The sequence below is a fragment of the Streptosporangium amethystogenes genome (assembly GCF_000721075.1).
GTDB classification, from domain to species: Bacteria; Actinomycetota; Actinomycetes; order Streptosporangiales; family Streptosporangiaceae; genus Streptosporangium; species Streptosporangium amethystogenes.
The window spans coordinates 1-55,974 of the sequence record NZ_JOEQ01000034.1 but is presented as its reverse complement, the minus strand read 5'-3'; the positions used below and the strand labels follow the sequence as shown (position 1 = coordinate 55,974).

Here is a 55,974-nt window from a genome sequence, read left to right as displayed (position 1 = left end):
GCGTGGTCGGCGGTGGACCCGGCGATGTACGTCGCGTTGGGACGCAACTGGTGCAGGTGGGCGATGAGGTACTGGGCCAGGATGGTGCTGAACCGGCCACCGGCCGCCGAGACGCGGCGGCCGGGGTCGGCCAGCAGTTCCGCGGCCTTGACCAGCTCCCCCTCGGGAAGCTGGTCGAAGGTCATGGCGGTGGCGTCCAGCAGCACCCGGCGGGACCGGCTCAGCACCCTGCCGGTGTCCTCCTCGGCACTGCCGTACTGGGCCAGGGGAGAGGAGTAGCGCTGCTGGGTCTCGCGCTTGAGCGCCTGCTGCAACTCCGGGTAGCCGTCGAAACCCAGACGGTAGGCCAGCCGCAGCACGGTGGCCGGGCTGGTCTGAGCCTGGCTCGCGACGGTCGCCAGCGGCTCCAGACCGGCGGTCGGGTAGCCCGCGAGCAGGGTGCGGGCGACCCGCTGCTCCGCACGGGGCAGCTTGGGCAGCACGTCGCGGAGCTGGGCCGCGACGGTGCGCGGCTCAGGGGTGCCGAGCATGTTGCCTCCTCATGGGCGGCCGCCGGATCGTGCGGCGCGTCGCAAGGAAGGGATCATGCCACGAACCGTACGAAAAGAGAACGCCGCCCTCGGGTCGAGCGCCGCCCGGCGAACGTCCCCCGTCCACCGGCGCTCTGCAGCCTCGCGGCCGTCCGGTGCTCACCGCTCGTCCGCGAGCCCGCACCAGTCGATCGCGGTCAGCGCGTAGGTCTTCGCCGACTGCACCAGCTGGGCGATCTCCACGTACTCGTTCTCCGCGTGCGCGGTGTAGCCGACGCCCGGGCCGTACACCAGGCCGCCGATGCCCTTGCGGTCCATCCAGGTCAGGTCGCACACGCCCATGAAACCGGTCGTCAGCGGCGGCTGCCCGCCGGTCGCCGTGGTGTGCGCGCCGACCAGCGTCGCGCTCAGCGGGGCGTCGTCGGGCAGCGAGTACGGCGGCCAGAGCAGCTTCCACTCGAACACCGGCGGGTGCTCGCGCAGCCACGGGTCGGTGCGGCAGGCGTCCATGACCCGGGACTCGATCTCGGCCATGACCTCCTCGTTGGACCGGTCGGGGTGGTGGTAGACGCAGTACTCCACGACCAGCTCGTCGGCGAGGAAGAAGGGCACCAGGATGCCTGAGGGGTTGGCCCGCAGCACGCCGGGCAGCAGGTTGAAGTAGCCGGGAGGGAAGAGCGGGTGCCGGTTGTGCCGGGCCCAGTCGTCCTCCAGCGCGCGCAGCGCCTGGTAGATCACCCAGAACTTGTCGACGGTGTTGACGCCGAGCGCGTCGCCCTCCAGGGTCGGGTGCACGGTCATGCCCCGCAGCCCGGAGTGCGCGGTCTTGCCCTCCAGGGAGACGCTGAACCAGAGCAGGCCCGGTGTCACCGGCACCGACGCCGGCAGGGTGCCCGCCTGCCCGGACGGCTCGCAGACGATGGCCGCGTCCGCGCCGAACCCGGCCTCCAGCACCGCGGTGGTGCCCGCCTCGTGGTCGCCGACCTCCTCGCCGACGACGCCCTGCAGGACCAGGTCACCGGCCAGGCGCACGCCGGCCCCGCGCAGCGCGAGGGCCGCGTAGGCCGCGGCGACCAGGCCGCCCTTCATGTCCGTCGCGCCGCGTCCGATCACCGCGTCGTCGGTGACCTGGGCGCGGAACGGGTCGCCGCGCCACCGGTCGAGACGGCCCGGCGGTACGACGTCGACGTGCCCGTTGAGCAGCAGCGACCGGCCGCCGCCCGCGCCGGACACGACGCCGCAGGCGTTGTCGCGGCCCCGCTCCACGGTGACCTTGGTGACCTTGGCCCCGGCCTCGGCGTACAGGTCGCCGAGCAGTGCGCTGACGTCGCCCTCCGCCCCGACGATCTTGTCGTACTCCTGGCCGGGGTAGCGCGGGTTCACGCTGGGGATGGCGATCGCGTCGGCCAGGCTGGAGACCATCCGCTCGGCGAGCAGGTCGACCTGCTCCAGCACCCGGCGGGTCACGTCGTGTTCGGTGGTCATACGGTCTCCTTCGAGGTGGTGGGAAGGGGCTCCGGAGCGGGAGGGCGGGGCCGCCGGAGCGAGGTGAGGACGGAGTTCGCGATGCCGGCCAGGCCCTTGGGGGCGATCCAGAGCACCACGAGGATCAGCATGGCGATCACCATGTCGCGCCAGGCCCCGGCGTCCTGCAGCACGTCGGAGACCAGGGTGACGACCACGGCGCCGACGATCGGCCCGTAGACACTGCCGCTGCCGCCCAGGAAGATCATGCTGAGCAGCAGGGTCAGGTAGCCGAAGCCGAAGACGTCGGTGCTGACCACGCCGTTGAGGAAGGCGTTGAAACTGCCGGCCACCCCGGCCACGGCCGCGCCGACCATGAAGACGATCAGGTGCTGGCGCACCCTGGAGACGCCCCGGCTGGTGGCCAGCGCCTCGTTGTCGCGCAGTGCCAGCAGCGACATGCCCAGGGTCGAGCGGGTCAGCACCCGTACCAGCACGGTGACCGCGAACAGCAGCGCGGCGCCGAGGAAGTAGTAGCCGATCCGGCCGTCGGCCCGCAGGTTGACGTCGCCCAGGCTGAGGCGGGGGATGCCGACGATGCCGTTGGATCCGCCGGTCAGGCCCGCCTGCCCGAGCACCAGGTAGATGCAGAGCTGGGAGAAGACGTACGTGGCCAGGCCCACGTAGATGCCGCGCAGCCGCAGCACCGGCAGGAACGCCACCAGCGAGGCCAGCAGGGCCGAGAACCCCGAGATCGGCAGGGCCAGCCACGGGTCGATGCCGGTGCGGGTGGCCAGGATGCCCGTGGTGTAGGCGCCGATGCCGAAGAACCCGATCTGGGCGAAGTTGAAGATGCCGGCGAAACCGAGGGTGAGGTTCCAGCTCATGGCGAGCACGCCGTACATCGTGAAGAGGATCAGCAGCAGCCGGGCGTGCGGGTCGGTGAAGACCAGTGGCAGGGCCACCAGGACTGTCGCGTAGACCGGCCAGCCGGCCCAGGAGCGCAGGTTGGTCATGACGTTCACGCGCTCCTCACCTTGGTCCGCAGCAGTCCCTCGGGTTTGACCAGCATGATCACGATCATTGCGAGGAAGACCAGGACCGGGCTCCAGGAGAGCCCGAAGTAGTAGGTGGTGACGGCCTCGAGCAGGCCGATGGCGTACGCGCCGGCGATGGTGCCCGTCAGGCTGCCGGCTCCGCCCAAGGCGAGCACCACGAAGGCACGCAGCAGCGGGTCGCCGCCCATACCCGGGGAGATGAACTGCATGCTGCCGAGCAGCGCCCCGGCCACGGTGGCCAGGCCGATCGCGACCACGACCACGAAGACGTAGACCCGGCGCGGTGCGATGCCGAGCAGTTGGGCGTGCTCGCGGTTCTGTTCCAGCGCCCGTACGGTCAGTCCGATGCCGGTGCGTTTGAGGACCAGGGCCAGCAGGCCCACCAGCAGCGGGGCCAGCAGGATCGTGACAAGCTGGCTGCCCTGGGCGACCGCCCCGGCGACCTCGACGCGCGCACCACCGAACGGCGGGAGCTGCTTGATCTCCGGTCCCCAGATCAGCTGGGCGCCGCTCTGCAGCAGCATGGTGGCCGCCAGTGTGGCGACCATCACCAGCATGTCGCCTCCTGGGCGCCGGATGAACGGGCTGACCAGCAGGAACTCGTAGGCCACTCCGATCACTGCCATCGCCGCCACGGCGCCGAGCAGCGCGACCGCCACCGGCAGCCCGCCGGCGTCCAGCAGCGTCCAGGTCAGGTAGGCGCCGAACATCATCAGCGCGCCGTGCCCGAAGTTGAAGACCCGCAGCGTGGACCAGATCAGCGTCAGCCCCGCCGCCATGAGCATGTAGAGGCCGCCGAGGACGAGCGTGCTCGTCACGATGACACTAATGCCGTCCATCGGCGGTCCCTCCCAGGAAGAGCGACATCATCTCGTCGCGGCTGCGGCTGCCGTCCGACGCGCCGCTGTCCACCACGTCGCCGTGCAGGACGACGTGGTAGCGGTCGGTCAGGTCGAGCACCAGGTCCATGTCGCCGTCGATCAGGATGACCGACGAGACCTCGGCGCGGACCCGCACGATGCACTCACTCAGCTCGTGCTTGACCTTCGGTGACAGGCCCAGCGTGGGCTCGTCGAGGATCAGCAGCGTGGGCCGGGCCATCAGGCCCATGCCGAGGCTGGCCATCTGGCGTTCCCCGCCGCTGAGCGTGCCGGTGAGTTGCCGGCGCCGTTCCTTGAGCTTGGGGAAGACCGAGAACACCTGGTCGATCCCGTCCCGCCAGGTCGAGGAGTGCCCGCTGGAGGACGCGGAGAGCCGCAGTGCCTCCTCCACGGTCAGTTGCGGGAACAGCCGCGAGCCCTGTGGCACGTGGATGAGCCCGCGCCTGACCAGGCTGCCGGGGGACTCGCCCCTGGTGTCCCGCCCGGCGAAGGCGATCGTGCCGGAGGCGGCCCGGTGCAGGTTGGAGACGCAGCGCAGCAGCGTGGTCTTGCCGTGGCCGTTCGGCCCCAGCAGCCCGACCGCCTCGTGCTGCCCGACGCGCAGCGAGATGCCGCGCAACACCTTCGCCTGGCCGTAGCCGGCGGTGAGGTTCTCCACGGTCAGCAGATCGCTCATCGCGCGGCCCCCGGTCCCAGGTAGGCTTCGACGACCCTCGGGTCGGACAGGACCTCGGCCGGCCTGCCGGTCACGATGATCCGGCCGCTGTCGAGGACCGCCATCCGGTCGGCGAGCGCCTCCAGCACCGACAGCACGTGCTCGATGATCACCATGGTGACGCCCGTGCCGTGCACACCGGCCAGCAACCGGATCAGCGCGTCCTGGTCGGCCGGGTCGAGGCCGGCCGCGGGCTCGTCGAGCAGCAGTACCGAAGGGCCGCTGACCAGCGCGCCGGCGATCATCAGACGCTTGCGGTCGATCAGCGAGAGCCCGTCGGCCGGGCGGTTCAGATCGCCGCCGAGTTCCACCGCGTCCAGCGCCTCCCGGCACCGGGCGGGGGTCCAGCGCCTGGCCCTGCCCGCGCCGCCGTACGCCGAGCCGATGCGGACGTTCTCCAGCACGCTCAGCGACTCGAAGACGGCCTCGGTCTGGAAGGTGCGCTTGAGGCCGGCCTTGGCGATCCAGCGCGGTGAGCGGTTCTGGATCTCGTGGCCGTCGAAGATCACCTTTCCGGAGTCAGGCCGGATCGGGATACCGGTGAGCAGGTTGAACAGCGTGCTCTTGCCCGCGCCGTTGGGGCCGGCCAGGCCGAAGACCTCGTCGCGCGTCACCGACATCGAGACGCCGTCGACGGCCCGCAGGCTGCCGAACGACTTGCCGACCTCGTGCGCGGCGAGGATGACCTGCGAGTTCCCGTTCACGACGCGGCCTGCCCAGGTCCGCGCCAGTCGCCCTGGGCGAGGAAACCGCCGTCGACCGGGAGCAGCACGCCGTTGACGAACGAGGCGTCCGGGGCGACCAGGAACGCGACCGCCGCGGCGATCTCGTCCGGCGAGCACTGCCGCCCGGCCGGCTGGCGGGCCGCCGCCGCCTCGCGCTGCCGCAGGGACTCCGCGGCGGCCTCGGCGTCGAGCAGGCTCCGCGAGTCGCCCATGTCGTTGTCGACGTAGCCGGGCAGCACGGCGTTGACCCGGATTCCCCGTGGGCCACCCTCGACGGCGAGCTGCCGGGTCAGGTTGGCGATGGCGCCCTTGGCCGCGGAGTAGGCGGGGAAGGCCGGCAGGCCGGTGACCCCGAAGATGGACGACAGGTTGACCATGGCGCCCGCCCGGCCCGCGGCCAGCAGCGGGAACGCCGCCCTGGCACACAGGAACGTCCCGGTGACGTTGACGTCCATGACCCTGCGCCACTCGGAGATCGGCACGCCGGTGACGCCGCCGCCGCTCTCCGCGATGCCGGCGTTGTTGACCAGGATGTCCAGGCCGCCGAACTCGTCCGAGACCCGCGCGAACAGCGCCTCGACGCTGTCCTCGTCGGACACGTCCGCCACCTGGAACACGCACGCGGGGCCGTCCCCCGACAACTCCAGGGCGGTACGCGTCCCGCGTTCCACGTCGACGTCGGCGATCATGACCCGCGCCCCCTCCGCGCGCAGGCGGTGCGCGATGGCCGCGCCGATCCCGCCCGCCGCGCCTGTGACCAGGGCGCGTTGCCCGGTCAGAGTGCTCGCCATCGCGATATCTCCCTCAATCTGCTGGTACTCGTGGTGTTGGTCGGCCGTGGTGGGCCGCGACCGGGTGGCCGTCTCGGCCGGCCTGTCTCATCCGCCGGGCAGGCCCACCCCGTACGGCTTCATCCGGTCGACGCCGGGGGACCACGCTCCGCCACCGCGCCGTGCGATGCCGTTGGGGCGGGCGAAGTGCCAGGTGGTGGGCTCCTCGCTGACGACCTGGACGTCGAACCCGGCGGCGGAGAGGTCGGCCGTGGCCCCCGCGTCGCGCGAGTCCAGCCAGACGCGGTCACCCTCGGCGTGGATCCTCGGCGCCGAGATCGCCTCCTGGAGGTCCGCGCCGTCACGCCAGCGGGCGGCGATCTGGGCGACGGCGGAGATGATCCGCCGCCCGCCCGAGGCGCCGAGCGTCGCCTCGGCGTCCCCCGGGCCGGTCAGCACGACGGGGCTGACCGCGCTGAGCCCGGCCGCGCCCGGAGCCACGCTGGTCACCCGGCCGGGGCGGGGGTCGAAGTACATCATCCCGTCGTTCAGCACGATGCCGGTCTCCGGTTCCACCATGCGGGAGCCGAACAGGTCGAGCACCGTCTGGGTGAGCGAGACCGTCATGCCCTCGTCGTCGACCGCCGACAGGTGCGAGGTGCAGCCCGCCCTGGCGGAGCCGCCGGGGGGCGCGGGGAAGGCTTCCCCGCCCGTGATCCAGCGGGCCACCACCTCGTCGGCGTGCTCGGGGGAGGCCAGCCGCGCCCAGGGCGCCGGCCCCTCCTGGGAGGTGGTGACCTCGCGCAACCGGTCCTCGAACGCGTGGGACAGCACCCGCGCCCACAGCCGAGCCCCGGGATCCAGTCCCCGGCGCCGGGCGGCCTCGACCAGTTGCAGTGCCTCGATCACCGAGATCACCCCGGTGGCGTGCGGGCCGTACAGCCGGATCGGGCCGATCTCGACCGGAAGGACCTCGGACTCGTCGGCGACGTACCTGGCGAAATCCTTCTCCGACAGCAGGCCACCGGCCCCGGTGACCGCCGTCGCGATCGCGCGGGCGGACCGGCCCAGGTAGAACGCGTCTGGGCCGCCGGTGCCGATCTCGCGGAGCACCCGGGCCAGCCGGGGTTGGACGAGCGGGTCGCCGGGGCCCTGGGACGGGCCGCGCAGCGGCAGGCCGTCGGGCAGGAAGAGTTCCGCGGAGGAGGGGAAGGCCCGCAGTGTCCGGGCCTCGGCGCAGATCGTCGAGGAGGCGAACCAGTTGGTCTCGTGTCCCGCCTCGGCCAGTTCGATCGCCGGGGCGAGCACCTGGGCCAGCGGCAGGCGGCCGAACCTGGTGTGCGCCCGGCACAGCGCGGCGACCGCTCCGGGGACGCCCACCGACAGCGGGCCGACGATGTTCGCGTCGTCGCGTACGGCCGGCCAGTTGTACAGGCCGGTGCCGGTCGCGGACGCCGCCGGGGCGAACATCTCCGGGTGCGCCAGGCCCGGGGCTCGGATCGGGCCGCACACGACGGTCGCGGTCGGGGCGCCCGGCTCGCGTACCACCAGCCAGGCGCCGCCGCCGAGTCCGCTCATGTAGGGCTCGACCACTCCGGTGGCGAAGGCCGTGGCGACCGCCGCGTCCACGGCGCTGCCGCCCGCGCGCAGCATCGACGCCCCCGCGCGCGCCGCCCTCGGGTCGGGTGCGGTGACCATCCCACCGGTTCCCGGGGGAGGGCCCGGCTCAGCCCTGCCAGGCATCGGCGATCTCGCTCAGCGTCGCGAACCAGACGTCGCCCGCCGCCAGCATCCGCTCGACCAGCGCCTCCAGGACGAGCAGGTGGTGGGCCCGGCCGATGGTCTGCGGGTGCATGGTGAGCACGTAGACCGCGCCCGGCACCCGCTGGTGGGCGTAGTCGAAGATGGTGTTCCAGCGGTCTTCCATGTCGCGGTGGGAACCCAGCGGGGAGACCCCGGCGACGTACTCCACCGAGGGCCAGTCGTCGAGATACCACGACACGGGGATCTCCACGATCCGGCTCTCCGGGCCGAACTCGCTGGCCGACTCGTAGTTCACCGTGACCCGCCGGGGCCGGTACGGCTCGAACTCCCGGCCCATCAGCGAGCTGTCCCAGTCGAAGCCGAACTCCTCAAGCAGGCCCAGCGTGCTCTCGGAGAAGTCCCAGGCGGGCGAGCGGTAGCCGCGGGGACGGCGCCCGACGACCTGCTCGTGCTGGCGCAGCGCGACCTCCATGAGCCGGCGCTCCTCGTCGGGTCCCAGATCGGGTACGACCTCGTGGTAGCAGCCGTGCGCGGCGATCTCGTGCCCGGCCGCCAGGATCTGCTCGATGCGGTGCGGGAAGGTCACCAGGTCGTGGCCGGGGGTGGCCCAGGTCGCAGGCAGGTCGTTGCGGCCGAGCAGCTCCAGCAGCCGGGGCACCCCCTGTTCGGCGCCGAAGTCACCGCGTGACAGGTAGGACGGCGACGTGCGGCCCATGGTGCCCATCCAGGGGGAATGGGCGTCGAAGTCGAAGGTCAGCGCCACGGCCATCCGCTTGCCCGGCGGCAGCGCCAGGGAGGCGGAGGTCACTTCTTCATCCACGGCGGGAGCTGGAAGGAGCCCGACTTGTACTTCTCAGGGGCGATCAGCACTCGCTTCTCGTCCTGGAACTGGAAGGACTGCAGCGGCACGTAGTCGTCGCCCTGCTTGGCCAGGTGCGTGGTCTGGTCGAACGCGATCCGGCCGGAGGCCCGCTCGCTGTCGCTCTTGCCGATGGCGGCACCGATCGCCGACGCGTCGTCGGGGTCGCCGACCTCGCGCAGCGCATCGGCGTAGATCATGGTCTCCACGTAGGTCATCACGCCCTGCGGGTCGACGTTGTCGGTCCCGTACGCGGCCTGCCAGTCCTTCTGCAGCTGCGCGGCCGGCGCGTAGCTGGGCGAGGGCACCATGCCCGCGAGGTTGTTGAACAGCACGCCCTCGGCCTGCTGCTTGGTCAGCTCGAAGAACTGGGGCTGGTTGGGGCCGTACTGCATGAAGACCAGGGACTCGGTGGGCTTCTGCAGGAACTGCTGCAGGAAGCTGGCCTCGTTGGAGACCTGGTAGTCGGTGTTGACGATGAAGTCGGGGTCGGCGGAGCGGATCTTCCCGAGAACCGTGCCCCAGTCGTTGACCGTGCCGAACGGCACCTTCTCCTGGCCGGCGATGCTCCAGCCCTTGGCCTTGAACTGCTTGACCAGGCCGTCGGCGATGTTCTCGCTGTAGGGGTTGTCGGAGCGGACGATGAACGCCGACTTGTTGCGCGGCTTCCACAGCCCCTGCTCGGCCCAGGACTCCGCCAGGTCGACCGGCTCGGTCCCGTAGGCGTCGTAGTCAGGGGTGATCGACCAGACCGTGGGGTACTTCGCCGGGTCCTTCCCGATGATGGCCTGGGTCTGCGCGGTGTTGCCGCCGATGAGGTAGACCTTCTCCGCCGCGGCGAACTCGTCGATCTCGAAGTTGGACGTGGAGGCGTAACCGGTGACGACCGCCTTCACCGACTCGTCGTCGGTCAGGGTCTGTACGCCCTTGGTCACCGCGTCGTTGGACTGGCTCTGCACGTCCACGACCTTGAGCTTGAACGTGTACCCGTTGACGCCGCCGGCCTCGTTGAGCTGCTTGACGGCCAGCTCGGCCCCCTGCTTCATGCCCAGGCCGTCGGATGCCAGGCCCCCGGTCAGCGGGGCGAGCAGGCCGATCTGGATCTCCTTCGTGCCGGCCGCGCCGCCGGTCTCCGCGGCGGAGGTGTCGGGGGAGGTGGAGGAGGAGCACGCGGTGAGCGCCGCCAGGGCGCCCGTCACCGCGACGGCGGTGATCGCCCGGGTGGGCGTCCGGGGACGGAGGAAGGGGGAACGGGCCACGGTGAAGCCTCTCTGCGTCTGTGGGACGAGCGGACGAACGCATGCGGGACATGCCGGAGAGCGTCACATGCCTGTTTTGCACCGTTCTGTCACTGTCGACAATTGAAACGTACGTTGCATCCTGAGGCAAAGGCTAGACCTGTAAAAGGTTTGTTACTTAAACTCGATCCGCCGCACCGCTCTGATCTCGTAAAACGTGGTTCAGCTCGGCGGCAGGGCCGTTCCGGCCAGGAAGCCTCCGTCCACGTCGAGAACACTCCCCGTGATGAAGGAGGAGTCCGGATCGGCGAGGAACACGCACGCCCGCGCGATCTCCGCCGGCGTGCCCATGCGGTGCACCGGCTGCCCGGCGACCAGTGCCGCCACGTACTCGGCCGAGAGCGCCACGGTGGCCGGGACCTCGATCAGTCCGGGGGCGACGGCGTTGACGGTGATCCCCGACGGGGCGAACTCCAGCGCCAGGACCCTGGTGAGCATCTCCACCGCCGCCTTGGACGAGCAGTAGTGGGCGGCGCCCACCCGGGCCGAACGGGCCGCGCCGGAGGAGACGTTGACGATCCGGCGCCCGTCCCCGAGGGTGCCGGAGGTGCGGGCGAAGGCCTGCGAGGCCAGCATCACGCCGCGGACGTTGACGGCGAACACCTCGTCCCACTCCGCGGCGGTCATGTCGAGGACCGGGGTGTTCGGATAGACCCCGGCGCAGTTGACCAGCACGTCCACTCCGCCGTGCAGGGCGGTCGCCTGCTCGAAGGCGGCGGTCACCGACTCCGGGTCACGCACGTCCAGGCGCACCGCCGAGGCCGCCGGTGATCCCCCCGAGACGGCGGCGAGCTCCGCGGTGACCCTCGCCGTGCGCGTCTCGTCGAGGTCGGCGACGACGACCGTCGCCCCCGCCTCGTGGAACGCCCCGGTGATGCCCCGGCCGATGCCCTGGGCCCCGCCGGTGACCAGGACGACCGTCCCGTTGAACCTGCCGGGAGAGAGGTTGTCCGTCATGGGATGCCTTCCGGTGATGCCGGGCGGGAGCGGCCTCCCGCCGGCTCGACACATATGACCTGGGCGTTTCTGTCAGGGGTATCAGGTAACACGCATGCTAAGTTTCATTCCACCGCCTTGACCATACATATGAACCATATGTTTCACTTAGGGCGGCCGGGACGCGAGGTGCGGACCGGACTGGGAGGAGAAAGCCGATGACGACAGGGACCGCCTTCGTGGCGACCTGTGACCTCGCGGCCCAGATGCGGGGCCGGGCTACCCCGGTGGCCCGGCTGGACCAGACGTTGCGCACCGGAGTGGGATGGGTCCCCGCCAATCTGGCGCTGACCTGTTTCGGCCACCTGACCGACGACAACGTCTTCGGCTCGGTGGGCGACCTGCGGCTGCTCCCCGACCCCGCGACGGCCGTCGACCTGCCCGCCGACGGCCCGGTGCCGGGCACCCGGCTCTACCTCGCCGACCAGACCGGCCTGGACGGCAGCCCCTGGCCCGGCTGCCCGCGCGGCTTCCTCGCCCGTGCGCTGGCGGATCTGAGAGAGGTCGCGGGCCTTGAGGTGAACGCCTCCTTCGAACACGAGTTCATGCTCGGCGACCAGGCCGAGGCGCCGCCCTTCTCCTTCCAGCGCCTGCGCGGCGCCGAGCCGTTCGGCACCGACCTGGTCGCGCTGCTGGAGACGGCCGGGCTGGAGCCGGAGAGCTGGCTCCCCGAGTACGGGGACGGCCAGTTCGAGATCACCCTGCGGCCCGCTCCCGGGATGGTCGCCGCCGACCGGGCGATCCTGCTGCGCGAACTCGTCCGCGACCTCGCCCGCCGCAGGGGGCACCCGGTCACCTTCGTCCCGCTGGCCGACCCCGCGGGCGTCGGCAACGGCGTCCACGTGCACTTCTCGCTCCGCGAGGTCGGTGGCGGCCCGGTGATGTTCGACGCCGGAGCACCCGGCAGGCTCTCCTCGACCGCGGCCAGGTTCGCGGCCGGAATCCTGCGGCACGCCGGTGCGGTGGTGGCCGTCACCGCGCCCAGCGTCGGCTCCTATCTGCGACTCACCCCGCACCGGTGGAGCGCCGGCGGGGTCTTCCTCGCCGAGCGTAACCGCGAGGCGCTGCTGCGCATCGCGCCGACCGTCGAGATCGGCGGTGCCGACCCCGCGGACCAGCTCCACCTGGAGTACCGGGCGGCGGACGCCACGGCCAACCCGTGGCTGGTGCTCGGCGTCCTGATCCGCGCCGGCCTCGCGGGACTGGCCGGGGCCGAGCCCGCCCGGGTGTGGCCGGAGACCGCGTCCGAGGCCGACCTGGCCGAAGAGCCCGCGCTCCCCGGCTCCCTGCCCGAGGCGCTCGCCGCGCTGGAGGCCGACGAGGTCGCCCGAGGCTGGTTCCCCCACGAACTGCTCCACACGTTCCTCGCCGTGCGACGGGCCGAGCTGGCCTGCGTCAAGGGACTGCCCGACCACGAGCTCTGCCGGAAGGTCGCCGATGTCTACTGAGAACTTCTCCGGGGACGCGGCCGGCGACCTGGAGGGCGTGCTCGCCACCCTTCCCCTGGTCGACCACCATGTGCACGGTGCCTCCTCGGGAGAGCTGGGCCGCGGTGAGTTCGAGACGCTGGTGACCGAGTCCGACCGGCCGATCCCGGCGTTCATGACCCAGTTCGACTCCCAGCTGGGTTTCGCGATCCGCCGCTGGTGCGCGCCGGTCCTCGGCCTGCCCGCCCACGCGGCGCCGGAGGACTACCTGGCGCGCCGCACCGAACTGGGCGCCGCCGAGGTCAACCGGCTGCTCCTGGCCGCCAGCGGTATCGGCCGCTTTCTGCTGGAGACCGGTTATCGGGGCGACGACGTCCTGGACCCGGCCGGGATGGCGGAGGCGTCGGGGCGGCCCGTGCACGAGGTGGTCCGCATCGAGCAGGTGCTGGAGCAGGTGGCCGCCTCGGGGGTCTCGGCTGCGGAACTGCCGGGCCGCTTCCGCGAGGAGCTGGAGCGCCGCACCGTCGGCGCCGTCGGCCTCAAGAGCATCGTCGCCTACCGGCACGGCTTCGCCTTCGACCCGGCACCGCCCGGCGACCGGGAGGTCGCCCTGGCGGCGGGCCGCTGGCTGTCCGCCGGCGAGGCGAGCGGCCAGTGGCGGGTGGACGACCCGGTGCTGCTCCGCCTCGGACTCTGGGCCGGGGTGGAGCGCGGGTTGCCGCTGCAACTGCACGCCGGTTACGGGGACCCCGACGTGGAGCTGCACATGTGTGACCCGCTGCTGCTCACCCGCTGGCTGAAGCTCATCGAGCCGCACGGCGTGGACATCCTGCTGCTGCACTGCTACCCGTACCACCGCAACGCCGGTTATCTCGCGCAGGTCTTCCCACACGTCTACTTCGACGTCGGTCTCGGCGTCAACTACACCGGCAGCCGGTCGGACGCGCTGATCGCCGAGTCGCTGGAACTCGCGCCGTTCGCCAAGATCTTGTTCTCCTCGGACGCCTGGGGCCCGGCGGAGCTGCACATGCTGGGGGCGCGCCTGTTCCGCCGCGGGCTCGGCCGGGCGCTGCGCGGGTGGGTCGATGCCGGAGAGTGGGCCGAGGCGGAGGCCGTCCGGGTGGCCACCATGATCGGTGTGGACAACGCCCTGCGCGTCTACGGTCTGGAACCGGCCAAATGATCGAGCCTCTTGCCTTCGGCTCGGCCGTCGACTCCGTCGAGGCCAGGCTTCGGGCGGCACTGGAGCGGCGGATGCCCGCCGCGACAGAGCTGCGCCGCAGGCTGCACGCCCGCCCCGACCTGTCGGGCGAGGAGGGGCCGACCCGCGACCTGATCCTGGCCGAGCTGCCCGGACGCCCCGTGGAGGCGGTGGCCGGTACGGGTGCGCTGGTGCGCGTCGGCGGCCCCGGGCCCGCGGTCGCCGTACGGGCCGAACTCGACGCGCTGGCGGTGACCGAGCGGACCGGCGTCGACTGGGCGTCCGGCAGGCCGGGCCGCATGCACGCCTGCGGGCATGACGTGCACCTCGCCGCCCTGGTGGCGCTCTGCCACGCGGTCGGCGACACCCCCGGCGCCCCTCCGCTGGTCGCGATGCTCCAGCCGCGCGAGGAGACCTACCCCTCCGGCGCCCACGACATCGCCCGGTCGCCGTCGCTGGCGGAGCACCAGATCACCGCCATCATCGGCGCGCACGTCCAGCCCACCCTGCCGCGGGGCGAGGTCGCGGCCACCCCCGGCACGGTGAACGCCGCCGCCGACGAGTTCACGGTCGTGGTCAGGGGCCGCGGCGGGCACGCCGCCTACCCTCACCTGACCAGCGATCCGGTACTCGCGCTCGCGCACGTCGTCGTCGCCCTGCAGCGGGTGGTCAGCCGTGACGTCGACCCGACCAGCTCGGCGGTCCTCGGCGTCTCCATGCTGACGGCCGGCAGCGCACCCAACGTCGTGCCCGACGAGGCCACGGCCGGCGGTACGGTCAGGGCGCTGAGCGAGCGCATCCGCGACCAGGTGCACGCCCGGTTGGAGGAGGTCGCGGACCTGGTCGCGCGGGCCCACGGCTGCGAGGCCAAGGTGAGCATCACCCGAGGTGAGCCGGTCCTGTGCAACGACTCCGGGCTCGCCGCCCGAGCCGGTGCCCACCTGACCCACCTGGGCCTCACCCTCTCGCGGCCGCTGCTCTCCTTCGGCGCCGACGACTTCTCCTATCTCTCCGCGGTGCTGCCCGGCCTGATGATGTTCGTCGGGGTCGGTGACGGCACGGACGTGCGCATGCACAGCGCCGGCTTCCTGCCCGGCGACGACGCGGTACGCGACGTCGCGCTGACCATGCTGGCGGGTTACCTCGCGGCGGCGGAGAAGATGTAGCCGCGAAGGGCGCTCAACCGGTGACGTGTTCCCAGTAGGGGTCGCGGTAGAGCATGACCGAGGTGCCGCGCAGGAGTTCGTCGGGGGCGGAGAGCAGCATGAGTTCACCCCTCGCCTCCAGGGTGCGCAGGACGTCGCGGACCCGCGGGCCGACCGGCAGCCGGCCCACCGGGAGGTTGAGGGTGTCGCGGACCAGGTCGGCCACCTCGGAGAGCCGGAACGGCTCGGTGAAGCCGGCGATGAGCTCGCGGACGAACTCGATGGTGATGATGGTCTCGGCCTCGGCGTGGGCGAGCTGCCAGGTCAGCTGTGCCCTGCGCCGGCCGGTTCCGGCGCAGGCCGTGCACTGCTGGGAGAAGTCGGGCACGATGTTCTCGACGGTGCTGCCCAGGCAGGTGGTGCACTGGTTGGTCTCGGACGCGTGCAGCTCGGCCGCCGTCCGGTCGGCCAGCGGCCTGCCGCACAGGCAGAGATAGACCCGGAACCCGCCGCGTACCAGGACGAGGTCGTCGGCATCGTCGGGTATGTCTTCCCAGAGCGCGGTGATCGTGTGGATTCTCATCGTTGTGCGACTCTACCCACTTCACCGCAGTGTGACAGGGACCAGCCTCATCGGAGCGCTCCACAGCCACTCCTCGGTGATGTAGGTGGAGGTCAGCAGCGTCATCAGGCCCAGGGTGCGCTCGGTCGCGGTGGAGGGGTGGGCGCCGCAGTCGCCGAAACGACACATCCACAGTTCGACCATGCTGCTGTCGGAGAGCTGCTCGTGCACCGAGGGCCGTCCGGCGGGGAGCCCGTCCCGCCAGATGTCGACGGACGCGCTGGTGAACGGGAAGGCCCCGGCCAGCACCCCGCCGCCCGAGGTGACGGCACGGCCGACCCCGTCGTGCACCGGCAGGATGCCGTCGGACTGGAAGAGCACCACCCCACCCCCCGGCGGGCTGGCCACCCGCAGGACCTCCACGGGGGAGGCGTGCTCGGCGCTCCACAGCTCGCCGGTTGGAAGCGGCGGGCACGACTCCGGTAGGGCGCCCAGGCGGCGGATGACCTCGTCCTCGGTCACCTCGCCGACGAAGGCGACGCACAGTCCCTCGTTGTAGTCCTCGTACGAGAACATCATCGCGTCGACGGTGTCCTGGAGCTCGCGGAGCCTGGGGCTGATGGTGGGGGCCCCGGGCAGTTGGGCGAACAGGTCGGCCAGTTCGGTGAAGAGCGCCTGGGAGCCGGGTGAGCGGCCCGCGATGCACGGCCGCCAGGGGTCCGCGCCCGCGGCGAGCAGGACCCGTACGGCGTCGTCCCAGCCGTGGCGCACGGCCTCCCAGAGCGGGGTGGCGCCGTCGGCGTCGACGGGATCGACCTCCGCGCCCGAGGTCAGCAGCAGCTCCATCACCTGAACGGCACCCTCCTGGGCGGCCCGGTGCAGGGGCGTCGTGCGCAGCCACGGGAGCCACTGCCCGGGATCGAACCCGCTCGCCAACCGCCGGCGGATCCGTGCCAGGTTGGTGTCGCGCCACGCGTCGATGTCCTCGGCCCACTCGTTGTCGCTCACTTCATCCCATTTCGTCGTACTGAGCGGATCCAACCAGGTCCGGACGACAGTTTTCGATCAGTGCCTCGCGGGAGAGCCGGTCGGCGGCGCGGGTCGTCTCGGGAAGGCGGTAGCGGGGTGTCAGGTTCAGCACGTTGTGGCAGGCGGTGGCGAGGTCGACACGGTGTCCCACGGAGACGAAGACGGGCTTGACCCCGTGCCGGGTGCGCAGCACGCGGCCGACGACGTCACCGTCCAGCGTCAGGTCGGTCCACGAGCCCCGCTCGGGCGCGGGCGTGGGATAGGTGCCGACGAAGGCGGTCTTGCCGACCCCGATCGTGGGCAGTCCGGTGAGCACGCCGAGATGGCAGGCCAGGCCGAAGCGGCGCGGGTGCGCCAGGCCGTATCCATCGCAGACGACCAGGTCGGGGGTTACCGAGAGCCGCTCAAGGGCGTCCAGCAGGGCGGGTACCTCCCGGAAGGCGAGCAGCCCGGGGACGTAGTCGAAGGCCACCCTCCCGCTGACGGCGACCTTTTCGACGATCTCCAGCGTCGTCCCGTCCAGCACGGTCACCGCCGCCGCGAGCCGGTCCCTGTCGTAGGCGACGTCCACTCCCGCGATCCTGGCCGGACTGCGGGGACCCGGACCGGTCAGGTCGAGCAGTGCTCTGAGCTCGTCCTGGATGGCTTCGGCCTCCGTGACAGTGCGCGGCATTTGTACCTTCATAACTCCATGATCGCTACTTTTATAGTATGACGTTATATTTTGGGACTGTTCGTCTTTTTTGGTGACCGGTGAAGTTCTTTGGTGACCGGTGAAGTCGCCGCGCGGTGTCTCACGTTCAACGATGCCTGCCGGGCGGGTCCTGCCCAGGGCACGCCGGGAACAGTCGCGGAGCCGAGATCGTTCTGCAGGCACTGACGACTTCAGGAGCGTGGGCCGACATGGCGGGCAGCAGATCGATCGGGCGTCTCCTCGTGGGCGGGCTGGCACTGGCCGCCGCAGGGTGGGCGTTGAAGGACATCCCGGCGGAACTCGGGGGCAGAGCCAGGGGAGAGCGGCTGGAGCGGATGCGCCGCTCGCCACAGTTCCACGACGGCCTCTTTCGCAACTCCACGCCCAGCGCCTTCGTACCCTCGCCACAGAGCGCGCGGGAGATCGCCTGGAACATGCTGCACAACCGCGAGGAGCGCCGCCCGGCCACGCCGGTCCCGGTGGTGACCGCGCCGGCGGGCGGGCCGTCCCCGACCGGGCTGAGCGTCATCTGGTACGGTCACGCCACCGCGCTGCTGGAGATCGAGGGCCACCGCGTGCTCGTCGACCCGGTGTGGAGCAGACGCGCCTCGCCCTCCCAGTTGGTCGGCCCGCGCCGCCTGCACCCGATGCCGGGGCCGCTGGCAGGTCTTCCGCCGCTCGACGCGATCGTGATCTCGCACGATCACTACGACCACCTCGACCGCGCGACGGTACGCGGCCTGCTCGCGCTGCAGGCCGCGCCGTTCCTGGTGCCGCTGGGGATCGGCGCCCACCTGGAGCGCTGGGGCGTGCCCGCCTCACGGATCGTCGAGCTCGACTGGGACGAGGAGGCGAGCGTCGCGGGCCTGCGATTCGTCGCGACCGCCGCCCGTCACTTCTCCGGTCGCACCCTCAACCGCAACGTCACCCTGTGGGGCTCCTGGGTCATCGCCGGCCAGGAGAGGAAGGTCTTCTACGCCGGCGACTCCGGATACTTCGACGGCTACGCCGGGATCGGCGCCGCGCACGGCCCGTTCGACCTCACGCTCATGCCGATCGGCGCCTACAACGCCGCCTGGCCCGACATCCACATGAACCCGGAGGAGGCGGTCAACGCCCACCTCGACCTGGGCGGCAGGCTGCTCCTCCCGGTCCACTGGGCGACCTTCACCCTGGCCACGCACCCCTGGGCCGAACCGGTCGACCGTCTCTGGCGCGAGGCCAAGGCCCGTGACGTCCGCCTCGCCGTCCCCCGCCCGGGCGAGCGCGTCGACACCGCCGACGTCCCACTGCTGGAGAGCTGGTGGGAACTGCTGCGCGGCGGCGAGACGGGCCGCCGGCCGCGACAGCCGCTGCTCCCGCCCTCCCTGAGACTCTGAGCGACGAACTCCAGGCCGTCGCTCCGGCGGCCGGGTGCGCGTGACGACCACGGCGGGATTTCAGGCCCTCGCGGTTCTCGTCGACAGACGGGTGCGTACGACGAGATCGTGCACCGCGTCCGCCGACGACGCGGTGCCGGGAAGGCGGGAGGCGTCCCGAGCCTCCTCCAGCGACAGCACCGAGTGATCCGGGACGTACCGGACCTCCATCCGCACAGCCTGCCAGCCCCGTGCTCGGCACCGGTACAGGTTTTCCCGGCACTCGTCCACCACGCGTGGAGCGTACGCGAGCGCCTCCGGAACGGCGTCAGTACAGGTTCTCGCGGGCGTCGATGCTCAGGTCGTCGTCGATGAGCTTGGCCGGCCATTCCAGGTCCAGTTGCTCCTTGAGGATCCGGCCGAGGGTGGGCCGCGCCCCGCGGTCCGGCCATCGCTCCGGCTGCCAGAGCGCCGAGCGCCGGAAGGCCTTGGCACAGTGGAAGAAGCACTCCCGCACCTCGACGCTGACCGCCAGCGTGGGAACCTTCCCCTTCACCCGCAGGCGCTCCAGGTACGGGGCCTGGCTGACCACCCGCGCCCGCCCGTTGACGCGCAGGGTCTCCTCGGTGCCCGGCACCACGAACAGCAGGCCGACCTGCGGGTTGGCGACGATGTTGCGCAGGCTGTCGAGCCGGCGGTTGCCGGGCCGCTCGGGGATCACCAGCGTGTGGTCGTCGAGGACCAGCACGCCACCGGGTTCCTCGCCACGCGGGGAGACATCGCAGGTGCCGTCGGATCCCGAGGTCGCCAGCAGCAGGAAGGGCGAGGTGGCGATGAAGTCACGGGCGTGCTCGTCGAGGTGGCCGATGTCCTTGCGCAGGACGACCTCGCCGACCTCGCCGACGATCCTGCGGAGTTCTTCTTCCGAGTTGACCGTGACGATCGAGCCGGTCTCACCGGTATCGAGGGAAGGCATGAAATAAGGCTAACCTTCGTTAAATCTTGCCTTAACGGCACCCTTCCCGTTCGATGGGCGCATGGAGGGGCCGTGAGCGGCGGGAGGAGCGGAACGGGGAGAGGCCAGGTGCGGAGACCGGCCCCCGTCCGATGGGCGGACGGTGTCCCGAGAGCGACCGGGGGGCGGTGACCGATTCCCCGGAATACACCCCGGAACTCTTGCTTAACGCGAGATAGCCGCCTATTCGTTATATCTTTGATCTTGCAGGTCAAGACTGCTTCGCAGGAGATTGACCGGAGTTGTCAGATTTTATGCGACCCTCTGGGAGCTTTCCTCCGATGAACAGATGGAAGACGATCATCGTCGCGCTGACGGTCATCCTGCCGGCCGGTGTCCTGCCGGCCGTCGTGTCACCCGCGGTGGCCGCCCGATCCGCGGCCCCCCTGATAGAGAACGGCGAGACCCAGCCGGTCTACTCGCGAGCCGACGCACTGACCGAGACCGTGTTCGTCGAGGTCGCCGGGGTCGACAGCGACGCCGACGGGCTCCCCGACCGGGTTGCCGTCGACATCATGCGCCCCAAGGAGACCGACTCCGGGACGAAGGTCCCGGTCATCATGGAGGCCAGCCCCTACTACGCGGGCGGCAACGACGTGCCCAACCACGTCGTCGACCTCGACGGCTCCGACCCGGCGGGCATGGAGTACCGGCGCAACAAGTTCAACGACCTGCACGACGAGATGTTCGGCGAAGGCTTCGACGCGTCCCGCGCGGTCGCTCCGCCCTTCCGCGGCTACTACGACAACTACTTCGTGCCACGCGGCTACGCGATCGCACTGGTGGAGAACCTCGGCTCGGGCCGGGCGACCGGCTGTCCCACCACCGGCCTGGACAACGAGACCGCGGGCCCCAAGGCCGCGATCGACTGGCTCAACGGCCGCGCCCGCGGATTCGACGCGGCCGGCGACGAGGTCAAGGCCGGCTGGTCCACCGGGAACGTCGGCATGATCGGAGTCTCCTACAACGGCACGCTGCCCAACGCCGTCGCCGCGACCGGGGTCAAGGGCCTCAAGGCGATCGTGCCGATCGCGGCCATCTCCTCCTGGTACGACTACTACCGGGCCAACGGCGGCGTGCTGGCCCCCGGCGGCTACCAGGGTGAGGACGCCGACGTGCTCGCCCGCTACGTGCTGACCCGTCAGAACGCCCAGCAGGCCTGCGGCGCGCTGATGGACCGGATAGAGAAGGACCAGGACCGGGTCACCGGCGACTACTCCGACTTCTGGGACCGGCGCAACTACCTCAACGACGTGCGCAAGGTCCGCGCGGCGGTCTTCCTGGTGCACGGCCTCAACGACTGGAACGTCAAGACCAAGCAGGCCGTCCAGTGGTGGGACGCCCTCGCGAAGCGGAACGTGCCCCGCAAGATCTGGCTCCACCAGGGCGCGCACTTCAACCCGTTCTCCTTCGCCGGGCGCAACGCCGAGTGGCTGCGCCAGCTCCACCGCTGGTTCGACTTCCACCTGTACGGCCTGCGCAACGGCATCATGGACGAGCCGCAGGCGGATGTGGAGTCGGGGCCGGGGCAGTGGGCGCAGCACGCCTCGTGGCCGCTGCCGGGCACCCGCGACGTACGGCTCCAGCTGGCCGCCGGGCAGGACGGCCGCAACGGCACCCTGGGCGCCGACCGCCCCCGAGGCCGCGCCGCCGTCGAGTCCTTCGTCGACCAGAGCACCCGAGGTGCCGAGCAGCTCGTCGAGAACACCGAGAGCACCGACCCCAACCGCCTGGCCTACCTGTCGAGTCCGCTGGCCCTCGACGCGCGGCTGTCCGGCACCCCGGAGGTCTCGGTGCGGGCCGCGTTCAAGGGCGGGCGCTCGCCGTACCTGACGGCGCTGCTCGTCGACTACGGAACCGACGCCCGCGCCTACGGTGATGTCGCCTACGGCGCCACTCAGGTCTGCTACGGCCAGGGCGTGCCCGGCGACACCGGCTGCGCCCGGCTGGCCGAGCACGTCACGGTGACCGCCCCCTACAAGATCATCACAAGGGGCTGGCTGGACGTCCGTAACCGCGACTCCGCGGCCAGGACCGAACTGCTGCGCGAGGACCGCTTCTACGACTTCCGCTTCGACCTCCAGCCCGGCGACTACGTCGTCAAGGCCGGTCACCGGATCGGCGTCGTGCTCATCTCCACGGACCGCGACTTCACGCTGCGCCTGCCCCCGGGCACCGCCGTCTCGGTCGACCCCCGTGCCAGCTCGGTCACCCTCCCTCTCGTCGGCGGCCGCTCCGCCCTCTAGGGTCACGACCTCGATCCGGGTGAGCGGGCACGTTCCCGGTGTGCCTGCTTCCCGATCGGGGAGGCCGTCGCTCCTGGGCGGGCCGTCGTATCCATCGAGCACACCCGAGTGGGGACGGGGCCGGGGCCCTTCTGGGGGATAACCCTGGCCTGTCCCTGACATCGGCTCGCAGGTCTGCCGCCGGGCCCGGCCAGGGCCTAGCGTTGCGGGCATGGGACGAATTCTTCTGATCGTGGCGGCCGTGGTGATCGCCTTCATCTTGCTGGGCTCGGTTCTGGGCTTCCTGTTCACGCTCCTCAAGTGGGCTCTGATCATCGGCCTGGTGGGCGTGGTGGTCATGTTCGCGAGCAGGCTCTTCCGCTCCTCGAACGTACGCGACTGACCCGATGCCGAGGTCCCGCCCGCCGGCACCCCCGTGTCGCCGACGGGCGGGCAGACGTCTCCGGTCAGTCCCGGGACACCTGCTTCAGCTGGAGCTCGTCGAGCAGGGTCCGGGTCGCGGTGGTCACCGCGTCCACGGCCCTTTCGAAGGCCTCGGCGTTGCGCGTCGAGGGGGAGCGGAAGCCCGACACCTTGCGGACGTACTGGAGCGCGGCGGCTCGTACGTCGTCGTCGGTCACGTCGCTGGCGTAGGGCTCACGAAGAGTCTTGATGCTGCGGCACATGACAGGACGGTACTCCGCCCCGTGGCTCTCCCGGCCCCGGCAGGCCGAGGAGATCATCGCCTCCGGGCAGGCCGACGCCGTCCTGCCCGGCCCCGGGCTGCTCCGCAACCCGTACCGGCCGAACCGGGCCGCCCGCGAGCTCGGTTCCGCCGGAGCCCGCCGGAAGGGGTACCCGCGGGTGGGATGGTCAGGGGGATTTGACGGACCGGCCCGCCAGGGGGCGCACCCCCGGGGGTCGAGCGGGCCGGTCCGGGATCATGGGATGGCGCGGCGCAGGGCCAGTGCGTCCTGGCGAACCTTCGCGGGGGTCTGGCCGTCGACGAGCAGGCGGCGCATCAGGGCCGCGACCTCGCCCATGGTGTCCGGGCCGAAGCCGCGGCGGGTCACCTCCTGGGTGCCGATCCGCAGGCCCCTCCTGGGTTCCTCGGCAGGCCGGTCGGGCAGGCCGATGCCGCTGAGGTAGACGCCCCCCTCGGCCAGCAGCCGGGCGGCCTCGTCTCCGCCGCCGAACGCGCCCGCGTCCACCGCCACGTGGTGCGAGACGGTCCAGCCCCGATGGGCGGCGGTCACAGTGAAGCCCTCGCGGTCCAGCGCGGCGGCCAGCGCCCCGGCGTTGGCGATGCAGCGGTCGGCGTACCCGGAACCTCCCGCGGCGTGTTCCGCGGCGACGACGGCCAGCGGGGCCAGGCGGGAGGCGTCGTAGTTGGCGGTCAGGCCGGGATAGGCCGCCGCCGCCACCTGCCGGGCGAGATCCGCGTCGCGGGTCACGACGGCCCCGCCGGGAGGCCCGCCGAAGGACTTGTAGGTGGACATGGTCATCAGGTGCGCACCCTCGTCCAGTGGCCGCTGGAACCGCCCGCCCGCGATCAGTCCCGCCACGTGCGAGGCGTCGTAGAGCAGCAGGGCGCCCACCTCGTCGCACGCGGCCCGCACCCGCGCCACGTCGTGGGGGAACAGCATCAGGCTCGCCCCGAGCACCACCAGCGCGGGCCGCCTCTCGCGTAGGAACGCCGGGAGGGCCGCGTGGTCGACATCGAGCCGTCCGGTGTCGTAGGGCAGGTCGGCGACCCGCAGGCCACGGATCCCGGCGGCGCCCTGGGCGTGGTGGCTGGTGTGGCCCCCGACGGCCCGAGGCAGCACCGCGATCGTGTCGCCGGGGACGGCGAACGCGCTGTAGCAGGCGAGGTTGGCCAGTGTGGCGCTCTGCAGCCGCACCTCGGCGAACTCGCCGCCCATCAGCGCCGCGATCTGGAGCGGGACCAGCACCTCCAGCACGTCCAGCTCCTCCAGGCCGGTCTGGCGTTTGTCCCCCGGCCAGCCCATCGAAGGCCGGCAGCCCAGGGAGATCTCATGGGCGGCCCTGGCGCGCTCGCTCATCGTGTTGGTGCCGGCGTACAGGACCACACCGTCCTCGTCGAGGCGGCCGCGGTGCTCGGCCAGCACCGCGTCGACCAGCCTGGTCACCGCGTCCAGGCCCAACCCCGACACCTCGGCCTCGAGCTCGGCCAGGCGCGGCTGTGCCTGGGGCGGTGCCCACGGGGCGACGCGGCTGCGCTCCTGCACGAAGCTCCTTTCACAGGGCTGTCAGGCGGCTCTCACGAGGTGGACCCCTCCAGAACGAATACTGTGACGCTACGGCGAGTGCCGGGGGGAGTCATCGTTCCGCCAGCGGAGATCCTTCCTACATCTGTAGGATTGGAACGTGATTGCGGATGATGTTCAGGACCTGCTGGAGGCGCTGGCCGCGAGCGTGGGCAGGGGCATGTCCGTCGACGACCTGGAGGGCCGGGTCGTCGCGCACAGCGCCCATCACGGGGAGGTCGACCAGGTCAGGGCCCGCGCCATTCTGTCACGGTCGGTTCCCACGGCGGTGGGGGCCTGGCAGGAGAGGCACGGGGTGGCCTCGACCCGAGAGCCGGTCAGGGTTCCGGAGAATCCCTCGCTGGGCATGGCGGCCCGGCTCTGCGTGCCCCTGCTCCACCAGGGCCGCCGTGTCGGCTACCTGTGGATCATCGAGGGCCCGGGCCCGTTGAACCCGCAGGAGCAGGGCAGGGCCGTGCGCGACGCCGCCGCGATCGCGGCCCTGCTCGACGACGGCGGCAGCTCCCACACCCTGAGCCTCCTGCTCACCGGCGAGATCGGGGTGCGGCGTGCGGCCGGGGTGCTCGGGGAGGGGCCGCTGCGCGTCCTGGCGCTGCGGGGCGACCCGGCCTTCCTACGTGAGGCGGTCGGTGCCGAGCTGGCCAGGACGCGCCGGCCACCGGCCTTCACGATCCTGGACCGGCACGCCGTGCTGCTGCTCAACCGTGGCGAGGACGTGACGGCGCTGGGGGAGCGGCTGGCCACGCGGACCCGCATGGGCGCCGGGGTCAGCGCACCGCACCCGGGGCTCGAGTCAGCCGTACGGGCACATGAGGAGGCGCTCACCGCGGCCAGGGCGGCGGCGGCGGAACCGGCGCTGCGACCGGTCGCCCACTGGCCGGACCTGGGCGTCTACCGGCTGCTCGCCGAGCCGGTCGCCGGTACTCCCGGTACTCCCGGTACTCCCGGTACGCTCGGCGGTCCGCTTGACGCGCTACGGGAGCATCCGGCGCTCCTGGTCACCCTGGAGACCTACCTGGACAGCGGGGGAGACGCCCAGGAGACCGCCCGGCTGCTCCACCTGCACCGCACCAGCCTCTATTACCGCCTCACCAGAATCGAGCAGCTGGCCGACCGCAACCTCAAGAACGGAACCCACAGGTTAGAACTTCATCTCGCGCTGAAGCTCGGTCGCTGGAATGCGGTGTAACGGCCGGACAATCCGGGCACAGCTCTGCGATGCCGCAGTTGATCAGCGAGATCATGACCGTCGTCATCGTGCTCATGCTCATCCCGCTGTCGTTGGTCATCGTGTCGGTGGTCGTCCTCGTCGCACTCGCGGCGTTGGCTCTGGCGACACCACGGGAGCAGGATGGAAGAACGACTTCCCGGAGGTAGACGATGCGACAACTCAGCGCGGTGGACACGCAGTTCCTGAATTTCGAGACCTCGACGAACGTCGCGAACATCGGGGGGCTCGCGATCCTGTCGGGCAGGCTGTCGCGGAGCGACCTGGTGTCGCTGCTGGCCCGGCGGCTCCACCTGGCAGCGCCCTTCCGCATGCGACTCGTCTCCGTCCCGTTCGGCCTGGACCATCCGTACTGGACGGAGGACTCCAGGATCGACCTCGACTACCACGTGCGTGAGATCGCGCTGCCCCGCCCGGGCAGCGACAAGCAGCTGGGTGAGCAGGTGGCCAGGCTGCACGCCCGCTGCCTCGACCGGCGGCGGCCGCTCTGGGAGATGTATCTGATCCATGGTCTGGCCGGAGATCGTACGGCCCTCTACACGAAGGTCCACCACGCCGCGGTCGACGGCGTCACCGGCGCCGACGTGCTGGCCAGCCTGCTGGACACCTCTCCCGAGCCCGTCGAGGTCGAGATGGCGCCCGCGGCCGAGCCCGAGGAGCGGATCGACACCCGGGAGATGGTCGCCAGGGGGATCGTCAAGGCGGTGGTCAACCCGGCCAACACGGTACGGTTTCTGATCAACGCCGTCCCGCACCTGGACGAGATCCCCCTGATCTCCCAGGTACCCGGGGCCGGGCTGGTCTCGCGGATCACCCGGCAACTTGCCAACCGTCTGTCGGGTACCGCGGAGGTGCCCGACATGCCCCGGATGACCGTCCCGCGTACCCCCTTCAGCGGCAGGATCAGCGCGCACCGCAGGTTCGCCTACGCGGCCCTGCCGCTGGAGGACGTCAAGCTGGTCAAGAACGCCCTCGGCGTCACGGTGAACGACGTGGTGATGGCCCTGTGCGCCGGGGCGTTGCGCCAGTGGCTGATCAAGCACGACGCGCTGCCCGAGCAGCCTCTCGTAGCGGGGGTGCCGTTCTCGCTCCGCGTCTCCGGTGACCGGCGCGCGGGCAACCAGGTCACCATCATGATCACGACGCTGGCGACGCAGGTGGCCGACCCATTGGAACGGCTGCTGGCGGTACGTGACGCGATGCGGCTGATCAAGGATCGCTCGTCGCTGGCCCCGGCCAGCTGGATTCAGGAGCTCAGCGACATCATGCCCTCCGCGCTGACCGGCCTGGCCTCCCGGGCGGCCTTCAACCTCTTCGCTGACAGCGCGGGCCCGATCAACGTGATGATCTCCAACGTGCCCGGCCCGCAACTCCCCCTCTATGTGAGCGGCGCCCGGCTGCTGTCGTACTACCCCGTCTCGGTGGTGACCGACGCCAGTGGCGGCCTCAACATCACGGTCTTCTCCTACGACGGCTCACTTGACGTCGGCGTGATCGCCTGCCGTGAGATGGTTCCCGACGTCTGGGCCCTCACCGACTATCTCAGGGACGCCCTGCTGGAACTGAAGCTCCTCGCTGAGCAGCAGTGACAGGCCGGGCGCGCCCTTGACGAAGCGCAGGGTCTTCTCCAGGCAGACGATCGAGCCCCGCTCGTGCCTGTTGACGAAACGGATGTCGTCGGCCAGGGCACGCATGATCAGCAGTCCTCGGCCGTGTTCGGAGGTGGGGGCGGGGGAGGCGGGACCCGAGAAGTCGAAGCCGTCGCCGGCGTCCACCACCTTGATCACGCAACGGTTCCTGGACAGCTCGGTGCTGACCATGTAGTCGTCACTGGGTGTGGCGTGCTTGATGACGTTGGAACACGCTTCGGAGAGCATGAGCTGAATGTCCTCGCGGATCTGGGACACCACGCCCAGAGCGCGGAGCGAGGCGTCGAGAAGTTGCCTGATCACGGGAACGCTGGCGGCGTCACGCGGCAGACGCAACGCGATAGTGGCCTCCACGGTGTCCTCCTTTCGCAGCCGGTCTCCTAAAGGCTTGCCCTGCACGCCCCGTCCTAACCGGAGATGGTTGATCGTGACTCTGGATATCGGAAAGGGGCGGCAAAGTTCGGTGCATGAAAAATGTGGCAGGGCAGCGGAACAGCCGGTCCGCTTCGGGCGGCCGGCTGTCCTGTGACTTCTCGCCTCAGCCCGAGAACGCGTCGATCGTGGCCTGGCAGAAGGCCTTGAGGTCGTCGGGCTTGCGGCTGGTGATCAGCGTGTTCGGGCCCGAGGTACAGATCACGACCTCGTGGTCCTCCCAGTTGGCGCCGGCGTTGCGCAGGTCGGTCGCGAGGCTCGGCCAGGACGTGACCTTGCGGCCGCGCACCACGTCTGCCTCGATCAGCGTCCAGGGCGCGTGGCAGATGGCCGCGACGGGCTTGCCCGCGTCGAAGAAGCCCTTCGCGAAGCCGACCGCCTCCGGCACGGTACGCAGCAGGTCGGGATTGGCGACGCCGCCCGGCAGCACCAGCCCGTCGAAGTCGGCGGCGGAGACCTCCTCGACCGTCGCGTCCACAGGGAACCGGTCGGCCCGATCGAGGTGGTTGAACGCCTGGACCTGACCCCGTTCGGTGGAGATGAGCCTGGGGGTGGCCCCGGCCCGCTTGACGGCGTTCCACGGCTCGGTGAGCTCGACCTGCTCGATGCCCTCCGGGGCCACGAGGAAGGCGATCGTCTTGGCGTTCAGCATGTCATCCCCTTTGTGACGTGCGGTGATGTCTTCAGGAGGGCGTCATTCCCGGGGTTTCGGAATCTATGCGAGAGCCACTGGTCCCAGGACGAACCTTGCGACGGCGGAGGCCGGAACCGATGAGCCGGGTGATGAGCTCACGTGAGGAGACGGCCTCCGCGCCCAGCGCGACGGCCCGCTCGTAGAAGGTCTGGGGAACGTCGTAGTGATCGCGGTCGAAGGCGCGGGGCGGTACGCCCAGTGCCTCCGCGAAGGTGTGCAGCTCCTCGGTCGAGCTGTCGCTGACCAGGTGTGACCAGAACAGCCCGTGCGGACCCGGCCAGTTGGGCGGGTCGATGAGTACGCTCACCGCCGGACGAGGTCGAGCGCGACCTCCAGAGCGGCGGCCCGCCGCTCCTCGTCGGAGATCGGGTCGTCCCCGAGGACGATCCATGCGGCGTGCAGCGCGAACAGGGCCATTGAGTTTCTCAGCCGAGTGGCGGTGGGATCGTCCGGTTCGACGAGGAATGTGAGCAGGTCCAGCATCCGGTGGCGGGTCTTCTCCATCGTCGGATGGTTCTTGAGCGAGGTCTGGTTGCGCTCGAAGAACCGCATGATCTCGTGGTGCCGGTCCCGGTGCAGGTCGTCGGAGTAACGACGGAGTAGTTCGCGGCGGGTCTCCTCGGTGCGCGGCTGGGACGCGGCCCAGGCGAGCAGCGCCTCGACCGCGCGTACCCGGTCCTCGGCCAGGCTGGCGACGATGTCGTCCTTGGTCTTGAAGTGGTAGTAGAGGGCCGCCTTGGTCACGCCGAGGGCCTCGGCTATCTCGCGGAGCGAGGTGGCCTCGTAGCCCTGCTCGACGAAAAGAGTCAGGGCGACGTCCTGAATGCGCGTCCGGGTGTCGACGTGTTCCCTCATGGTTCCCTTTGCCGAGAAATCAACTTGACGGCCGACAAGTAAGCGGCCTACATTCCCAGCATATCCGACACTAACCGGTCGGCAAGTAAGCAAGATCTCTTTTAGGGGGCGAAGTGAACGAGGTCGCGGCCGCACCGGGGCGGCGCCGCGAGGTCATGGTGGTACTACCGGGCCTGATGCTCGCGATGGTCCTGGCCATGCTCGACAACATGATCGTCGGTACCGCGATGCCGCGCATCGTCGGCGAGCTCGGCGGGCTCACCCACCTGTCCTGGGTGGTGACCGCCTACGTGCTCGGCACCACCGTCTCGACCCCCATCTGGGGAAAGATCGGTGACCTGTACGGCAGGAAGAACATCTTCCTCGCCTCCATCGGCATCTTCATGATCGGCTCGGTGCTCTGCGGCATGGCCGGCTCGCAGATGCTCGGCGGCCCGTCCGACGGGATGATGCAGCTCATCGCGTTCCGGGCGTTCCAGGGTCTCGGCGCCGGCGGCCTGCTGGTCAACGCCATGGCGATCATCGGAGACCTCGTCCCGCCCCGCGAGCGCGGCCAGTACCAGGGCATCATGGCCGCCGTGATGTCGCTGGCCATGATCGCCGGTCCGCTCGTCGGCGGGTTCATCACCGACCACCTCGACTGGCGCTGGGCCTTCTACGTGAACCTGCCCATCGGGTTCGTCGCGCTGGCCCTGCTGGCGATCAAGCTGAAACTGCCCAAGCATCGCACCGAGCACCGCATCGACTGGCTCGGCGCGGCCCTGCTCTCGGTCGGCATCACCGCGCTGGTCCTCATCACCACCTGGGGCGGCAACGACTACGGGTGGAACTCGCCGCAGATCCTCGGCCTGGCGGCACTCGCCGTCGTCACACTGGGGCTGTTCATCCCGGTGGAGCAGCGCGCCGCCGAGCCCATCATGCCGCTCAACGTCTTCCGGGACCGCAACTTCAGCCTGATCTCGGGTGTGGGCTTCCTGCTCGGCTTCGCCATGTTCGGTGTCATCAACTTCCTGCCGCTGTTCCAGCAGACGGTCCAGGGAGCCACGGCCACCAACTCCGGCCTGCTGCTGCTCCCGATGATGGGCGCCTCCATGGTGGTCTCGCTCTTCGTCGGCCGCGCCATCACCCAGACGGGCAAGTACAAGATCTACCCGGTTCTCGGCGGCGTGATCATGGCGATCGGCATGTGGCTGCTGTCCCTGATGGACGTTCACACACCCGCCTGGCAGACCGGCGTGTTCATCGCGGTGCTCGGCCTCGGCATGGGCTTCCTGATGCAGACCACCATGCTGATCGCCCAGAACAGCGTCGAGCAGAAGGACCTCGGCGTCGCCAGCAGCGCCTCGACCTTCTTCCGCTCCATCGGCGGCTCGTTCGGCGTCTCGCTGTTCGGCGCGATCTTCAACAACCGCCTCACCTCCAACCTGGAGAGCAAGCTGGGCGCCGCGGGCGAGCAGCTGGCCTCCGGCGGCGCCCAGTTCAACCCGGCGGCCCTGCACGAGCTGCCCGAAGGAGTGCGGATCGGCTTCCTGGAGTCGCTGGCCGACTCCATCTCCGGCGTCTTCTGGTGGGCGATCGTGTTCGCCGTCCTGGTTCCGCTGCTGGCGGCGTTCATCAAGGAGATCCCGTTGCGCGGCGGCCCCGAGAGCGCCCAGGAGGCCGAGGTCCAGGTGCCGGTGCTCGACTGATCAACCGATCCCAAGTTCCGACCCAGCGATTCCCAACCCGCCCCCGCCACGATGAGGGGCATGAAGACGACCATCCCCGCCGCCGGGTACCTCACCCGGCGGCCTTCCGCCGCCGACGCCCCCGAGATCCACGAGCTGATCTCGCTCTGTGACACCCAGGTGATCGGCAAGGCCGACATGACCCTCGACGACGTCGCCGACCAGCTGAACGACTCGTCCTTCGACGTGGAGTCCGACGGCTGGCTCGTCCACGACGAGAGCGGGCGCCTGGTGGCCTGGGCCTGGGCCTGCCGCAAGGGCGCCAGTGACAACGTCGACGTCGACGTGGTCGTGCACCCCGGCGCGCCGGAGCTGACCGGCCCGCTCTGGGACACCGTGACCGAGCGGGCCGGGCAGATCGCCGCCGAGCTGGGCCACGACCGGGCCGTGGTGGACATCGGTCTCTACCGCGAGGACAGCGGCAAGCGCGCCGTCGCCGCCGCCCGTGGTTTCAGCGCCGCCACCAGCTTCATCCGGCTCCGCGCCGACCACACCGGGCCGGACGGCCGCCCCGACCCGCCGCCCGGGATGACCATGCACGACGGGCTCACCGAGGAGGTGCGCCGCCAGGGCCACGCCGTGGAGCAGGCCGGCTTCGCCGACCACTTCGGGTTCGCCCCGAAGGACTACGACGAGTGGCACGACGAGCTGAACTCCTCGGTCAACACCGACTGGTCGCAACTGGTGGTCGCCCGTCTCGACGGCGAGCCCGTGGCGATGCTGCTTGGGACCAACGCCTTCCTGGGGGACGAGAACTGCGGCTACGTGCGCAGGCTGGCGGTGCTCCCCGCCTTCAGGGGCCGAGGCCTGGGCCGGTTCATGCTGCGCCGGGCGTTCGCCGACGACGCCCGTCGCGGGCGGGTCGGCACCTACCTGCACGTCGACGCCAACAACAGCACGCCAGCCCTCGACCTCTACCTCTCGGTGGGCATGCGCCAGGTGCTGGCCATCGACGTCTGGCGGCGCACGATCTGACCCGCGCCGCACGGCGCCGCACGGTACGGCGCCATCGAGCGGGGAAGGCGCTCTCAGCGGCGGCGGAGCAGCGGCAGCGCGCACGCCCCGGTGAGCAGGGCCGTCACGGCCAGGGCCACGCCGGTGCCCGTCGCCGACCCCCCGCTCAGGTAGAGCGTGCCGAACGTGGCCACCCCCACGACCTGGCCGAGCTGGGTCACCATGACGAACAGCCCGCTGATGTCGGGGGCGTCTGCGGGGGCCGCGTGGGCCAGCCCCACCGCGAGCACCGGGCTGAACGCCCCACCAAGGCCCAGCCCGGCCACCGCGAACGCCACCGCCAGGAGCGGCTGGCCGTGCCCCCCGCCGCTCAGCGCCAGCGACATGAGCAGGTAGCCGAGCCCGGCCACGGCGAAGGCGGTGACGACCATACGGCGGTGCAGGCGTTCGGGAACGCGGCGCCAGTTGAGGCTGGCGACGGCGAAACCCACCGCGCCGGGCACGAACGCCAGGCCCGCAGCCAGCGGGCCGTCATCCAGCGGACCCTGTAGATGCAGGGCGGAGGTGAACAGGAACCCGCCGTAGGTCGCCATCGACCCGAAGATCGCCAGCGCCGACGTGACCACTCCCGGGGCCCGCAGCACCCGCGCGGGCACCAGCGGTGCGGCGGCTCTCCGCTCGACCAGCACGAAGATGCCCGCCAGCGCCACGCTCGCCGCCATGGCGACCCATCCCCACAGCGGCCAGTCCTGCTCGTGCCCCAGCACCAGCGGCACCACCAGGAGACTGACCGCCAGTGAGAGCGTGACCAGGCCGGGCAGATCCAGGGCACGGTGGCGTGACGGGCCGTCGGCGGGCAGCAGTCGCGCGCCCAGCACGAGCAGGCAGAGACCGACCGGCACGTTCACCAGGAACACCGGCCTCCATGTGGTGCCGAACAGGTTCGCGGAGACCAGCGTGCCGCCCAGCACCTGGCCGACCACGGCGGCCCCCGAGATCACCGTGGCGTACAGGCTGAGCGCGCGGGCCCTGGAGGCCCCCTCGAAGTTCGTCTGGATCATGCTCAGCACCTGGGGCACCATCAGGGCGGCCCCCGCACCCTGGAGGAACCGGAAGGCGATCAGCTGCCCGTCCGAGACGGCCAGCCCGCAGGCGAGGGACGCGACGGTGAAGCCCGCCAGGCCGTACAGGAACAGGCGGCGCCCGCCGTGACGGCCGCCCAGCCGGGCACCGATGATCAGCAACATGGCATAGGCGATGGTGTAACCAGAAATGATCATTTGGAGGCTCGAACCCGACGCGCCGAGGTCGGCACGGATCACCGGGGAGGCGACGTTGACGATGGAGACGTCCAGGATCGCCATGAACTGCCCGGTCAGGATCACCGTCAGCAGCCACGGGGGAGGAGTACGGACGGCCGGAGCCGGAGCCGATGTCACGGTCATGAGCAAGACTGTGGGACCTGGCGGATACGGGTAACGAGAGCCTGCCGATCCTGGTACCGGCAGCACCTGGCAGCCGGGGCGCCCATCGGCCAGCATGAAGGGGTGACCATGACCACTCCGGGCGGCAGACAAAAAACCGTGCCGGGCACCCGCCGCGCCGAGCTGGGAGCGTTCCTGCGCAGCCGCAGGGAACGCATCGCCCCCGAGAGCGTGGGCCTGCCCCCCGGGCTGCGCCGCCGCACCCCGGGTCTGCGCCGCGAGGAGGTCGCCCTGCTCGCCGGGGTCGGCGTCACCTGGTACACCTGGCTGGAGCAGGGGAGGCCGATCAACGCCAGCGTGCAGGTGCTCGACGCGATCTCCCGCACCCTCGGGCTGGACCAGGCCGAGCGCGAGCACCTCTACCGGCTCGCCGACGTGCCGGCCGTGCCCGGGCCCGACACCTGCGGCGGGCTCGAGCCCGCCACCCAGGTGATCCTCGACCGGCTCGACCCGCTCCCCGCCGCCGTCTACAACGGCCGCTACGACCTGCTGGCCTGGAACGAGACCTACAGCTGCCTCTTCCCCAACGTCGTCGTCCAGCCGGTCGCCACCCGCAACGCGCTCTGGCAGCTCTTCGTCGCGCGGGAGTGCTGCTCTCCGATCGTCAACCGGGCCGAGGAACTGGCTCAGATGGTCGCCACCCTGCGCGCCGGGTTCGGGCGGCATCTGGGGGAGCCGGCCTGGACCGAGTTCGTCCGCGTGCTGTCGGCCGCCAGCGGTGAGTTCGCGAGGATGTGGGCCACCCACGACGTGGCCAGGCCGGGCAACCGCATAAAGATCTTCCGTCACTCCGCGGTCGGGCAGATCCGCACCACCTCGACCAGCATGGCGCTCTCCTCGCCGCAGGAGGCGAGGATGGTCGTCTACACGCCGATGGACGAGGAGAGCCACGAGCGCGTCGCCCGGCTCAGGGCGCACCCCGAGGCTCCAGCGGTCGACCACTCCCACCGGCACCCCGTTCCCCCGCGGAGGCTGTGAACGCGCGGCCGAGCCGGCGGGAGGTCAGTCGTCAGGAGTCACCCGGTGCTTGGAGAGGTGGGCCAGCACCGCCTGGTTGGCCTCCCAGCCGTCGGGGAACTTCACCGGCACGCCGAGCTGGACCGGCTCGGCAGACGGGTGGGCGTCCAGCAGTTCGGGAATGCCCGCCCTGGCCACCACGACGCAGGCGTGGCGGTGCCGGGAGGCGAGCACGCACAGCCGCCCCGACTCCAGGTGGAACGCGGTGGCGTCGCGCCGCCCGGAGAGGGGATGGAGCACGATCGTCACGTCGTACTCCCGGCCCTGCAGGCGGTTGGCGGTGTCCACCGTGATCTCCGGCGGCACCCCGGCGGCCCTGATCGCGGCCACCTGGTCGCGGTGCGCGGCGCCGATGGCGATCCGGTCGGCCGTGACGGGATGGCTGCCGCGCTCGGAGTGCGCGACCGGACTCCGCTGGAGCAGCCGCGTCGCCAGGCTCGCGGTCGCCAGCACGGCCTCCGCGTCGGTGCGCACCGTGTGGCGGCTGGGCAGCTCGTACAGTGCCCAGCCAGACCCGGCCGCCTCCTCCAGTGCCAGGTCGAAGGGGGTGCGCATGCCGTTCACCGTGAACTCCAGCGACCGGTCGGCGGGGCCCGTCCCCGCGCGGAACCCGGTGAAGGGATAGAACGCCTCGGAGACCACGGGCGCGGCCGAGGCGGGCAGCCGCCAGGAGACCGGCAGCCGGTGCACCGGCAGGTCGGGGTTGTGCCGCAGCAGCACCGAGACCGCGCTCTGCACCGGGTCCCATGACAGGCCCGCCCAGCGGTCGCCGTCCACGATCGAGAACGGGTCGAGCTGGCCGGGGTCGCCCACGAACAACGACCGCTCGAACAGTGAGGCGATGCGCAGCAGCTTGTCCGACCGCATCTGGTAGGCCTCGTCGACGATGGCCCAGGGCCAGGTGCGGTCGCCGATCCATGCCCACTTGTCGGCGGTGGCGATCACCACGGCCGGGTCCCCCAGGTCGGGCAGCTTGCCCGCGACCGAGACGTTGGGCAGGGCGAGGATACGGCCGGGCGTGATGTAGCCGCTCGCCGAGAGCCGGCCGACCCCCAGGTCGGGATGCTCGGCCGCGAGCCGTTCCACCAGGTCGTCCACCTGCTCGTTGGTCTGCGCGACGATCATCAGCGGCTCGCCGGTCTCGGCGATGTGCCCTGCGGCCTTGACCACCAGCGTGGACTTGCCCGCACCCGGTGGCGAGTCCACGACCACGCCGCGGTGACGGGGCAGGTCGGCCAGGACGGCGTCCACCACGGCCGCCGCCTCCTGCTGCGGCGTCATGCCACGCCTCCGCCGCTGCCCGTCAGGTCCGTGCCGAGGCCCGTCACCCGGGCGCCGCGGCCCGCCGTTCCGGCCTCGGCGGCCCGGGCTTCCGGTGCCGCCGCCGAGCGAGGAGCACGCACGGCCGGGAGGGACATCGGCCGGCCGTGCGGGGTCCGGTGAACGCTCAAAGCCATTCCTCCTGCGCGTCGTCGTCGCCGGGCTCGTACTCCTCCGGCGGCCCGCCGTGGGTCCACGGCGTCTGCTCGGGGCCCGGCAGCGCCGCCGACGACTGGAAGTCATCTATCAGTGAGGTGTACGAGACCCGCTCGCCCGGTTCGGGCACCGAACCCGGAGCCGGGGTCCTGCCCCGCCCCATCCCCTTGGTGATCTTAAGGGTGATCTCCCCGTCGACGGCCTCGACGATCTCGGCCGCGTGGCCACGCCGGTCGGGGCTGCCGACGACGGTACCGGGCGTGAGCCGCACCGGGTCGCCGGTCCGCACGGTGATCAGGGGCCGGAGCTTGCGCGAGCGGCCCTCGCCCTCGCTGTGCTCGGGGTCGGCGGCGATCACCGTCCCGGCGAAGGCCTCACCGGTCAGCCGGTACTCGGCCATGAGCAGCGGGTCGTCGTGGGCCCGCTGCACGTCGTAGCTCGCCCGTGCCCGCTCCAACCCCGCCAGCCTCGCGGCGGCGCCCACCGCTCCGTCCCTGCGGGCCTGCGGCGGGCTCCCCTCGGCGATCCGCTCGACGAACCGGGTGAACGAACCGCGGTCGATCTCCCAGCGGTCCTTCACCCGCGAGCCCTCCGGCAGCGACCGCAGCAGGTCGACGGCCCGCCACATCAGCCGCCAGGTGGGGTCGAGCTGGGTGCGCAGCGCCTGGCTGACCCGGTCGACGGCACGGTCGGTCGGCGCCTCCTCGTAGGCGCGGATCGCCGGAGCGAGCACCTCGTTGTCGAAGCCCGGGTCGGTGGTGGGGCCCGCCGGCGGCCAGAGCAGCGGGTCCTCGGCCTCCTCGGCGGCCCGGTGCCCGGACATTCCCGGCGGCGGGTCGATCCATCCCAGCAGCGCCGCCAGGTTGGCGTCCTCCAGGCCGCTCTGCCCTGTCGCCCAGTGCAGGCTCAGTGCCTCGGTCGCCGCGAGCAGCACCGAGGAGCCCGGCTGCTGGGACCGGTCGGCGAAGTAGGTCAGCCACCGGCCGAGCAGCGGCACCGACGGGTGCACCGGATAGGGGCCCTCTGCCCTGCGGAATCGGGTGGAACGGCCGAGCAGCCCGGTGAACGAGGCGGCGGACCGGTTCGGCACGAGGATCTGCGGCGCGTCCAGACACCGCTCGTACGGCTCGCCGCCCCTGCGCTCGACCGTCTCGGTGCTTTTCTCGAACCCCTCGATGTAGGGCAGCAGCACCTCGGCCAGCCCGGCGGCGAAGGCGAACCGCAGGTCCCGGTTGCGGGGCTGAGGGACGACGAGCAGCCGGGGGTGGCCCGGGTCGGTGCCCACCATGGCGGCCAGCGGCGCGGCGGCCTCGCCCGCGAGCTTGAGCGGGATGAGCACCAGTGGCTGGTCGGAGATGTGGCAGTGCCTGACCGTGGTGATCCGCTGTGCGACGCCGTCCCTGACGGCTCGTAGCCGTGCCAGCGCCGTCAGCGCGCTCACCTGTCGTCCGCCCTCGCCGCGGCGGCCCCCGGCGCGGCCGGCCCGGTGGCCTCGACGATCCTCACCGCAGCGACTCCTCGCGCAGCCGGTCCGCCAGCCGGAGTAGGCGGGCGATCTCCTCCTGGCCCTCGACCGCCTCGCGGGTGCCCTCGGCCAGGCCGAGCGCCTCGTGCATGCCGGAGACGCCGCCCAGCTGGTCGCGGATCTGACGTCCGAGCAGGTCGGTGGATCCGCAGGCGCGGGCCTCGTGACGGCAGAACATGCACATGTCGCAGGTGGACAGGCAGTCGGGCGCGTAGCGGGCGGGTACCTGCAGCAGCGCCTGGGTCAGCTCGTCCGCCGAACGGGTCGGCACCCCGTCCTCGCCGGGGGCCAGGTCGAAGGTGAGGTCGTCCGGCAGGCCCTCCAGCAGGTACTCGACCCTGGTCATCCTGGTGAGCTGGCGGCCCAGCACCGACAGCTGCTTGCGCACGTCGACCAGTGCCGCGGTCGGGCGGTTGGCGAAGTTCTCCGGGCAGACGAGCACCACGTCGTGGGAGACGCGCTCCGGGTCGTGTCCGAGGTCGGCCATGAGCGTGCGCAACGCCAGGACGTAGACCGCCGCCTGCCGTGCCGCCGCCGCGACCTTGTCAGGCTCGGCCTGGCCGTCGATCATGCCGAACGACTTGATCTCCACGATGTGGAACCGCCCGCCGATCTGGAAGGCCACCACGTCCGGTTCGAGGTAGGAGGTGTGACCGGCGATCTCCAGGCTGAACAGCGGGTGGTCGTAGAACACCGCGGTCCCGTCGTCCTCGCGCGCCGCGCGGTCGATCAGCGCCCGGGTGTGCGAGTGGCGCAGGTGGGAGCCGACGCTCTCCACGTCCCGGTAGCCGACCTGGGCGACGGACAGGCCGAGCAGCTCGCGCAGCAGCCGCAGCAGCTCGGCGCAGCCGTTCTCCTTGACCAGCGACTCGAAGACGTTCCCGCGGGTGATCGCGAACTGGGACTGGCCGAACGGAGCGGGGAAACCGACGTGCCGGGCCGCGCGGTCCTTGTCCACGCCCGCGGCGTCCATCACCGCCCGGCGCGCGCAGCCGGGGTTGGCGGCCAGCGCCGCGATGGCCCGCGCGTCGTGCGGGCGGGCAGGCATCGTCCCGCGCAGCTCGTCAAGCCTGTTCAGGAAGGCCCTCTCCCGAAGGCTGTTCATGCGCGGGTTCCCCCGTCCAGCCTGGTCTTCAACAGGCCCCCCTCAAGGTGTTCATCGCGGTGACGCCGAACAGGCGCTCGGCGTCCGGTAGTTGCCTCGTCGCCCGCGCCGCCACCTCGGCCCGCTGCGCGGCGTCGGTGGCCCGATGCACCTCCAGCTCGGCCCGCGCCGCGCGGATCGCGGTCGCGGGGTCGGCCGGGGCGAAGCCCTCGACGGCGCCCGGGATGTTCTGCGCCATCCGCGACAGCAGCCGCACCGCCCCCGCCGGCGGCTCGGCCAGCCGCGCCAGGTGCTCGGCGATGCGCATGGTCGAGGTGAGGAAGTCGACGCGCGGGCTCAGTGGTCCCAGCACCCGTGACTCGGCCGGCCAGGTACTGTCGGCGAGCAGCCCCCGGGCGGGGGAGAGGCGGTCGGTCAGCGCGGCGCACAGGTAGTACGGCCTGGCGTAGGGGTCGCCGCGGAACGAGCGCTCCTCGTCTCGGCGCAGGCTGGTCAGCTGTGAGCCGCGGAGCTCGCGGGAGAAGAACGCGTCGTTCACCGCCACGATGAGCTTGGCCGAGGTCGGCACGCCCAGCATGGCCAGCGCCTGGTGCACCTGCTCCCTGATGGGCAGCAGCGAGGTCTCGGGCTCGCGCGCGGGCGTCGGCGCCTCGGAGCTTATCGCCGCGTCCCAGGCCTGTTCGGCTCTGCGCAACTCCCCGCGCAGCGATCGGGCGAGCGAGTTCTCCTTCGCCTTGACCGCCCGTCGCACCTCGGCGCGGAGGCCGGCTATTCGCCGTTCCAGCGCGTCCAGTGAATCACTCACGGCCCGGAGCGTAACAGGAGTTCCACTGGTCTCCCTTCAATTCCAGTGAATTCCAGTATTAAAAGCGGCCGTCGCATTGACATAACGGGATGAAAAGGGCATTTGATACGTAACTCATTGCTGGACCTGGAGAACCTGACAGGTGTCGCGCGTCCCACTGCTCCGGAGCCGCATCCCTGAACCGGGAGTCGCAGGAGAAGAAGGACGACCACCCACCGGAGACCGCCGAGCCGCTGCCGGCCGGCGTCCCGGCCGGGGCCGCCTCCGCTCAGTCCGGCGGCAGGGCGTCTTCGAGGGCGGCCGCGAACCAGCGAGCGATGCTGGTCGAATGCGTGATGGCGGTGCCGACCACGACCGCGTGCGCCCCCAGGCGGAGGGCCTCTGCGGCCTGCCCGGTGGTGTGGACGCGGCCCTCCGCGATCACCGGGACCGGCAGGTCGAGGGAGAGCAGGGCGACCAGGTCGAGGTCCGGTCCGGGGCCGCGACGCGAGTACGGCGTGTAGCCGGAGAGCGTCGTCCCCACGATGTCGGCGCCCGCCTCGGCGGCGGCGACGCCCTCGTCGTACGTCGAGACGTCGGCCATGACCAGTCGTCCGCTGCGTTCCCGAACCGTCCGGACGGTCTCCGTGAGCGTGCGGCCGTCGGGCCGAGGACGGCCGGTGCCGTCGAGGGCCACGATGTCGGCGCCGGCCGCGGCGACCTCAAGGGCGTGCTCAAGGGTCGGTGTGATGAAGACGTCGCCGTCGCCGTCCTTCCACAGGCCGATGAGCGGCAGGTCGAGCGCGGCCCGGATCCGGCGCAGATCCTCCAGCCCCTGGGCGCGGATGCCCGCGGCCCCTCCGGCCGCCACGGCCTCGGCCACCCGGCGCATCGTGTCGGGGTCCCGCATCGGCTCGCCGGGATAGGCCTGGCAGGACACCACAAGACGGCCGCGGAGCGCGGCGAGGAGCGGGTTCACGCCGCCACCTCCAGTGCCATCCGGGCGGCGCCGAGCAGGGCGGCGTCACCACCGAGCGAGGCCGGCTCGACCGGGACGCCACGCAGCACGGGCAGCGTCTCGGCGTGAACCGCCTCCCGCAGCGCCTCCCACCACGGCGCCCCGCACCCGGTGACGCCTCCTGTGATCACGACGACCTCCGGGTCGATGACGTTGATGAGACCTCCGACGGCCGAGCCGAGCGCGGTCGCCCCCTCGGTCAGGACCGCCGCGGCGACCCGCTGCCCGCCGAGGCGGAGCTGTGCGCCGCCGTGGGGGCCAGTCGCTCCAGCGTGCGGGAGGCGATCAAAACCCTCAGCGCGCTCGACATCGTCGAGATGCGACACGGGCACGGCACCTACGTCGGGCGGCTGTCCCTCGCCGCACTCGTCGAGAGTCTGATCTTCCGGGGGCTGCTCAGCCGGTCCGACGACTTCCGGGTGCTCTCCGAGCTGGCCGAGGTCCGCGAGACGATAGAGCAGGGGCTGGTCGGCTCGATCGTCGCCGCCTTCGACGATACCCTCCACGCCGAACTGCTCGGCCTCGCCACCCAAATGGCCGAACGCGCGGCCCGCGGCGAGGCCTTCATCAGATACCTCCAGCGTGGAGACCCCCGCCTTCAGGCGTGGGGAGGAAACGCGGCCTGGGGCCACAGGTTGGGGAGTCGAACACCTGCGCGAGCTCCAGCCGGGCGTGCAGGATGTGAGGCATGGCGCAGACCCTGAAGCGGGCCTTCAAATTCCGTTTTTACCCGACCCCCGAGCAGGCCGAAGAGCTTGCCCGGACGTTCGGCTGCGTGCGCCTGGTCTACAACAGGACACTGGAGGAACGCCATCGCGCCTACACCCTTGAAGGGCGCAGCGTCTCCTACGTGGAGTCCTCGGCGGCGCTGACAGCGTGGAAGCGCACCGACGAGCTGGCGTTCTTGAACGAGGTGTCGGCGGTGCCGCTCCAGCAGGCGCTGCGCCACCTGCAGGCGGCGTTTGCGAACTTCTTCGCCAAGCGCGCCAGGTACCCGGCGTTCAAGTCCCGCAAGAAGTCCCGGGCCTCGGCTGAGTACACCCGCTCCGCGTTCACCTACCAGGGCGGCCGGCTCACCTTGGCGAAGATGGACGGCCCGCTGAACATCGTGTGGTCGCGTCCTCTTCCCGAGGGCGCGGAGCCGTCCACGGTGACCGTGAGCAAGGACGCGGCGGGCCGATGGTTCGTCTCGATCCTGTGCCAGGACACGATTCGCCCCCTGAACCCGACCGGCGAGGCGGTCGGCATCGACGCCGGGATCACCGCGCTGGTCACGCTCTCCCGCCCCATCCGGGGAATGACCGATGCGGACGGCAAGGTCGTCAACCCGCGTCATGAGCGCGCCGACCGGCGCAAGCTGGCCCGCGCCCAGCGGGCGCTGGCCCGCAAGGAGAAGGGTTCGGCCAACCGGCGGAAGGCGAAACTCAAAGTCGCCCGTGTTTACGCCCGCATCGCCGACCGGCGCCGGAACTTCCTGCACAAGCTCACCACCTCGATCGTCCGCGAGAACCAAACGGTCGCGATCGAGGACCTCACCGTACGCAACCTGGTGAAGAACCACAGCCTGGCCCGCGCCGTCTCCGACGCCTCCTGGCGGGAGATGCGGACCATGCTGGAGTACAAAGCGCAGTGGTACGGGCGGGAGTTGCTGGTCGTGGACCGGTGGTTTCCCTCCTCGAAGCTCTGCTCGACGTGTGGCACCATCGCTCAGTCCATGCCACTGGGTGTCCGGGAGTGGGAGTGCGCCTGCGGCGCCGTCCATGACCGGGATGTGAACGCCGCGAAGAACATTCTCGCCGCCGGGCTGGCGGAGAGGTGAAACGCCTGTGGAGGGCCGGTGAGACCCGACCCGCGAAAGCGGCGAGGGCACGGCTCGACGAAGCAGGAAACCCGACCCGTGAGGGTTGGAGTCCCCCCGGCTTCAGCCGTGGGGAGGAGGTCAAGGAACCGCTGGGCAACGAGCTGGTCACCCAGCTCGCCGCCGCGTTCTGGGACGTCCACGCCATCGTGGCGCACGCCCTGGACGCGACTCCCGAGTCGGTACGGGAGACCGTCGAGGCGCACGACGCGATCGTCACGGCCGCCCTGAACGCCGGCCGGTGGCGCGAGCCAGGCGGGTAGCGGGCGGGTGTGCGGTACGTCCAGTCGCGAGACGGCCCGGGTCGGCACGACGTGGAGCCGGTTGAGTCCTCGGGTCTCGGCTTCGGCGATCTCGGTGGGCTCGGCCACCACCACGTGGTCGTATTCGAGACCCTTGGCCGTCGCCGCGGGGACGGTGGTGACGCGGGCCGCGGGGGCGATGTCGTCGAGCGTGGCGACCTCGGCCCCCGGCCCTCAGCGCCGTCACCAGCTCGCCGAGGGCCGCGTCGGGCACTGCATCGGTGAGAGGTCCTGCGCCTCGTCGACGACGACCTGACCGTAACCGCGAGGGCGCTCCAGCAGGCCCGAGACCTCGTCGAGAAGTACGGCGTCGGCCACCGGCCACCTGGCGCTCCTGAACGAGCGCGGCGGCCTGGCCCACAGGATGGCCGACTGCTGGCCGGGGTCGTCACCCGCCGCTACAGCGCTCGGCGCAGCACCTCCGCCATGCGGACGTCGTGCTTGACGGCCGTGGCCTCCTCACCGTCGGACCCCCTGAGCGGCTCGCCCGTCGGCAGTTCCTCCACGGTCGTCTGCTCGACGTCGACCTCGCCCAGCGCCGGGAGCACGGCCGCGATGGAGCCCAGGAACGCCCGGTTGGGGCCGAGGATCAGCACGCCCGCGCGAGAGAGCCGCTGCCGATGGGTGTGGAGCAGGTCCGCGGCTCGGTTCCGTCATTGACAGGTGTCTCCACGTGTTCCTACCTTGGAAACAGTGTTTCCTATAGGGAATCGGATGGTAGTGCCGTGGAATACCCCCTCTCTTTGGCGCTTGTGGACTTCTTGCCGGTTCTCGCCATGGCGACCGGTATCACCCTGCTCGTTCCCGGGGTCGGTGCCGTCGCCGGGCCGAAGGTGATGCGTGTCGCACTGCTCGGAGGACTGTCCATCGTGATCGGCGGCGCCCTCAAGGCCACGTGGAAGACCATCGTGGCGCTGGGCGGCCCCGACGTCGTCTGGATGGCCAAGGCGCAGTTCTTCCTGCTCGGGCCGGGCTTCACCCTCCTCGCCTGGGCGCTGCTGAGCGTCCGTCCCGGCGATGCGGGCAGGAGGGTCGCTCCGCTGTGGGCGTTCGTGGCCTTCGCCCTGATCGGAGTCGTCGCCGCGGCCGGAGTCGGAGCGACCTGGCCGCTGCTCGTCGTGACCACGGCATCGTCGACGCTCCTGGCCGTGCGACTGATCCTGCTGGCCCAGAAGTCGGCTGACAGCGTGGCGATGGCCCTGCTGGGGTTCAACATCCTCGGTAGCTACAGCATGGGAATGCTCGCCGGGCAGCCGGAGCAGACCATCACCCTGCAGTGGTTTGAGGAGTCGCTCAACACCTGCGTCTGGGCGGCCTTCGCGGTGGCGGTGTGGCGGCTGACCCGGGCCGGGCGAGCACTCGCTCATGTCCGGACGGCTCCCGTGTCGTAGCTGGAGCGCGCCCGCAGCACGACCAGGCCACTGATCGCTGCGGGCACCAGCAGGGCGGTGAAGGCGTAGAGCAGCGAGCCGAACACGTCGGACACCGCACCCACCAGGAGCGGTCCGAGCGCTCCGCTGAGGGCAAGGGTGAACTGGAGTACGGCGAAGCCGACGCCGCGCCGTTCCGCCGGTAGCAGATCGGCCAGGCCTGCGGTCAGGTTGGCGATCGCCGCGCCGAAGAAGGCGTTGGTGAGTGCGAACATCGCGATGCGCGCCCCGAGGAACGGCACGCCGATCGCGGCTGCGAAGCACAGCGTGCCGGCGAGCAGGCTGCCACCGCTGAGCGTGATACGCCAGGCCCGGTAGCGGCCCTGCCACCTGTCGCCGTACCGGCTGCCGAGCAGGGTGCCGATGACGATGCCGAGCAGGCCGGAGCCTCCGGCGATGCCCGCGGCCGCTCCGACCTCCAGGCCGTTGAAGCGCTGCATGAAGGTGGGCAGCCACCACATGATTCCGCTGATGCCGAAGAAGAGCAGCCCCAGACCGATGAAGACGAGGCGTACCGGCCGGATCGTGAGCACGTACCGCATCTGCGGGATCACCTCGCGAAGCCGCGGCTTCTCGGCGGCTTCCGCCGTCGCCGCGCCCGTCACCTCGTCTGCCGCCGCGCCGGCGTCCGGTCCCGGAACGCCGGAAGCGTTCTGGGCCTTGCCGATGCGGTCACCGATCCCGCGGATCGGCTCCCGCAGCGTCAGGCAGAGGGCGGCTATCAGCACGCCGGGGATGACGACGAAGAAGAACATGTTGCGCCAGCCATACGCCTGCCCGACGGCACCGCCCACGACGACGCCGATGGGGGTGCCGGCGAAGTAGGCCATGCGCTCGAATCCGTAGGCCCGGGCGCGCGAGCCGGGCGGATAGTAGTCGGCGATCAGGCTGGCCGCCGGCGGGCTGTAGAGCTGGCTGGCACCGCCGAGCAGGACGCGCATGCCGAAGAAGAGGGCGAACGTCGGGGCGAGCCCGGAGCCCAGGGTGAGCAGGGCCCACGACCCCACAACGGCCGCCATGAGGCCGGTGCGCCGTCCGGTGTCCGCCAGATAACCGGCGGGCAGCAGCAAGATCGTACTGGCCACGAGGGAGGCCGTCGAGATCGCGCCGCCCCAGGTGTCACTGAATCCGAACTCCGCCTGGATCAGTGGTAGCGCGCCCGCGACCAGGTAGAACTCGACCTTGTCGACAAGTGAGACCAGCGCTATGACGGCGGCCGGCCACCAGCCGAGGGGGGCCGCGCGGTTCAACCGGACCCGTAGCGGCGGGCGGCCCGCATAGACGGTCATCTCGATTTCGGGGGGCCGGGAAACCGTTTGGTCCATGGCGAGACCTCCATACTTGCTCAAAACTATTGACTGAGCATCTGTTCAGATGACTTGATAGTGAAACATCGTCCCCATAGGGGAAACAAGATTCGGGGGCCTGTGGCTGTCCGGGGCTGTTGGCCGGGCGGCTGTTCGGGTGACTTCATAGTGAAACATCGTTCCCTTAGGGGAAACAAGAGTTGGAGGGTGCATAGATGGATGCGCTGTCGGCGGAGCAGGGTGCCTCGCCCGTGCCGCCGAAACCGGAGTCGCTGATGGGCGCGATCCGGGGTCGTGTGCTGTGGTCCGTACTCGGCACCTGGTTGCAGGCGCTCGCCACCACGGCGCTTCTCCTGCTCGTGGGCGCGGCGATCGGAGAGATCGCGGCAGGACGAACGCCGAGTAGCGGGCTGATCATCGGCCTGGTGGCGGCCGCCGTGCTGCGAGCCCTGTTCGCGGCGCTGATCCCGGCCGTCACCATCCGAGCCGGTGGTTTCCTGGAGGTGCATCTGCGGGAGCGGATCTACCGCCACCTGCTCCGGCTGGGCGCGCCGCTGCGCTCACGTGAGCAGACCGGCCAGCTGGTCTCCACCGCCACCGAGGCGGTCGAGCTGGTCGCCACCTACTACGCGACCTTCCTCGGCCCGATCCTGGCCTCGATGACGGTGCCGGTCCTGGTCCTCGCCGCGATCGCGCTGTTCGTCGATCCGTGGACGGCGCTCATCCTCGCCATCGCCGTACCGGCGATCCCGCTCACGGTCGGCGTCTTCGAACGGGGCTTCGCCAAGGTCAGCGCGGGCTACCGGGACACCGCCAACCGGCTGGCCTCCCGCTTCCTGGACGCCCTACAGGGACTGTCGACGCTCAAGCTCTTCAACCAGGGCACCGCACACGGCAGGACCCTGGCGAAGGCGTCGGAGGATCTCCGTCAGGCGATCATGCGGTTGCTGGCCGGGAACCAGGTCATCCTGTTCGTGATCGACACGGTGTTCTCCCTGGGGATGATCACCGCGGCCACGGTGCTGGCGATGGTCCGGCTGGAGGAGGGCGCGATCGGCATCGGCGAGGCGGTCGCCCTGGTCCTGCTCGCCACCCTGCTCGTCGAGCCGCTGGACAAGGTCGGCCAGTTCTTCTACATCGGGATGGGCGGCAGCGCCGCGGCCAAGGAGATCAGGCGACTTTTGGCCGAGCGGCCGTCGATACCCGATCCCGTGACGGCGGCCCCCGCCGACGCCCCCGCGCAGGTCGAGTTCCGCGGCGTGAGCTTCGCCTACAATCCGGACTCCCCGGTGCTCCGCGACGTGAGCTTCACGATCGCGCCGGGTGAGAAACTCGCCCTGGTCGGTCCGTCCGGGTCCGGAAAGTCCACCGTCGCGGCCCTGCTCCAGCGCAACATCGCCGCGGGCGAGGGCGTCGTCGGCATCGGCGGTCACAACGTCACCCAGGTGCCCGGCGACTGGGTGCGCGAGCAGATCACCGTCGTCGCCCAGACCACCTACCTGTTCACCGGCACACTGCGCGACAACCTCAGGGTCGCCGCCCCCGACGCCGACGACGACCGGCTCTGGGAGGCGCTGAGCGTCGCCAACCTCGACGAGTTCGTCCGCTCCCTGCCGGAGGGTCTGGACACTCCGACCGGCGAGCGCGGCCTGATGCTGTCGGGCGGCCAGGCACAGCGGGTCGCGATCGCACGGGCCGTTCTCAAGGACGCGCCCGTCCTGATCCTGGACGAGCCCACCTCGAACGTCGACCTGGAGTCCGAGGCGGCGATCCTCGCCGCGCTGGACCGGCTCTCCGTCGGCCGCACCGTTCTCGTGATCGCGCACCGCCTGTCCACCGTACGAGACGCCGACCAGATCGTGGTCCTGGAGGACGGCCGGGTCACCGAGTACGGAACCCATGACGAACTGCTGTCGGGTACCGGGCACTACGCCCGCGCCGTGCAGCGCACAGAGGCGGAGGCCAGTTCATGACCACCGAGGAGATGACCCGCGCCCGGATCAGCCGGCGCCTGCTCGACTTCGGCCGCCCGCTCTGGCCCCCGCTCGCCACGTCGGTGACCTTCCGGGTGCTGCAGATGTGCCTCAACATCGCCCTGTACGCCGTCGGAGCCTGGGGCGTCACCCGCGTCGCCTCCGGAGACACCGGGGCGATCACGCCCGTGGCCGTCACGATGGTCGTCATCGCGTTCGCCAAGGGTCTGTTCCGCTACGTCGAGCAGTACTTCGGGCACTTCGTCGCGTTCAAGCTGCTGGCCATGCTGCGCGACGACTTCTACACGCGGATCGAGCCGCAGGCCCCCGCGGGAATCGAGGGGCGCCGCACCGGTGACCTGCTCGCCCGCGTCATGAAGGACATCGACCGCATTGAGGTGTTCTACGCCCACACCATCGCTCCGTCACTGGCCGCGACGATCGTCCCGCTCGTCTCGCTGTCGGTGCTGGGCGTGGGCTTCAGCCCCGTCGTCGCCATGGTACTGGCGCCGTTCCTGATCGCCGTGGGTGTCGTCGTCCCCTGGATGAGTCACCGGGCGGCCGCCACCGCGGCCACCGACCTGCGGCGGGCCCGAGGCGACGTCTCCCAGCACGTGACCGACGGTGTTCAGGGCGTCCGCGAGGTGCTGGCCTTCGGGTACGGCCCCCGCAGGCTCGACGAGCTCGCCGGGCTCGGTTCGGTGGGGGCGGGCGCCATCGGACGGCTGGGCGCGATGATCTCGGTACGGCGCGGGCTGAACGAACTGCTGGTGGCCGCCGGAGTCATCGCGGTGCTGTTCGCCGGAGCCGCACAGGGGCTCTCCTGGCAGGACGTCGCGATCGTGGTCGCGATCAGCCTGGCGACCTTCGGGCCGGTTCTCGGCGTCGAGGAGTTCATCGCCGACCTGGAGCAGGCGTTCGCCAGCGCCCGGCGGATCTGGGAGGTCACCGACCAGCCCCCGGTGGTCGCCGACCCGCCCGTCCCCGTCGCCGTGCCGGTCGAGCCGTCGATCGCCTTCGAGGGCGTGACGTTCGGCTACCCGGCAGCTGTGCCCGGCCTGACCCCTCCCGCGGTCAACGAGGTCTCGTTCACCGTCCCGGCCGGTAAGCGGTACGCGGTCGTGGGCACCTCGGGTTCCGGCAAGTCCACGTTGATCTCGCTCCTGCTGCGTTTCTGGGATCCGGCCTCGGGGTCGGTCCGCGTCGGGGACGTCCCGATCGACCGCCTGAGCCTGGAGGAACTGCGCGACCTCGTCGCCGTCGTCGGCCAGCGCACGTATCTGTTCAACGACACGGTCGCTGCGAACCTGCGCATCGCCCTGCCCGAGGCCACCCAGCAGGAACTGGAGGCGGCCTGTCGCAGGGCGGCGCTGCACGACACGATCCTGGCGATGCCCGAGGGCTACGAGAGCGTCGTCGGAGAGATGGGCGAACGCCTGTCCGGCGGTCAGCGGCAGCGGCTGTCGATCGCCCGGGCGCTGCTGAAGGACGCCCCGATCCTCGTCCTGGACGAGGCAACCTCCCAGCTCGACGTGCACACCGAGGCCGAGATCCAGCGGCAGATCGACGACCTCGCCGAGGGGCGGACCCTCCTGGTCGTCGCGCACCGACTCTCCACGGTGACCGACGCCGACCGGATCCTCGTGATGGATCGCGGCCGGCTCGTGGAGCAGGGGACCCACCAGGAACTACTCGCCGCGAAGGGCGCCTACTCGCGCCTGTACGCCCGCCAGGTCGACGACCTCGACCAGCCGACAGTCCCGCACACCGCGGGCCGGGCGTCCACCTAGAGCGTGGCCGCGGGGAAGCTGCCTTCTTCCCCGCGGCCCAAACCCCCCACTAGAAAGGGCACACCCATGCTATGTCGGAATCCCCACCGATTGCGGCGGTTGTTCACCGTGATCGCGACCACCTTCCTGGCGATGACCGTCGCCTTGCCGGCCTGGGCTCACCACACGGTGATCCTGACCAAGGCCAACACCCCCGGCAACGCCCCACGGGTCGTTGACGGAGGGGTGTCGTTCGCCTTCTACGGCTGGATGAACAAGCCGCTGGACACGCGTTCGTTCAAGCTCACCTTCACCGCCGGGCAGCGTGTGTACTTCGAGGGCATCATGCCCGACCTCGCCCCGGAGAACACGATCCCCAACGCCCTCCTTCCCCAGATCCTGGTCACCACTCCGGGCGGCAGCGTGATCAGCGTCCCCCCGACCCTGCGTGAGTCCTTCTACGAGGAGCACAGCCACAGCCAGCTGATCCGCTTCTCCAAGTTCGACCGGATCGCGGAGGCCAGCACCTACCAGTTCGTGATCGTCGGTGCGAGGCAGCAGCGCTTCGCTCTGGCGACCGGGCTGGCGGAGGCTCCCGGGCAGCTGGTGAACGGCACCATCGGCAACTTCTACGACGTCATCCACTGGTACCAGACCCCGGCTCCGTACGACCCCGCCGGACTCTGACGACCGTCACCGGACCGATCGTCAGAGCGGTCCGGTGACTCAGTACGGCTTACATCCCATCAACCTAGGAGGAAATCATCACTCAAGTGGTCAACGGGCTCCCCATTACGGTGATGTTCAATATATGAATACCTATTCAGGAGTTTTGTCGATGAGGGTGCTCTTCGGTCTGGACCCCCGGGGGTCCCTCGAACCGGATGAGAGGCGTGCCACAGCCAGCAGAGAGCGGCTCGTCCGGAAGGTGAGCCGTGCCTGCCAAACATGATCACCACGGGCATGGCCACGGGCACGGCCACGGGCACGCGGTCAGCCCCGAGTCCGATCGGCGCTACCTGCTGGGAGCGCTCGGTCTCATCGTCACGTTCATGGCGGGCGAGGTGGTCGTCGGCCTGGTCGCGAACTCGCTGGCGTTGATCTCCGACGCGGCCCACATGCTGACCGACGCCAGTGCGATCGTGCTGGCCCTGACCGCGATGCGCATCGCCGCCCGTCCCGCGAGGGGGGCCTACACCTTCGGCTGGAAGCGCGCCGAGATCATCTCCGCGCAGATCAACGGCGCCACACTGCTGCTGCTGGTGGCCTACTTCGCCTACGAGGGCGTGCACCGCCTGCTCGAACCGTCGGAGGTCATCGGCCCCCTCGTGTTCGTCACGGCTCTGATCGGCGTGGCGGTCAACGCGCTGGCGACCTGGCTGCTGTCCAAGGCCAACCGGGAGAGCCTCAATGTCGAGGGTGCCTACCAGCACATCCTCAACGACATGTACGCCTTCATCGCCACCGCGATCGCCGGCCTGGTGGTGTGGCTGACCGGCTTCCGGCAGGCCGACGCGATCGCCGCGCTTGTCGTCGCCGCCCTCATGGCCAAGGCGGGCTACGACCTGCTGTGCGAGTCCGGGCGGGTCCTGCTCCAGGCGGCACCCGGTCACCTGGACCCGGACGAGATCGGTTCGCTCCTCGCTCGGCAGCCGGCTGTGGTGGAGGTCCATGATCTACACGTCTGGGCGGTGACCAGCGGTTATCCGACCTTGTCGGCCCATGTGCTCGTCGAGCCCGGCTCCGACTGCCACCGGGTGCGCGTCTCGCTGGCGGAACTGCTCAAGGACCGCTTCGCCATCGACCACACCACCCTCCAGGTGGATCCCGGTGGCCAGGAGACCGACCCGGCGCAGGCCGTACCGCGTCAGCACTGCCCGGACCCGCACGGTCCACGGCACCGCAGCGGCTCGTAGCTGAACGGCCGGCCGCGGGAAGGGCGGCGGGACCTTCCGCCGCCCACCGAGGATGTCAGCTTCCGATCTCCGTGCGGTCGCCCGACCACAGGGTGTGGAAGGAGCCCTCGCGGTCCACCCGCTGGTAGGTGTGCGCACCGAAGAAGTCACGCTGACCCTGGATCAGGGCCGCGGGCAGGCGCTCGGCCCGCAGCCCGTCGTAGTAGGCCAGCGCGGTGGAGAAGCCCGGCGCCGGAATGCCCAGTTCGGCGGCCTTCGCCACCACTCGCCGCCACGAGTCCTGCGCCAGGCTCAGCGCCTCGGCGAAATAGGGGGCGGCGAGCAGGGTGACCGGCTTGTCCGGCGCCGCGTACGCCTCGCGGATGCGGTTCAGGAAGACGGCGCGGATGATGCAGCCGCCCCGCCAGATCGTGGCCAGCACGCCGGGGTCGACGTTCCAGCCGTACTCGGCGCTGCCCGCCCTGATCATGTCGAACCCCTGGGAGTAGGCGACGATCTTCGAGGCGTACAGTGCCCGACGCACATCCTCGGCGAAGTCCTCGCCGACGGCGCCGGCCGGTACGCCCGAAGGACCCGGCAGGCCGCGCGCGGCCGCGCGCAGGTCGGCGTGGCCGGACAGGGAGCGGGCGAACACCGCCTCGGCGATGCCGCTCACCGGAACCCCCAGGTCCAGGGCGATCTGCACGGTCCACCGGCCGGTGCCCTTCTGCTCCGCCCGGTCGGCGATCACGTCGACGAGCGGCCTGCCGGTGGCCGCGTCGACCTGGCGGAGCACCTCGGCGGTGATCTCGATCAGGTACGAGGACAACTCGCCTGAGTTCCACTCCGCGAAGATGTCCGCGAGCTCCGCCGGGGTCCGGCCGAGCCCCTGCCTGAGCAGGTCGTACGCCTCGGCGATGAGCTGCATGTCGGCGTACTCGATGCCGTTGTGCACCATCTTCACGAAGTGCCCGGCACCGTCGGGACCGATGTGCGCGCAGCAGGGCACGCCGTCGACCTTCGCCGCGATGTCCTCCAGCAGCGGGCCCAGCGCCTCGTACGACTCCTTCGAGCCACCGGGCATGATGCTCGGCCCGAGCAACGCGCCCTCCTCCCCGCCGGAGACCCCCGCGCCGACGAAGTGCAGGCCGCGCTCGCGCAGCGCGGCCTCGCGTCTGCGCGTGTCGAGGAAGTGCGCGTTCCCGCCGTCCACCAGCATGTCGCCCGGCTCCAGCAGGGGAGCGAACTCCTCGATCACCGCGTCGGTCGCCGCCCCGGCCTTGACCATGATCAGGATGCGCCGAGGGCGCTCCAGTGCCGCGACGAACTCCTCGGGAGTCTCGCAGGGGACGAAGGTCCCCTCGTCCCCGTGCTCCTCGACCAGTGCCTTGGTCCTGTGGTGTGACCTGTTGTGCACCGCTACCGAATGCCCGTGCCTCGCCAGGTTACGGGCGAGGTTCGCCCCCATGACGGCCAGCCCTGTCACACCGATCTGTGCCTGGGTCATCACATACCTCCAACTCGGAGACCTCGGTCCTCATGACCGGGAAAGAAAACACGACAGGATGCCACGTAGTGGGTTTCTCGAAAGCACGAGCGAATCCGGTCCGTGGGCCATCACCGCTTGTGACGTACGCAGATCCTGAAGCGAGCGTTCACATTTCGCTTCATCCAATTCTTCACGTCAAGAATGCCAGGCCGCACCCGCCCTGACTAAAGGGGCGAAGAGAGTGTCGGCACCGTGCCGTCCCGGAGCGCCTGGCGGCCCGACTGCTGCGAGGTGGCCGGGGTCCGGTCGCGATTCTCGATGTACATGAGCCCGGCCCCGGCCAGCAGCAGGATCACGAAGGCCACGGCCACCGCGACGAAGACCCGCGTGTTCGACGAGGCGGGATGCTCGGGCGGTTTGGCACCGCCCACCCCCGGAGACGTCAGATGCGACCGCATCGGCTCCCTGCCGGGCCCGCCCAGGACCGGCGGCGCGCCGTACGGCGGTGGCGTTGTGGCGTACGGCGGAGATGGAGCCGGAGCGGGGGGAGGGGAGAGGGGCCGTGGGGTATGAGCGGGGAAGGCCGGAACCTCTCCCGTCGCACGCAGTCCCGCGAGGGCGTCGCGCAGCGCGGCCACCGAGGGGGTGCGTCGCGCGGGGTCGGCGGCCATGGCATCCCTGAGCACGGCGGTCAGTTCCGGCGGCACCCCCGGGATCTCGGGGACGGGCAGGCGGTGCAGGGCCATGATGACCGCGATGTTGACCACGCCGCTCTCCGGAAAGCGCGGCGGGCGCCCGGAGAGCAGCGCGTACAGCGTGGCGGCGAGAGAGTAGACGTCGCCCGCAGGGGCGGGTTCGGTCAGCTCGAACGCCTCGGGCGGAGCATAGGCCGGGGTGAGGGACTCCCTGGTCACCGATGCCTCGCCGCCCGACGAGGACATGGTGGCCAGGCCGAAGTCGGAGAGCACCGCATTGCCGTACCGGTTGATCAGGATGTTGGCGGGTTTGATGTCCCGGTGCAGTACTCCGGCGGCGTGCGCCGCCGACAGCGCGCCGGCGATTTTGATGCCGATGTCGGTGACCTCGGCCGCCGGCAGCCGCCCCTCCGCACGCATCCGGTCCAGCAGCGACCCGCCAGGGCACAGCTCCAGGACCATGTACGGCCGCCCATCGGGCAGGACCCCGGCGTCGTAGACATGGGCGACGTGCGGATGGCCGGAGAGAGCGCCCGCCGAGGTCACCTCGCGCATGAAACGGCGCCGATCCCGTTCCGAGACCAGCACCCGGTTGTCCACCTTGAGCGCGACCTCACGCTCCACCGCCAACTGCCTGGCCCGGTAGACGATCCCGAAACCACCCTGGCCGAGCACCCCGGACACCTCGTAGCCCGGTACGGCGACGGCACCCGCTCCGGCCACCTGCCACCTCCTGAAGACGAGCGGCAGATTACCGGAGTTTCACCCACGAACCACGCGTTATACCGGCCGGCGCCGCTTCCGGTCGCCGGGATGTCCGTCACCGAGCTCCGCCAGAAGCGCGTCCCAGCGGGCCCCGATGGCGTCGAGGCTGTAGTCGGCCGCCGTCAGCGCCGCGTTGCCGCCGAGCCTGCCACGCAGCTCCCGGTCCTCGATCAGCCGGCAGAGCGCCTCGGCGAGCGCCGCGGGCCTCTTCGGCGGAACGAGCAGCCCGTTGTGCTCGTGCACGATGATCTCCCCGGGGCCGTGCGGGCAGTCGAAGCTCACCACCGGCACGCCCTTGCTCATCGCCTCCAGGATCGTCATGCTGAATCCCTCGTAGCGCGAGCTGACGGCGTAGATCGATGACTTGGCCAGCTCCATGCCGATCTCCGACGAGCTGCCCATGAGCAGCATCGTGTCCGACAGCCCGGCCTCCTCGATCCTGGCGCGGAGTTTCCGTTCGGCCTCGGGCCTGCCGCGCCCGTAGAGGCGCAACACCCAGTCGGGGTGCGCCGCGGCGACGGGCTTCCACGCCTTCACCAGCAGGTCGAAGCCCTTGGCGTGCACCATCCTGCCGATGGCGACCACGACTTTCTCGTCCAGCTTCGAGACGTCACCGGACAGCGCGGTCACGGCGTTCGGGATGCGCAGCAGCCGTCCGGGCGGCGTCTGCAGAACCCTGCGGTAGTGCTCCAGGTCCACCCGCGTCAACGTGACGAAGGTGTCCAGCCTGCCGTAGCGCCGCTTGATGAGCCGGACGACCTCGGGGGAGTGCACGTCGAGTGCCACGTGCTCCTGGCCGATGGTGATGACGCCCGGTGGCGCGAACAGGGCGGTGACCAGGTTGAATCCCGGCCGGGTGGAGATCAGCACGCCGGTGCGCATGGATCGCAGGTAGCGGACCATGCGCAGGTCCGTCAGCAGTGAGACCGCCCGGTAGACGTTCTCCTGCCTCGGGATCAGCATGCTCGGCAGGCGCGACAGCAGCCACCCCACCGGGCCTCGCCGCCGGGTCCTGTCGTCCAGGAACGACACCCGCACACCCGGTGGGATGGGAAAGAACGGCTCCCTGGCCGTCCGGACCACGCTGACGATCTCCACATCGCGCTCGCGTGCCAGGTGACCCGCCAGGTTGAGCACGGTCCTGATGGTGCCGCCCATTCCGTACGCGTGCTGCAGCAGGATCCGGACGGTTCCCGTGTCGGGCGCCGGAGCGCGTCTCGCCCGCCTCGCGTTGAGCGCCCGCAGCAGCCCGAACGCCGCCCGCCTGACGGCCATCCGTGCTCGCCGCGTCCTCGCGTTCTTCCCCGACATGCTGAGAGCCCCCGCCCGTCCCGCATTCCCTGTCGTTCACCTTTCCCGAAGCCACTTTCGTTAAAGCGCACACGTCGGACATTCAGCTCACCATCTGACAGACCGTCGTACGGATCACGGCGGTCCTGGACCGCCGGTGACTCAGTCCCGCCCGTCCTTCGCGAAGTGAGGTCACGTCCTCTACCCCACCGGAGCCGTTGTTCGCGTTCATGGTGCTTTCGGCTGGAGCTCCCGGCCTATGCTGTTCCTCTCCGTGTGAGGGGAGCATCGGTGGGCGGACGGGATCCGGATCGGCGTCGAGCGTTGCTCGACGCCGCGGACCGGGTGATCCGGCGTGAGGGACCCGAGGCGTCCATGGCGTCGATCGCCGCCGAGGCGGGGGTCACCAAGCCCATCCTCTACCGGCACTTCGGCGACAAGAGCGGGCTCTACCAGGCCCTGGCGAACCGGCATGTCCGCACCGTGGTCGGGCTGCTACGGCCGGAGTTCGACCGGGCCAAGGCCGACCTGCGCAGTCGCGCCCGAGCGACGATCGACGCCTACCTGGAGATGATCGCGGCCAACCTGAGCCTCTACCGGTTCCTCTTCTACCGGGCCGGTGCGGAGGACAGCCGGACCCACTCCCAGATGACCGCGATCGTGCGCAGCCTCGGTGAGGAACTCGGCACAGTGATCGCCGCCGAGATGGCGGTGCCCGATCCGGTTCGCGCCCAGGTATTGGGTCACGCCTTCGTCGGTATGGTTCAGGCCACCGGTGACTGGTGGCTGGAGCATCCCGAGGTGGACCGGGCCGAAGTCGTCGAGGGACTGGTCAGCGTCATCGTGGCGACGATGTCGGCCACGCTCTCCCGCTGACGTCGCCTGCCACCGAGCCCCTTCGGCGGCGCCGTGGCTCGAGAGTCAGCACCGGTTGAGTGTGCGATCCATCGATCTTCCGGGCGATCGGGCTTCTCCGGGGGCATGGTCGATTTGACGATGCGGGACGAGGTTCGTACAGTTCACCAGACCCGAGGGAGACGGCGGCGGCGCCGAGGCCTCGGGAGCCTCTCTAACGATCTTCACTCCAAGGGGATATTTATCTCCAAAGGGGTCTGATTCGACATGAATCAGACGGTCGAGTACGTTAGAAGGGTTGCTCTGGAAACGGAGCCGCCAAATTCCAGCAAGACCTGCAAGATCAAGTCAATCGATTCAAAACGAGCCGGTTTGACACGAAAAAGCGGGCCTG

Annotated in this window: 55 protein-coding genes and 1 pseudogene (1 of these 56 only partly in view); 21 read left to right on the top strand and 35 right to left on the bottom strand. The window is 70.7% G+C overall.

Annotated elements, in window-relative coordinates:
- The 11 genes from IG98_RS0135175 to IG98_RS0135125 all read right to left on the bottom strand — a co-directional run.
- Positions 1-530 carry the 5' portion of a MurR/RpiR family transcriptional regulator gene (locus tag IG98_RS0135175; RefSeq protein WP_051753348.1) on the bottom strand. Its footprint begins 415 nt before the window's first position, so 530 of the gene's 945 nt are visible here — the first part of the coding sequence; its start codon is at positions 528-530; the stop codon falls past the left edge of the window.
- A 159-nt stretch (positions 531-689) separates the two neighbouring features.
- On the bottom strand, positions 690-2,015 hold the full coding sequence (locus IG98_RS0135170; RefSeq protein WP_030922454.1) for an ArgE/DapE family deacylase: 1,326 nt from the start codon (positions 2,013-2,015) through the stop codon (positions 690-692).
- Positions 2,012-3,010: a branched-chain amino acid ABC transporter permease gene (locus tag IG98_RS0135165; RefSeq protein ID WP_245651852.1), complete on the bottom strand. Its 999-nt coding sequence runs from the start codon at positions 3,008-3,010 to the stop codon at positions 2,012-2,014. The genes IG98_RS0135170 and IG98_RS0135165 overlap by 4 nt, the downstream gene beginning before the upstream one ends.
- Positions 3,011-3,015: 5 nt before the next feature.
- Positions 3,016-3,891 (bottom strand): branched-chain amino acid ABC transporter permease, encoded by an 876-nt coding sequence (locus tag IG98_RS0135160; RefSeq protein ID WP_030922450.1) that lies wholly within the window; start codon positions 3,889-3,891, stop codon positions 3,016-3,018.
- Positions 3,878-4,609, bottom strand: a complete 732-nt coding sequence (locus IG98_RS0135155) for an ABC transporter ATP-binding protein (RefSeq protein ID WP_030922448.1) — start codon at positions 4,607-4,609, stop codon at positions 3,878-3,880. Before IG98_RS0135155 ends, IG98_RS0135160 begins: the two co-directional genes overlap by 14 nt.
- Positions 4,606-5,352: an ABC transporter ATP-binding protein gene (locus IG98_RS0135150; RefSeq protein WP_030922445.1), complete on the bottom strand. Its 747-nt coding sequence runs from the start codon at positions 5,350-5,352 to the stop codon at positions 4,606-4,608. The genes IG98_RS0135155 and IG98_RS0135150 overlap by 4 nt, the downstream gene beginning before the upstream one ends.
- Entirely contained in the window at positions 5,349-6,164 is an 816-nt protein-coding gene (locus IG98_RS0135145; protein WP_037972082.1) for an SDR family NAD(P)-dependent oxidoreductase, read from the bottom strand. The genes IG98_RS0135150 and IG98_RS0135145 overlap by 4 nt, the downstream gene beginning before the upstream one ends.
- Positions 6,165-6,251: 87 nt before the next feature.
- Positions 6,252-7,841 (bottom strand): gamma-glutamyltransferase family protein, encoded by a 1,590-nt coding sequence (locus tag IG98_RS0135140; protein WP_030922439.1) that lies wholly within the window; start codon positions 7,839-7,841, stop codon positions 6,252-6,254.
- A 28-nt stretch (positions 7,842-7,869) separates the two neighbouring features.
- Positions 7,870-8,727: a polysaccharide deacetylase family protein gene (locus tag IG98_RS0135135; RefSeq protein ID WP_211264266.1), complete on the bottom strand. Its 858-nt coding sequence runs from the start codon at positions 8,725-8,727 to the stop codon at positions 7,870-7,872.
- Positions 8,712-10,025 carry an ABC transporter substrate-binding protein gene (locus IG98_RS0135130; RefSeq protein WP_051753346.1) on the bottom strand — a complete coding sequence of 438 codons (1,314 nt, stop codon included), beginning with the start codon at positions 10,023-10,025 and terminating at the stop codon, positions 8,712-8,714. The genes IG98_RS0135135 and IG98_RS0135130 overlap by 16 nt, the downstream gene beginning before the upstream one ends.
- A gap of 201 nt (positions 10,026-10,226) precedes the next feature.
- Entirely contained in the window at positions 10,227-11,021 is a 795-nt protein-coding gene (locus tag IG98_RS0135125) for an SDR family NAD(P)-dependent oxidoreductase (RefSeq protein WP_030922427.1), read from the bottom strand.
- Between the two features lie 197 nt (positions 11,022-11,218).
- On the opposite strand from IG98_RS0135125, the gene IG98_RS0135120 reads away from it, so the two are divergent.
- Genes IG98_RS0135120 through IG98_RS0135110 form a run of 3 tightly spaced genes read left to right on the top strand, consistent with a single transcriptional unit; the run spans position 11,219 to position 14,854 of the window.
- Complete coding sequence (locus IG98_RS0135120) at positions 11,219-12,508, top strand: glutamine synthetase family protein (protein ID WP_030922424.1); 1,290 nt, start codon at positions 11,219-11,221, stop codon at positions 12,506-12,508.
- A complete protein-coding gene (locus tag IG98_RS0135115) occupies positions 12,498-13,670 on the top strand; it encodes an amidohydrolase family protein (protein ID WP_030922420.1) in 1,173 nt (390 codons plus the stop codon). The genes IG98_RS0135120 and IG98_RS0135115 overlap by 11 nt, the downstream gene beginning before the upstream one ends.
- Positions 13,667-14,854 (top strand): M20 metallopeptidase family protein, encoded by a 1,188-nt coding sequence (locus IG98_RS0135110; protein ID WP_030922418.1) that lies wholly within the window; start codon positions 13,667-13,669, stop codon positions 14,852-14,854. Before IG98_RS0135115 ends, IG98_RS0135110 begins: the two co-directional genes overlap by 4 nt.
- Positions 14,855-14,867: 13 nt before the next feature.
- Here the strand turns inward: IG98_RS0135110 and IG98_RS0135105 are convergent, their stop codons facing one another.
- From IG98_RS0135105 to IG98_RS0135095, 3 genes are read right to left on the bottom strand one after another with little or no spacing between them, the layout of a single operon-like run.
- Positions 14,868-15,416, bottom strand: a complete 549-nt coding sequence (locus IG98_RS0135105) for a hypothetical protein (RefSeq protein ID WP_030922415.1) — start codon at positions 15,414-15,416, stop codon at positions 14,868-14,870.
- A gap of 21 nt (positions 15,417-15,437) precedes the next feature.
- Positions 15,438-16,403, bottom strand: a complete 966-nt coding sequence (locus IG98_RS0135100) for an ankyrin repeat domain-containing protein (protein ID WP_051753345.1) — start codon at positions 16,401-16,403, stop codon at positions 15,438-15,440.
- 1 nt (position 16,404) lies between these two features.
- Entirely contained in the window at positions 16,405-17,097 is a 693-nt protein-coding gene (locus IG98_RS0135095; protein WP_425428143.1) for an endonuclease V, read from the bottom strand.
- Positions 17,098-17,327: 230 nt separating this feature from the next.
- Here IG98_RS0135095 and IG98_RS0135090 point away from each other — a divergent pair, with 230 nt between their 5' ends.
- Positions 17,328-18,497 (top strand): MBL fold metallo-hydrolase, encoded by a 1,170-nt coding sequence (locus IG98_RS0135090; protein ID WP_084195875.1) that lies wholly within the window; start codon positions 17,328-17,330, stop codon positions 18,495-18,497.
- A 60-nt stretch (positions 18,498-18,557) separates the two neighbouring features.
- On the opposite strand, the gene IG98_RS51225 is transcribed toward IG98_RS0135090, so the two are convergent.
- Entirely contained in the window at positions 18,558-18,707 is a 150-nt protein-coding gene (locus IG98_RS51225; RefSeq protein ID WP_211264265.1) for a hypothetical protein, read from the bottom strand.
- 97 nt (positions 18,708-18,804) lie between these two features.
- Entirely contained in the window at positions 18,805-19,452 is a 648-nt protein-coding gene (locus IG98_RS0135080) for a pyridoxamine 5'-phosphate oxidase family protein (RefSeq protein WP_037972080.1), read from the bottom strand.
- A 320-nt stretch (positions 19,453-19,772) separates the two neighbouring features.
- On the opposite strand from IG98_RS0135080, the gene IG98_RS0135075 reads away from it, so the two are divergent.
- Positions 19,773-21,737, top strand: a complete 1,965-nt coding sequence (locus tag IG98_RS0135075; protein ID WP_030922397.1) for a Xaa-Pro dipeptidyl-peptidase — start codon at positions 19,773-19,775, stop codon at positions 21,735-21,737.
- A gap of 211 nt (positions 21,738-21,948) precedes the next feature.
- Complete coding sequence (locus tag IG98_RS52090; protein ID WP_169750237.1) at positions 21,949-22,119, top strand: hypothetical protein; 171 nt, start codon at positions 21,949-21,951, stop codon at positions 22,117-22,119.
- A gap of 64 nt (positions 22,120-22,183) precedes the next feature.
- On the opposite strand, the gene IG98_RS0135065 is transcribed toward IG98_RS52090, so the two are convergent.
- Entirely contained in the window at positions 22,184-22,402 is a 219-nt protein-coding gene (locus IG98_RS0135065; RefSeq protein WP_030922393.1) for a DUF2277 domain-containing protein, read from the bottom strand.
- A 255-nt stretch (positions 22,403-22,657) separates the two neighbouring features.
- Positions 22,658-23,965, bottom strand: coding sequence for a serine hydroxymethyltransferase (locus tag IG98_RS0135060; RefSeq protein WP_030922390.1), 1,308 nt, complete (start codon positions 23,963-23,965; stop codon positions 22,658-22,660).
- Positions 23,966-24,104: 139 nt separating this feature from the next.
- Between IG98_RS0135060 and IG98_RS0135055 the strand changes: the two genes are divergently transcribed.
- The 3 genes from IG98_RS0135055 to IG98_RS0135045 are packed head-to-tail and all read left to right on the top strand — an operon-like array spanning position 24,105 to position 26,821.
- Complete coding sequence (locus tag IG98_RS0135055; RefSeq protein WP_030922388.1) at positions 24,105-25,193, top strand: PucR family transcriptional regulator; 1,089 nt, start codon at positions 24,105-24,107, stop codon at positions 25,191-25,193.
- A 29-nt stretch (positions 25,194-25,222) separates the two neighbouring features.
- The gene (locus tag IG98_RS51220; protein WP_157594697.1) at positions 25,223-25,381 is read left to right on the top strand and encodes a hypothetical protein; all 159 of its coding nucleotides are present in this window, start codon (positions 25,223-25,225) and stop codon (positions 25,379-25,381) included.
- Between the two features lie 3 nt (positions 25,382-25,384).
- Entirely contained in the window at positions 25,385-26,821 is a 1,437-nt protein-coding gene (locus tag IG98_RS0135045; protein ID WP_030922386.1) for a WS/DGAT/MGAT family O-acyltransferase, read from the top strand.
- On the opposite strand, the gene IG98_RS49415 is transcribed toward IG98_RS0135045, so the two are convergent.
- The 4 genes from IG98_RS49415 to IG98_RS54460 form a co-directional block, all read right to left on the bottom strand.
- Positions 26,708-27,235, bottom strand: a complete 528-nt coding sequence (locus IG98_RS49415) for an ATP-binding protein (protein ID WP_030922384.1) — start codon at positions 27,233-27,235, stop codon at positions 26,708-26,710. The genes IG98_RS0135045 and IG98_RS49415 overlap by 114 nt on opposite strands.
- Positions 27,236-27,419: 184 nt before the next feature.
- Complete coding sequence (locus tag IG98_RS0135035) at positions 27,420-27,965, bottom strand: type 1 glutamine amidotransferase domain-containing protein (RefSeq protein WP_030922381.1); 546 nt, start codon at positions 27,963-27,965, stop codon at positions 27,420-27,422.
- A 31-nt stretch (positions 27,966-27,996) separates the two neighbouring features.
- On the bottom strand, positions 27,997-28,314 hold the full coding sequence (locus tag IG98_RS0135030) for a DUF4031 domain-containing protein (protein WP_030922377.1): 318 nt from the start codon (positions 28,312-28,314) through the stop codon (positions 27,997-27,999).
- Positions 28,311-28,862, bottom strand: a complete 552-nt coding sequence (locus IG98_RS54460; protein WP_030922374.1) for a TetR/AcrR family transcriptional regulator — start codon at positions 28,860-28,862, stop codon at positions 28,311-28,313. Before IG98_RS54460 ends, IG98_RS0135030 begins: the two co-directional genes overlap by 4 nt.
- Positions 28,863-28,975: 113 nt before the next feature.
- On the opposite strand from IG98_RS54460, the gene IG98_RS0135020 reads away from it, so the two are divergent.
- Positions 28,976-30,550 (top strand): MDR family MFS transporter, encoded by a 1,575-nt coding sequence (locus tag IG98_RS0135020; protein WP_030922371.1) that lies wholly within the window; start codon positions 28,976-28,978, stop codon positions 30,548-30,550.
- A 60-nt stretch (positions 30,551-30,610) separates the two neighbouring features.
- A complete protein-coding gene (locus IG98_RS0135015; RefSeq protein ID WP_030922369.1) occupies positions 30,611-31,564 on the top strand; it encodes a GNAT family N-acetyltransferase in 954 nt (317 codons plus the stop codon).
- Positions 31,565-31,617: 53 nt separating this feature from the next.
- On the opposite strand, the gene IG98_RS0135010 is transcribed toward IG98_RS0135015, so the two are convergent.
- Entirely contained in the window at positions 31,618-32,988 is a 1,371-nt protein-coding gene (locus tag IG98_RS0135010) for an MFS transporter (protein ID WP_245651851.1), read from the bottom strand.
- Positions 32,989-33,096: 108 nt separating this feature from the next.
- Between IG98_RS0135010 and IG98_RS0135005 the strand changes: the two genes are divergently transcribed.
- On the top strand, positions 33,097-34,005 hold the full coding sequence (locus IG98_RS0135005; RefSeq protein WP_051753343.1) for a helix-turn-helix transcriptional regulator: 909 nt from the start codon (positions 33,097-33,099) through the stop codon (positions 34,003-34,005).
- Positions 34,006-34,029: 24 nt separating this feature from the next.
- Here the strand turns inward: IG98_RS0135005 and IG98_RS0135000 are convergent, their stop codons facing one another.
- The 6 genes from IG98_RS0135000 to IG98_RS51215 form a co-directional block, all read right to left on the bottom strand.
- A complete protein-coding gene (locus IG98_RS0135000; protein ID WP_030922360.1) occupies positions 34,030-35,325 on the bottom strand; it encodes an AAA family ATPase in 1,296 nt (431 codons plus the stop codon).
- A 166-nt stretch (positions 35,326-35,491) separates the two neighbouring features.
- Complete coding sequence (locus IG98_RS0134995; protein WP_030922356.1) at positions 35,492-36,961, bottom strand: hypothetical protein; 1,470 nt, start codon at positions 36,959-36,961, stop codon at positions 35,492-35,494.
- 61 nt (positions 36,962-37,022) lie between these two features.
- Positions 37,023-38,150, bottom strand: a complete 1,128-nt coding sequence (locus tag IG98_RS0134990) for a hypothetical protein (protein ID WP_030922353.1) — start codon at positions 38,148-38,150, stop codon at positions 37,023-37,025.
- Between the two features lie 28 nt (positions 38,151-38,178).
- On the bottom strand, positions 38,179-38,955 hold the full coding sequence (locus IG98_RS0134985; RefSeq protein ID WP_030922350.1) for a hypothetical protein: 777 nt from the start codon (positions 38,953-38,955) through the stop codon (positions 38,179-38,181).
- 268 nt (positions 38,956-39,223) lie between these two features.
- Complete coding sequence (locus tag IG98_RS0134980; RefSeq protein ID WP_030922347.1) at positions 39,224-39,913, bottom strand: N-acetylmannosamine-6-phosphate 2-epimerase; 690 nt, start codon at positions 39,911-39,913, stop codon at positions 39,224-39,226.
- Entirely contained in the window at positions 39,910-40,278 is a 369-nt protein-coding gene (locus IG98_RS51215) for an ROK family protein (protein ID WP_245651850.1), read from the bottom strand. The genes IG98_RS0134980 and IG98_RS51215 overlap by 4 nt, the downstream gene beginning before the upstream one ends.
- Here IG98_RS51215 and IG98_RS49410 point away from each other — a divergent pair.
- From IG98_RS49410 to IG98_RS0134965, 3 genes and pseudogenes are all read left to right on the top strand, one after another.
- Positions 40,204-40,656 carry a FadR/GntR family transcriptional regulator gene (locus IG98_RS49410; protein ID WP_245651849.1) on the top strand — a complete coding sequence of 151 codons (453 nt, stop codon included), beginning with the start codon at positions 40,204-40,206 and terminating at the stop codon, positions 40,654-40,656. The two genes, IG98_RS51215 and IG98_RS49410, sit on opposite strands and share 75 nt — an antisense overlap.
- Positions 40,641-41,840, top strand: a pseudogene (locus tag IG98_RS0134970) (RNA-guided endonuclease InsQ/TnpB family protein); the annotation flags it as partial. The gene IG98_RS49410 and the pseudogene IG98_RS0134970, both read left to right, overlap by 16 nt.
- Positions 41,768-42,073 (top strand): hypothetical protein, encoded by a 306-nt coding sequence (locus IG98_RS0134965; RefSeq protein WP_030922337.1) that lies wholly within the window; start codon positions 41,768-41,770, stop codon positions 42,071-42,073. The pseudogene IG98_RS0134970 and the gene IG98_RS0134965, both read left to right, overlap by 73 nt.
- Positions 42,074-42,295: 222 nt before the next feature.
- Here IG98_RS0134965 and IG98_RS54455 read toward each other — a convergent pair whose 3' ends face one another.
- Both IG98_RS54455 and IG98_RS0134955 read right to left on the bottom strand, forming a co-directional pair.
- Positions 42,296-42,430 carry a hypothetical protein gene (locus IG98_RS54455; RefSeq protein ID WP_281178576.1) on the bottom strand — a complete coding sequence of 45 codons (135 nt, stop codon included), beginning with the start codon at positions 42,428-42,430 and terminating at the stop codon, positions 42,296-42,298.
- Between the two features lie 80 nt (positions 42,431-42,510).
- Complete coding sequence (locus tag IG98_RS0134955) at positions 42,511-42,708, bottom strand: hypothetical protein (RefSeq protein WP_030922334.1); 198 nt, start codon at positions 42,706-42,708, stop codon at positions 42,511-42,513.
- Between the two features lie 180 nt (positions 42,709-42,888).
- Here IG98_RS0134955 and IG98_RS47660 point away from each other — a divergent pair, with 180 nt between their 5' ends.
- Positions 42,889-43,503 (top strand): hypothetical protein, encoded by a 615-nt coding sequence (locus IG98_RS47660; protein WP_157594696.1) that lies wholly within the window; start codon positions 42,889-42,891, stop codon positions 43,501-43,503.
- Here the strand turns inward: IG98_RS47660 and IG98_RS0134945 are convergent.
- Positions 43,476-44,867, bottom strand: coding sequence for an MFS transporter (locus tag IG98_RS0134945; RefSeq protein WP_030922326.1), 1,392 nt, complete (start codon positions 44,865-44,867; stop codon positions 43,476-43,478). The genes IG98_RS47660 and IG98_RS0134945 overlap by 28 nt on opposite strands.
- 197 nt (positions 44,868-45,064) lie before the next feature.
- On the opposite strand from IG98_RS0134945, the gene IG98_RS52805 reads away from it, so the two are divergent.
- From IG98_RS52805 to IG98_RS0134925, 4 genes are all read left to right on the top strand, one after another.
- Positions 45,065-46,822 carry an ABC transporter ATP-binding protein/permease gene (locus IG98_RS52805; RefSeq protein WP_051753342.1) on the top strand — a complete coding sequence of 586 codons (1,758 nt, stop codon included), beginning with the start codon at positions 45,065-45,067 and terminating at the stop codon, positions 46,820-46,822.
- Positions 46,819-48,612, top strand: a complete 1,794-nt coding sequence (cydC, locus tag IG98_RS0134935) for a thiol reductant ABC exporter subunit CydC (protein WP_211264264.1) — start codon at positions 46,819-46,821, stop codon at positions 48,610-48,612. The genes IG98_RS52805 and cydC overlap by 4 nt, the downstream gene beginning before the upstream one ends.
- A gap of 108 nt (positions 48,613-48,720) precedes the next feature.
- Entirely contained in the window at positions 48,721-49,278 is a 558-nt protein-coding gene (locus tag IG98_RS0134930; RefSeq protein ID WP_157594695.1) for a hypothetical protein, read from the top strand.
- Positions 49,279-49,526: 248 nt separating this feature from the next.
- Positions 49,527-50,507, top strand: coding sequence for a cation diffusion facilitator family transporter (locus IG98_RS0134925; protein ID WP_030922313.1), 981 nt, complete (start codon positions 49,527-49,529; stop codon positions 50,505-50,507).
- A gap of 55 nt (positions 50,508-50,562) precedes the next feature.
- Here the strand turns inward: IG98_RS0134925 and gndA are convergent, their stop codons facing one another.
- The 3 genes from gndA to IG98_RS0134910 form a co-directional block, all read right to left on the bottom strand.
- Complete coding sequence (gndA, locus tag IG98_RS0134920) at positions 50,563-51,993, bottom strand: NADP-dependent phosphogluconate dehydrogenase (RefSeq protein ID WP_030922310.1); 1,431 nt, start codon at positions 51,991-51,993, stop codon at positions 50,563-50,565.
- Positions 51,994-52,199: 206 nt separating this feature from the next.
- Complete coding sequence (locus IG98_RS0134915; protein ID WP_051753341.1) at positions 52,200-53,393, bottom strand: serine/threonine-protein kinase; 1,194 nt, start codon at positions 53,391-53,393, stop codon at positions 52,200-52,202.
- A 57-nt stretch (positions 53,394-53,450) separates the two neighbouring features.
- Positions 53,451-54,710, bottom strand: a complete 1,260-nt coding sequence (locus IG98_RS0134910) for a glycosyltransferase family 4 protein (RefSeq protein WP_245651848.1) — start codon at positions 54,708-54,710, stop codon at positions 53,451-53,453.
- Positions 54,711-55,016: 306 nt separating this feature from the next.
- Here IG98_RS0134910 and IG98_RS0134905 point away from each other — a divergent pair, with 306 nt between their 5' ends.
- The gene (locus IG98_RS0134905; protein WP_030922305.1) at positions 55,017-55,601 is read left to right on the top strand and encodes a TetR/AcrR family transcriptional regulator; all 585 of its coding nucleotides are present in this window, start codon (positions 55,017-55,019) and stop codon (positions 55,599-55,601) included.
- The last annotated feature ends 373 nt before the right edge of the window (positions 55,602-55,974 follow it).

Coding starts and splice junctions, on each gene's coding strand:
- IG98_RS0135170 (WP_030922454.1), bottom strand. CDS start 2,015: ATGACCACCGAACACGACGTGACCCGCCGGGTGCTGGAGCAGGTCGAC.
- IG98_RS0135165 (WP_245651852.1), bottom strand. CDS start 3,010: ATGACCAACCTGCGCTCCTGGGCCGGCTGGCCGGTCTACGCGACAGTC.
- IG98_RS0135160 (WP_030922450.1), bottom strand. CDS start 3,891: ATGGACGGCATTAGTGTCATCGTGACGAGCACGCTCGTCCTCGGCGGC.
- IG98_RS0135155 (WP_030922448.1), bottom strand. CDS start 4,609: ATGAGCGATCTGCTGACCGTGGAGAACCTCACCGCCGGCTACGGCCAG.
- IG98_RS0135145 (WP_037972082.1), bottom strand. CDS start 6,164: ATGGCGAGCACTCTGACCGGGCAACGCGCCCTGGTCACAGGCGCGGCG.
- IG98_RS0135140 (WP_030922439.1), bottom strand. CDS start 7,841: ATGGTCACCGCACCCGACCCGAGGGCGGCGCGCGCGGGGGCGTCGATG.
- IG98_RS0135125 (WP_030922427.1), bottom strand. CDS start 11,021: ATGACGGACAACCTCTCTCCCGGCAGGTTCAACGGGACGGTCGTCCTG.
- IG98_RS0135120 (WP_030922424.1), top strand. CDS start 11,219: ATGACGACAGGGACCGCCTTCGTGGCGACCTGTGACCTCGCGGCCCAG.
- IG98_RS0135115 (WP_030922420.1), top strand. CDS start 12,498: ATGTCTACTGAGAACTTCTCCGGGGACGCGGCCGGCGACCTGGAGGGC.
- IG98_RS0135110 (WP_030922418.1), top strand. CDS start 13,667: ATGATCGAGCCTCTTGCCTTCGGCTCGGCCGTCGACTCCGTCGAGGCC.
- IG98_RS0135105 (WP_030922415.1), bottom strand. CDS start 15,416: ATGAGAATCCACACGATCACCGCGCTCTGGGAAGACATACCCGACGAT.
- IG98_RS0135095 (WP_425428143.1), bottom strand. CDS start 17,097: ATGCCGCGCACTGTCACGGAGGCCGAAGCCATCCAGGACGAGCTCAGA.
- IG98_RS0135090 (WP_084195875.1), top strand. CDS start 17,328: ATGGCGGGCAGCAGATCGATCGGGCGTCTCCTCGTGGGCGGGCTGGCA.
- IG98_RS51225 (WP_211264265.1), bottom strand. CDS start 18,707: ATGGAGGTCCGGTACGTCCCGGATCACTCGGTGCTGTCGCTGGAGGAG.
- IG98_RS0135080 (WP_037972080.1), bottom strand. CDS start 19,452: ATGCCTTCCCTCGATACCGGTGAGACCGGCTCGATCGTCACGGTCAAC.
- IG98_RS0135075 (WP_030922397.1), top strand. CDS start 19,773: ATGAACAGATGGAAGACGATCATCGTCGCGCTGACGGTCATCCTGCCG.
- IG98_RS52090 (WP_169750237.1), top strand. CDS start 21,949: ATGGGACGAATTCTTCTGATCGTGGCGGCCGTGGTGATCGCCTTCATC.
- IG98_RS0135065 (WP_030922393.1), bottom strand. CDS start 22,402: ATGTGCCGCAGCATCAAGACTCTTCGTGAGCCCTACGCCAGCGACGTG.
- IG98_RS51220 (WP_157594697.1), top strand. CDS start 25,223: ATGCCGCAGTTGATCAGCGAGATCATGACCGTCGTCATCGTGCTCATG.
- IG98_RS0135045 (WP_030922386.1), top strand. CDS start 25,385: ATGCGACAACTCAGCGCGGTGGACACGCAGTTCCTGAATTTCGAGACC.
- IG98_RS0135035 (WP_030922381.1), bottom strand. CDS start 27,965: ATGCTGAACGCCAAGACGATCGCCTTCCTCGTGGCCCCGGAGGGCATC.
- IG98_RS54460 (WP_030922374.1), bottom strand. CDS start 28,862: ATGAGGGAACACGTCGACACCCGGACGCGCATTCAGGACGTCGCCCTG.
- IG98_RS0135015 (WP_030922369.1), top strand. CDS start 30,611: ATGAAGACGACCATCCCCGCCGCCGGGTACCTCACCCGGCGGCCTTCC.
- IG98_RS0135010 (WP_245651851.1), bottom strand. CDS start 32,988: ATGACCGTGACATCGGCTCCGGCTCCGGCCGTCCGTACTCCTCCCCCG.
- IG98_RS0135005 (WP_051753343.1), top strand. CDS start 33,097: ATGACCACTCCGGGCGGCAGACAAAAAACCGTGCCGGGCACCCGCCGC.
- IG98_RS0135000 (WP_030922360.1), bottom strand. CDS start 35,325: ATGACGCCGCAGCAGGAGGCGGCGGCCGTGGTGGACGCCGTCCTGGCC.
- IG98_RS0134990 (WP_030922353.1), bottom strand. CDS start 38,150: ATGAACAGCCTTCGGGAGAGGGCCTTCCTGAACAGGCTTGACGAGCTG.
- IG98_RS47660 (WP_157594696.1), top strand. CDS start 42,889: ATGGCGACCGGTATCACCCTGCTCGTTCCCGGGGTCGGTGCCGTCGCC.
- IG98_RS0134945 (WP_030922326.1), bottom strand. CDS start 44,867: ATGGACCAAACGGTTTCCCGGCCCCCCGAAATCGAGATGACCGTCTAT.
- IG98_RS52805 (WP_051753342.1), top strand. CDS start 45,065: ATGGATGCGCTGTCGGCGGAGCAGGGTGCCTCGCCCGTGCCGCCGAAA.
- cydC (WP_211264264.1), top strand. CDS start 46,819: ATGACCACCGAGGAGATGACCCGCGCCCGGATCAGCCGGCGCCTGCTC.
- gndA (WP_030922310.1), bottom strand. CDS start 51,993: ATGACCCAGGCACAGATCGGTGTGACAGGGCTGGCCGTCATGGGGGCG.
- IG98_RS0134910 (WP_245651848.1), bottom strand. CDS start 54,710: ATGGCCGTCAGGCGGGCGGCGTTCGGGCTGCTGCGGGCGCTCAACGCG.